The following is a 43,510-nucleotide window of genomic DNA, read 5'->3' as shown; positions in this document are numbered from 1 at the left end:
ACTTCGGCGGACACACCGTCCGCACCACCGGCATCGAGAAGAACACCCACGACAACCCGTTCGGCGCCGTCCTGTACTTCAAGGGCAAGGTCACCAAGTCCGTGGTGAAGTACCCGCTGGCCGAGACCGTCATCGAACTCACCGACGCCTTCCCGGTACCGGACTCGAGCGCGTTCCGAGTCGGCGAGTGGTGGACGGTCGAGATCGATCCCATCGCCGGCGGCGGCACCTACGAGCGCGAGTTGCAAAAGCTCGTCGAGATCACCCAGGTCGTCGACGGCACACACATCCGGGTGGACTACCTCAACGGCTGGGAACTGGCCGCCGGCCGCGGCATCACCTGGACCCGGGTCGAACCGGTCCGGCGTGCGCACGTGCGCAACATGGTCTTCCTCGGAGCCGGCCAAAACGACGACGAGTACACCGGCTCGCATCCGATCGCCTACGAGTACGCGGTGCGCTGCGACGTCAGCGGGATCGAGGCCACCGGGTCGTTCTGGCCGGTGATCATGCGCCGTTGGTGCACGCACTTCCACACCGCGCGCTCCTCGCTGAAGAACCCGCCGACGGTGATGTACGGCGGCGCGGGCTACCTGACCCAGCAGATCTACTGCCTGTACGGCCGGGTCGAGGACTGCGTGTCGAGCAACGCCCGGCACCTGAACGACCTGACCGCGTCCGCCTACTGTCACGTGGTCAACTGCCACGGCGACGGCGACGACCAGGGCGGCAATCCGTTCACCACCCACGGCCAGTACGAACACGATCTGCTCTTCGAGGGCAACTCGGGCCTGATGGACATCGCGAACTCCGGCGTGCTGTGGGGCACTTCCGCCAAGCGCATCACCGTGCGCGACCACGTCTGCTCGTGGTTCGTCGCGGGTACGAAGATCACCGATCTGACCCTGGAGAACGTCCGGGTGATCCCCCGACCGACGTTCGACCCGGGCGGCACGCTCCAGGTGAACGCGGACGGCGTACAACTGCGCGGGTGTGTGGCCCGCACGTTCGCGATCGGGCAGCGCTCGGCCCGCTCCACCCGGCCGAACACCATCGAGGGCTGCACGTTCGACCTGCCCGCCAAGCAGGTGCTGGTGCAGACACCCGTGAGCAACACCGTGCACTTTCGGGACTGCACGTTCACCGGCGTGGACGGTGCGATCCTGCGCGGTTCGGGCGAGGTCGACTTCGACGGCTGCACGATCGTGGGAGCCTCGCCCACGGCCGCACCGCTGGAGGTCGGCTCGGCCGTGTTGCGGCTGACCGCGAGCACACTGACCAACACCGGCGTGTTGTTGTCCGCGGTCCGCGACCAGAGCGTGCACATCGGCGCCGGCACCCGGATGACCGGTGCCAACGGCGCCGGCGCGCTGCTGTCCCGGGCCGCCGGAACGGGCGTCTCCCGCTGGCAGTTGCACGACGCGGCGTCGAGCACCGACGGTGCACACGTCCGGCTGGATTCCGGAGTCAACCACTGGCTGGCCACCGGAACCCGGTTCACCGGCGGCCGGTTGGAGCTGCGCCCGGAGGCGTTCGCCGGCGCGTCGTCGCTGCTGCACACCACGTGCGTCGAGGACGGTGTCACGCGCACCGCGCTGCCGGCCGCCGGCGCACGGGTCGTCACCGGCGGGAACCTGGCGATCTGAGATGGAACTGCGCACCACCACCCCGGCCGACGATCCGGCGCTGCACGCCCTGTGGGCGGTGGCCTTCCCGGACGCACCCGGCCTGCCGGCACTGCACGCGCACGACCCGGGCCGGCATCGACACACCCTGGTCGCGGCCGACGAGGACACGATCCTCGCCGTCCTGCACTGGCAGCCCCGGCCGATCCGCGACGCGGCGGGCGGGGTGGCGGTGGTCGGTTGTGTGGGCAGCGTGGCCAGTGCGCCCCGGGCGCGCGGCCGGGGTCTGATCCGCCGGTTGCTCGCGATGGCGATCGACGACATGACCCGGTACGGCTGCGCGTGGTCGCTGATGTTCAGCGGCACGCCGGGCGTGTACACCGGGTCCGGGTGGGAGACCTTCCCCTCGCCGTACCTGCGCGGCGTGGCCGGTCCCGAAGCCGCGTGGGGCGAGCTGCGGGTGCGTCCGGCGCGGCCCGCCGACCTGCCCCGAATGGTCCGGACCCACGCCGCTGCGAACGCGAACCGGCCGCTGACCACGGTGCGTTCGCCCGCCGACTGGGCGCACCGCTTCCCGCACTGGTACGCCGCGCCCGCCCGGGTGTCGGTCACCGAGGACGGCGACTACGTGGTGGTGCGCCCGGACACCGGCGAGGTGGTCGAGGTGGCCTGCGGCCCGGGCCGTCCGTACGCGCTGCCCGCGCTGTTGCGCCGGGCGCTGTGCGAACTCGGCGGCCCGGGCACGGTGGTGACGCTGCGGGTGCCGATCGATGCGGCGCTCACCCGGGCGATCGGCCCGTTGCTGACCGATGTGAGCACCGGCCACACCGCGTTCGGCCTGGCCCGGCCGATCCAGAGCGACCGGGCGCGCGTGCGCGCCACGGTCACCGCCCCCGGTGCGATCCACTGGCTGGGGGATGCGTTCTGATGCACCGTCAGGACGCCCGCAGATCGCCCGGCTCGGCGAGGAATCACCCCGTGCCGCCGAGCCGGGCACCGATCCTGATCGGCGGCGACACCACCGTGGTGTGCGAGGCCGATCCGGACACCGGCGCGCTGGTGGCGACCGGACCGCCGGTCCCGGTGCGCACCGCCTACGCCGCCGCCCATCCGCGCCTGGACCTGGTCTACGGCGTGGACGAGGCACTCGACGGCACGATCACCGTGATCGAGCCGGCCCGACACCCACGACTCCGGCACCGGGCCTCCTCGCGCGGCTCCATCCCGTGTCATCTCGCGGTCTCCCCCGACGGCGGGCATCTGGTCGCCGCCAACTACGGCAGCGGCGACCTGATCGTGCACCGCCTCGACGAGCACGGCTCGCTCGCGGGCGTGAGCGAGCAGGTCGCCCTGCCCGGGCCGGGCTCGAAGGCGCATCCGAAGCGGCAATCCGCGGCGCACCCGCACCAGGTCGTGTTCGAGGACCACGACTCGCTCACCGTCGTCGACCTCGGCGGCGACGTCCTGCTCACCTACCACCTGAGCGCGGGCCGACTGCGGCTGCGCTCGACCCACCGCGTCCCGACCGGCACCGGACCGCGGCACCTGAGCGGCCGTTGGCTGCTCGGCGAACTCGACCCGGCGATCCTGGCGTTGCCCGACCTGACCCGCCATCCGCTCGCCGCGCCGGGCCTGCCCTCGGCCATCGTCACCTCCCCCGACGGCGCGCACGTGTACGCGGCCAACCGCGGCCCCGGCACGATCAGCACGCTGGCCACGGCCGCCCCGCACGTGATGTCCCACCTCCCGGCGGGCGGCGCCGACCCGCAGGACCTGGCCTTCGTCGGCGACCTGCTGTACGCGGCCCTGCCCGGCGCGAACACGGTGGGCGCGTTCCGCTGGACGCCGGGCACCGGGATCCTGCGCCCCCTCGGCACGGCCCTGCACACCGCCGACCCACGCTGCCTGCTGCCGATCCGCAGGCTGCGCCCGGGGCCCGGTCCGGCGGACCCGACCTGAGCCGGCCCACCCGACCGCGGCCGCGTCAGGCCGAGCGCAGGAGTTCGCCCAGCCGGGTGAAGCTGTCCTTGCCGTGCCCGGTCCGCACCCCGCGCCGGAACACCTCCAGCACCGCGCTCGGCAGCGCCGCGTCCACACCCGACTCGCGCGTGGTGTGCACGACGTGTTCGACGCTCGCCACCGCCATGTCCAGGTTGTCCACGTCGCCGCCGTGCTCGTCCGCGTCCAGCCGCGGCGTGTAGAAGGCGAGGAAGCCCGGCACCGAAGCGGCCGTGGCGGCGGCGTGCGGCAGGAAGTCCGCGGCCGGGATGCCGTTCGCCCGGGCCACCGTGAGGGCGTGCAGGGCGCCGAGCATCGAGGTCCAGAAGATGTCCATCTGGAGTTGGTAGAGCAGCGCGGCGCGGCCCGGATCGCTGCCCTGGTAGTCGGTCCCGGTCAGCACCGCCAGGGTGTCCCGATGCGCCTCGAACACGTCGGCCGGGCCGCTGTAGAAGGTGGACATCTCCGGCGAGCCGATGCCCGACGGCGGTGACTGCACCCCGCCGGTCAGGTGTCGGGCGCCGTGCCCTTGCGCCCACGCGGCCGCGGCGCGGGCCCGCTCGGGGGTGTCCGAGCTGAGGTTGACCAGCACCCGACCGGCCAGCGCGGGCGCGGCCGGCTCCAGAATGGCGTACATCGCGTCGTAGTCGGTCAGGCTCAGCACCACCAGCTCGTTCGCGGCCAGCGCGGCCTCGATCGTGTCGGCCCGCACCGCCCCCTCGGCCACCAGCGCATCCGCCTTGCTCGCGGTCCGGTTCCACAGCGTCACCGGATGCCCGGCGGCCAGGAACGCCCGGGTCATCGCCTGCCCCATCGGACCGAGACCGATGACCGTGACCGCCCGCTTGTCGCCCATGAATACTCCCGAGATTGATCCGATCCGACCGGACTGGAACGAACGCTCTATCCGATGTCGAGAACGTAGCACAGCTCTGGAGCGAACGCTCTATCCAGCCTGAAGCGAACGCTCTATCCGATAAACTCGCCACGTGAAGACCAAGGCGCAGCAGCGCGAGTCGACGGCCCCGGCCGCCGGGACCACCCCGCTCGGCACCCGCGAACGCATCGTCCGCACGGCCTCCCGGCTGATGCAGCGGCAGGGCTACGACGGCACCGGGATCAAGCAGATCTCCACCGAGGCCGGCGCCACGCTCGGCTCGATGTACCACTTCTTCCCGGGCGGGAAGCAGGAGTTGGCGGTCGCCGCGATCCGGCACGGGGACGGCGAGTTCGCCGACATCCTGCGCGCCGTGCTGGCCGCCGAGCCGGACCCGGGCGCGGCCGTGCGCGAACTCACCCGCAGCCTCGCCGAGGGCCTGCGCGCGTCCGACTGGGCCGACGGCTGCCCGGTCACCGCCACCGCGCTCGGCACCGCGACCGGCGCGCCCGACATCCGGGCCGCCGCCGCCGAGGCGTTCGCGCACTGGCGGGAGCTGGTGCGCGCGAGGCTGGTCGAGGTCGGCCACGACGAGGCGGACGCCGAAGGGCTCGCACATACCGTGATCAGCACCCTGGAGGGCGCCGAACTGGCCGCGCAGGTCGGCCGGAGCGAGCAACCGCTACTGCTGGCCGGCATCCACCTGACCCGGCTGATCGACACGTACGAGCGCAACCCCACGCCGGCCGGCTGAGGCCCTGGGGCCGCGGACCCGGCCGAGCCCGGCTCAGCGCACCTCGCCCGCCCGCACCACACCGTTCTCGTACGCGAACACCGCCGCCTGGGTGCGGTCGCGCAGGTTCAGCTTGGCCAGCAGCCGGCTCACGTGCGTCTTGACGGTCTGTTCGCTGACCACCAACCGCACGGCGATCTCCGCGTTGGACAACCCCTGGGCGATCAGCGAGAGCACCTCGGTCTCCCGCTCGGTGAGTTGCTCGACCCGGCCGCGCGGCCCGCCGGTGGCCGGCCCGAGTCGGGCGAACTCGGCGATCAACCGGCGCGTCACGGTCGGCGCGAGCAGCGCCTCGCCGGCGGCCACCACCCGCACCGCGTGCGCGAGTTGCAGCGCCGAGGCGTCCTTGAGCAGGAATCCGCTCGCACCCGCGCGCAGCGCCTCGTAGACGTACTCGTCCAGGTCGAACGTGGTCAGCACCAGGACCCGGGTCGTGCCGTCCGGATCGGCGGTGATCTCGCGGGTCGCGGCCAGGCCGTCCAGGACCGGCATCCGCACGTCCATCAGCACCACGTCCGGGCGCAGTACCGCGACCTGCTCGACCGCGTCGCGCCCGTGCACGGCCTCGCCGACGACATCGATCCCGGGCTGCGCGCCGAGCAGGACGGAGAAACCCTCGCGGACCATCATCTGGTCGTCGGCGATCAGTACCCGGATGGCCATCGATGTCACTGCTCCTCGGTCGGCAGGAAGACGTCCACGTGGTAGCCCCCGTCGGGAGTATGCCCGGCCTCGAGTGTGCCGCCGATCATGGCCGCCCGTTCGCGCATGCCCAGCACCCCGTGTCCGGAGCCTTCCCGGGCGTCCGGCCCGGGGTTGGGAGCGGCCTCGTTGTGCACGCGCAGACCCACCCCGGTCGGTACGTACGCGACCTCGACCCGCACTCGGGCGCCGGGCGCGTGCCGCAGTGCGTTGCTCAGTGCCTCCTGGCCGATCCGGTAGGCGGACAGGTCGACGCCCTGCGGCAACGGGCGCGGCACGCCGACCGTGACACAGTCCACCGTCATGCCGGCCGCGCGCACGTTCTCGATCAGCTCGGGCAGCCGGTCCAGGGTGGGCAGCGGGGCCGGCCGGCCCGATCCGTCGAGCCCGCTGCCACCCTCCTGCTGGGTGCGCAACAGGCCCAGCACGCGCCGGAGTTCGGCGAGCGCGTCGACCGCGTTGGCGCGGATCGTGACGAAGCTTTGCACCAGTTCGGGCGGTGGGTCGGCGACCCGGTAGCGGGCCGCCTCGGCCTGGATCGCGATCACCGACATGTGGTGCGCGACCACGTCGTGCAACTCGCGGGCGATCCGGGCGCGTTCCTCCAGGAGCGCGCTGCGCTCACGTTCGGTGGCGGTCAGGTCGGCCTGGGCGGCAAGCTGCCGGCGCGCGTCGCTGCGGCCGCGGAAGGCGACCACGACCACCATCACCACCGCGGTCAGCATCGCGACGGAGGGCATCGTGCCCCAGTTCGACGGGTCGTGCTGCGCGTTGCGAACCAGGACCACGCCCAGCAGGGTGGTGATCGACCAGGTCTCCACGACGACTCGGGTCCGGGCGTGGAAGGCCACGTTGGCCGACACCACGATCTGCATGAAGACGCCCACGGCCGTCCACGGCCACTGGATGTGGTCATGTCCCTTCTCCCCCGCGATCGCGCACACCACGGTCGCGCCGAGCGACATCCACCACGCGACCAACGGCCGCTGCGACGCGATCAGGATCGGTGCGCCGGTGGCCAGGCCGAGTGCGAAGGCCAACCCGGCGGACACTCCCGGGTAGCCCGCCAGCACCGCGCCCTGAATACCCACGGTCAGCACGACCGCGACGTAGAGCAGAGCGCGTGCGACGGCCATGCTGCCGAAGGGGGCCGGCGGGCGCTCGGTGCGGATCCGGACGTCGAACAGGTCCTCGCGCAGCACGGCCAGCCCCCGGGTCAACCGCCCGGTCCGCGCCGCACCACCGCCGGCCTCGTCGCGCTCCCCGGCGCCGTCCGCCCGCTTCGTTCCGCTTGCCTCGACACTCACCCACGGAGGCTATGAGGCACGACCGGTGCACGGCATCCCCGCCTCGGGTGATCCCGGGTGTCACTCTCAGGAGCTACGTCGGGAGTCCCGGCGGCCGGGTCCGCCCGCCTCCCAGCGACGGAACACCGCCCACACCACGAGCAGCACACCCGCGAACACCGGCATCCACCCGATCCGCGCCACGATCCAGGGCAGTTCGTCCGGCACCGTGCCCAGGCCGGGCAGCCCGCCGAGCGCGATGCCGAGCGAGGTCACCGCGAGCATCGCGCTCTGGTGCCACAGGAACACCGTCATCGCGGACAGGTTGACCAGCGCGACCACCGCCCACGTCCGCGGATGCCGGCACAGCGCCCGCCGCAGCGGAGCACGGACCAGCAGCGCGAGCCCGCACTGGGCGAGGCCGAAGGCGACCGCGGCGAGCGTGGGCGGGTTCAGGTTGGAGATCGCCTCGCCCGGGACGCCCACCATGGAGACCGGATAGCCGCCGTAGCGAATCAGCCCGGCACAGGCGAGCGCGCCGGCCACCAGAAGCGGCCCGCCGAGCCGCTCGATCCGGGCCCGGTGCGGCCCCGCCCAGAGCACGCCGAGGCTGTACGGGACGAGCCACCCGGCGAGCACGTCGATCCAGCCGACCACCGCCGGCCCGTCGGCGGCGAAGCGGATCAGGTCCACCACCGAAACCGTCCCGATCGCGAGCACGGGTCCGGCCCGACCGAGCCGGACCACGAGCGGGGTGAGGGCGGTCAGGCCCGCGTAGACGAGCACGAACCACAGCGGTGACAACACGAGCCTGCCGAGCGTGTACAGGGTGTCGCCGGCCACGACGTCGGCGAGCACCGCCATGGCGACGGTCCACACCACGAGCAGTGCCGCGATCGGCCGGCCGAGCCGGATCATCCGCCGCCGGACCCACGGTCGGTAGCGCTGCGCGCGCGCGTGGGACTGCGCGGCCACGTACCCGCCGACCAGGAAGAACACCGCGAGCGGCTGGAGCAGCCAGGTGATCGGCGCGTAGTCGGGCAGGTGTCGCAGCGGGCTGTCGGTCTGCCAGTGGTCGGCGCCCGCGTACACGCCCGTGACGATCCAGTGGCCGAGCACGACGCCCAGGATGGCGATCGCCCGCAGGCCGTCCACCTCGCGTTCGCGGTCGACCGGAGTCGAGTTCTCGATCCGACGGACCAGGACGCCCGGTTCACGCATGGGTCACCTCCGTGGCGCGGCCGCGCGCGATCAGCGCGAGGTTGTGCAGGGCCGGCCCACCGGGCCGCAGGTAGTCGGAGTGGCCACCGCCGCCGGCCGCGAACTCGCGGGCGCCGAAGCCGCCTCCGGTGGGGTCGGCGCCGAAGCCGACGGTGGTGTCGAAGAACGGGATGCGCACGTTGGGCACCAGGTCGATCCAGTCCGAGCCGCCCCGCCCGGCCCAGACCCGGGCGCCGGTGCCCAGCTCCTCCCGGTCGTCCACGCCCAGCCCGGGGCTGCCGAACACGGCCAGGTCGGCGACGTCGATCCGGGAGACCGCCCGCCCGCACACCACCGAGCCGTACGAGTGGCACAGCAGCGACACCTGCGCGGCGGGCGACACCGCGTACAGCCCGGCGACGAACCGGCGCAGCTCGCGCGCGCCGTCGTCGGCCCGGCCGGTGGTCAGCACGTCGAGGCTGATCGTGTGCGGCGGCGAGTAGCCCAGCCAGGCGATCACCGCGACCCGGGCGCTCGGATCCTGGATGCGGATCTCGTCGTACAGCGCGCGGGCCCCGCCCGCGGGGGTGGAGTACGGCTTGTCCCCACGCGTGTCGAAGTGGTCCAGGTCGCTGTCGCTGCCCGGTACCAGGACCGCGATCCGATCCGCGCCGGCGAGGTCGCCGAGCACCTCGATCGCCCGGACCCGGCCGGCGCGGCCGTCGAAGGCCAGGAAGGTCCGGTCCGGGTCGGCCATCCGGGCGAGGTGGTCCGCGCGCCCGGCGTGTCCGGTGTTCCGGGCCAGGCCGGCCGCCTCGGCGATGGCCCGCTGGTTGGCCGCGTACCGCTCGCCCAGGCCGGCCGCGGACATCGCGGGCAGGGTCGGCGGCTTCGGGGCCGCGGCTTCCGCGACGCCGACGCCGGGTCCGGCCAATGTTCCGGCGACCAGCGCCGCGACCAAACCCATTCGCAACCGACCACGCATGTCCCGCTCCCGTCCTCGAAGTACCGGACACGAAGCTAGGAATCGGCGTCGGTAGCCTGCGTCGCCCCAGGGAGTGGACCCCGCGGGTAGCTCTCCGGGACTACCCGGGTCCGCCGCGCCCCACGGAATCGCACACACCGCCGAGGGTGCGTACACCCCCGATGTCCGGGGCCGCCGCTCGACCGGCGCGAACAGAGGGGCGAGCCTCAGGTATCACCTCGGCCCTCCTCCGCTGGACTGACGCGCGCCGGCCCGGGCCGGCTACCGTTGAATCCGTGACTTTTCGCCCCGCCGAGTCGACCCGCCGCCCGTTCCCGTCCTGGTCCCCGGCCGGACGCTCGCTCGTCTTCGACGTCACACTCGCGGTCTCGGTCGGGATGCTCACCGCCGGGCTCAACTTCGCCCAGCACCTGCGGGACTCGGGCGGCGACTTCACGGACACCGGCGCCTGGGTGTCCTTCGCGGCCGAACTGACCGCCGGGCTGGTGCTGGTCATCCGGCGTCGGCATGCCGTGCTGTGTGCGTGGATCGCGGCGGTCACGCTGTTGCGGGAGCAGGCGCTGGGCGGTTGCTTCGCGGCCTACGCCGTCGCGGTGTACGTGAACGATCGGCGCAGGATGTGGGCGGCCGTCGGGGTGTTGTGCGTGGCCACCTGGCACCCGTGGGACTGGCGGGATCTGGGCAACGGCACCGCGAACATGCTCGCGATCCTCACCCCGGCGTGCTACGGCCTGTACGTCGCCTCCCGCCGCCGGCTCATCGCCGCGCTCGGCGAGCGCGCCGAACGCGCGGAGCGGGAACAGGAGTTGCGCGCCGAGCAGGCACGCGAGGAGGAGCGTAACCGGCTCGCCGGGGACATGCACGACATCGTCACGCACCGGGTCAGCCTGATGGTTCTCCAGGCCGGCGCGATGCGCTCGCGGGCTCCGGACGAGGCGACCCGTTCGGCCGCCGAGGACCTGCGCTCGACCGGATGTCAGGCGTTGGCCGAACTGCGGGACCTGGTCGCAGTGTTGCGCACCGCCGAGGAGCGCAACACGGGCGCCCCGGTGGAACCGGCCGTGCTCGACCTGTCCGCCCTGGTCGACGAGTCGCTCGCGGCGGGCGTGGATGTGCGACTGGACGTGGAGGGCACCGTGCGGCCCGCCTCGCCGGTCGTGGTGCGCACCGCGTATCGGGTGGTCCAGGAGTCGCTGACCAATGTGCACAAGCACGCCCCCGGTGCCTTCGTCCGTGTCCTGCTGCGGTACGCCCCCACCGAATTGCGGATCACCGTCACCAACACCGCGGCCACCGGCCCCCGCGAGATCGAACTGGGCGCCGGCGGCACCGGGTTGGTCGGACTGGCCCGGCGGATCGAGCTGACCGGCGGCACCTTCTGCGCCGGCCCGCGGCCGGACGGCGGTTTCGCGCTGGACGCGCGGTTGTCCCTCGCGCCGACCGAGTCGGCCGGGGCGACGGATCCGCCGACGCCGACCCCGGCACCGCCGGTGCGACCCGCGGCGTCGAGCCCGGTCGAGTCGCCGAGCGCGGCCGATCGGCCGGCCCCGTCGCGGGCCCTGCGAGCCGCCGGTCGCGCACGACGACCCGCCGGGCAACGATCGCAAGCGGAACCGGAATCGGCACCGGGAGTACTCACCGGGTCACACCCCGAAACCGGTTGATACCCGGCGGATCCACCCGCGCCCGATTCCGCATCCTCGACACGTGTCACCGACGCTTGGGTGTTGACTTGGCCGGCCCTCGGATGGACCCTCGGGCCAGCCACATCGCGGGCCGCCGGCGGCGGGCGCCGGCTCGGCATCGCACCGTCCAGGCACGCCATCACGTCGTGGAGCCGGGCACACCCACCGGACCCGGCGCTGTACCGACATCGCGATCCACCAGGTGACTCGGCACCGCAGCACATCGATCGTCCGGAACCGGAATCTCCGCTTCCGCATGTCGAATTCCCCCGGGCTGCAGGCCCTCGGGACGCCCCGAAAGGCGACCTGATGCCACGACTGAGCGATACGAATCCGGACCACCCCACCGACCCCGCGGCCGGCACCTCGAACGTCGTGCCCGGCGCCCCCTCGCGCCGAACCGTCCTGGGCGGCCTCGCCGGCGCCGCCGCACTGGCCGCGACCCAGTGGACACCCGTCGGCCTGATCCCCGCCGCCGAGGCCGGCGCCGCACCCACCCCGCCGAACTTCCCGCCCGGCATCACCCTGGGCGTGCAGCAGTACCGCAACTGGTCCGGCGAAATGCGCGCCGACGACGTCTGGACCGCGGTGCCCGCACGCCCCTCGGACGTCGTGGCGCTGGCGAACTGGGCTCGGGTCAACGGCTATCGGCTCCGCCCGCGCGGCATGAGCCACAACTGGTCGCCGATCCTGATCCCCGGCGGCGCGGACACCTCGCACACCCTGATGGTCGACACCACCCGGAATCTGACCGCCCTGGTGGTCAACCCCGGATCGCCCACCACGGTGACCGTGCAGACCGGGTGCAGCGTCGAGCGCCTGCTGACCGAACTGGAGCGGGCCGGGCGCGGGATGATCGCCACCACCGCGCCGGGCAAACTGAGCGTGGGCGGTGTGCTGGCCATCGGCGCGCACGGCAGCGGGATACCGACGCCGGGCGAGACCCTGCCGCAGGGCGGCACCTACGGCACGCTGAGCAACCTGGTGTTGGCGCTGACCGCGGTGGTGTGGGACCAGGCGGCGGGCGCCTACGTACTCAAGACCTTCCAGCGCGACGACCCGGAGATCGGGCCGTTCCTGGTACACCTGGGCCGCGCCTTCGTCACCGAGGTCACTCTCCAGACCAATGCGAATCAAAGACTGCGCTGCCAGAACTTCTACCACGACCAGATCGGCACGCTGCTGGGCCCACCCGGCGGCGGCGGCAAGAAGCTGGCCGACTACATCCGCGATTCCGGCCGGGTCGAGGTGATCTGGTTCCCGTTCACCACCGTGCCCTGGCTCAAGGTGTGGAGCGTGGCACCGAGCAAGCCGTGGGTCTCCACCCGCATCGACAATCCGTATCCGTACACGTTCGCCAACTTCGTCACCGAGGACCAGGCGCACTTCCTGGCCGACATCGCCACCGGCAACGTGGGCGCGACCGAGGTGTTCACCAACGCCGAGATGGCGGTGGTGGGTTCGGGCCTGATCGTGACCTGGACCTGGGACATCTGGGGCTGGTCCAAGAACACCCAGCTCTTCGTCGAGCCGACCACGCTGCGCATCCACGAGGGCGGCTGGGCGGTGTTGACCGCGCGGGCCGACGTACAGCGGGTGCTCAACGAGTTCTTCGTGGCGTACACCGGCCTGTTGGGCGCGTACAAGGCCAATGGCCGGTATCCGTGCAACAGTCCGATCGAGCTGCGGGTGACCGGCATCGATCGGGCGAGCGAGGTGGTCACCGCGAACGCGGTCGAGCCGACGTTGTCCGCCGCCCGCCCGCGCCCCGACCACCCCGAGTGGGACACGGTGGTCTGGCTGGATGTGGCGACCCTGCCCGGAACGCCCGCCAACCACGACTTCTACCAGCGGATGGACGCCTGGATCTGGGGCAACTACACCGGAAACTACGCGTGCGTACGGCCGGAGTGGTCCAAGGGCTGGGCCTACGGGGTCGGCGGCGCGTGGACCGACACGGCCGCGGTGACCGGCCGGATCCCGAATTCCTTCCGCACCGGTCTGCCCACGACGAGCAACTTCGACGCCGCCCGGGCCACGTTGAACAAGTACGACCCGGGCCGAATCTTCTCCAACACCTTCCTCGACGTCCTCCTGCCCTGACCGACCCGCCACCGCACAGCCGCCCCCGAGCGATGCCCTCCCCGCCCGCTACCGACCGGGCGGGGAGGCGATCGACGAATCGCCCCTCCTCGACCGGGGCCCGCCCGCCCGGTCGTCAGCGATCGCCGCTGCCGTCGGCATCACCGTCACCGCGGCCGTAACCGTCCCCGTCCCCGTCCCCGTCGAGCCAGCCGTCGTCCAGTGTCCCGTTGTCGTCGTACACCACGAACTCGCGTTCCACCGAAGCGATTTCGTAGCCGGCCAGCGCGGTCACCAGGGCCGCCGTCGCAGCCGCGGCGGACTCGTCGCCGACCCGGTGGCAGCGCTGGGTGACGAACCGTTCGGACCGCCCGTCCGCCCTGATGCGGCGCGCGTTGTGCGACAGGTGCGCACCGTGCCCGACCACCTCGGCGGCCAGCGCGGTCAGGTCGGCGTCCCCGGTCAGCACGAGCTTGAGGTGGTGCTCGAAGTACAGCCCGGGGCCGAGCGCGCGCGCCGCCGCGTCCGTGCGTGGCACCCCGGGATGCCACGGTGCCGCCTCGATCTTGATCCGGGTCACCGGATAGCCGTCCCCGCGCAGCACCGCCGCCAACTCCGCGGCCCGTCCGCGGGCCCGAGCCAGGGTCGTGGTGGCCCGGTCGGTCAGCATCGGCTGGGACACGGTGCGTCCGCGTGCGAGCACGATGTGGGTCAGGCCCATGCCGTATCCGCCTGCTCGGCGGGCCAGTGCGTCCACATCGTCCGTATCCACCGTGACGTGTGTCTCGAATTCCCCCGCCAGGTCCGCGGGGAAGGCCCGGGGCACGTCTCCGGCTCGGTGGGCCCGGCTGATCTCGGTGGTCTCGGTCGTCGCGTGCACCGCCCCATCCTCGCAGCAGGCCGTGGACGGCACCGGGAAATAATCGGTGCGCGGGCCGGGCACCCGGCTCCGCATAATGGCCCGCATGCCGACCCGAGCGGAAGAACTCACCACCACCCTGGACGCGCTGCCGCACCGCGAACGTATGCGGGAGACCGCGCGCACCGCCCGGCGGCTCCGCGACTCGGGCGAACTGCCGGCCGTCCTCGCCGAGTTGGCCGGCCCCACCGGCTACGAGCGGGGCCTGGCATTGACCATGGCGATCGTCGCGGGTGACGTCGAGCACGTGGTGCGCGCCACCCGCGATCCCGATCTCGCCCTGGCCCGGCGCGCGGTGAGCGCGGCCCGTTCGCTCCCGGTGCCCGACGCGGCGTTGGCCGCGCTGCTGGACGACGCCCCCTCGGCGCTGCGCGACTCGATCCACCGCGCCATCCGCAGCGGCCGGCGCAGCGCGCTGGCGGATCGCCTCGTCGCGCAGGTGCTCGCGGTGCGCGGACCGACCGAGGCGGCCCGGGTGCTGCCGGCGTGCGGTCCGACCGTCGCGGCCGAGTACGTCGGCGTGCTCGGCCACGTCGACCGGGTCTGGGACAGCTTCGTGCGCCGGTATCCGGCGCTGGGCCTCGACGACGCGGAGCGCCGCCTGGCCGCCCTGCCCGCCTCCGATCGGGACGCATGGTGGGCCCGGCACGGCACCGGGGTGGTCGGGGCCGGTGCACGATTCCCGCACCGGGTGCTCGACCTGATCGAGCGTCATCCCACCCGCGGTCCGCTGCCCGGCGCCTTCGTCGGCGGCGTCCAGCCGTTCGTCACCGCCGATCGGGACCGGGTGCTCCGCCTGCTCGCCGCCTCCGAGCAGCGCGGTCCCACGTTGTCCGGGGTGAGCACGAGCGCACTGCGCCGACTTGCCGCCGCCGGGCCGGACGCCGCCGAACTGCTCGCGCTCGGCCGCGCGGTGCGCACCGACGAGGCGAGCACGGTCCGACTGCTCAAGGCACTGCCGCCGAGCCTGCGCGCCGGGTTCTTCGACGCCGTACACGCCGACCGCGATCGCAGCCGGGACCTGCTCGGCGGCGCCCTGCTCGACGTGCTCCCGCACGCACGTCGTCATACCGAGGCGCGCCGGATGCTCGCGCTGCCCTCGATCGCGGCCGACGAGCCGCGCCGGTTGCCCCTGCTCGCCTACCTGCCGCTCGCCGAGGCACAGGCCGAACTCGTCGCCTGCACCCGGCTGCCCGACGCCGGTGCCCGGGCCGACGGCTATCGGCGGCTGATCGCGTGCGCGGCCCGATCCGGTGACCCCGAGCAGTTCGGCACGACGCTGCGCGCGCTGACCCGGTTGCGCAACGAGCAGGACCCGGTGCGCGGCGCCGCGTTGTCGGCGATCGCCGAGGCGCATCCGCGCCTGTTCGACGCGGAGTCGGTGGAGGTGCTCACCGAGTTGGTGCGCGACACGCTGGAGGCGCGGGACACCTCCTATCGGACCCGGGCCGCGCTGACCGACCTGGCCGGGCGCCTGCTGGCCCACCATGTCGTGGGCGGCGCACCGGAGTTGACCGGCTGGGCGCTGACCACCTTCGAGCGGGTGGCGGGCCGGTCCGGCACCGTCCGGCTCGCCGCGCTCGCCGACAACCTGCGCCGCGGTCGCGAGCGGGAGATCCTGGACGCACTGCTGCCCTGGATCCGGGCCCAGGTCGCCCGGGGCGACCTGTGGCTCGCCTTCGCCCTCGCCGGGACACTGGACCGGCGGGCCTGGGCGCTGGAGCCGTTGCAGGAGATCCTGCGCGAGGCCACCGGGGCCGGGTCGGACGCCGTCGCGAGCACCGCGATCACGCTGTGGTTGGCCGATCCGCGGCGGCGCGCCGAGCGAGTCGCCGAGTTGATCGGTCGGGACGAGTCCACGCCGACCCTGCCGGTGGTCCTGCACGCGCTCGCCTATCGGCGCACCGACCTGCTCGACGGCTACCTCGACGGGCGCTCGTTGCGTGGCCGATTCGCCACGCGTGGCGTGCGCTGGATCCCGTACCTGCCGTTCGACGCCATGGCGCGGTTGTTGCCCAGGCAGCAGCGCGCCTACGCGGCACGCCTGGTCGAACTCGCCGACGACGTGCGCCAGCACGGCGACACCCGGGCGGACGCGATCCGTCGACTGGCCCGGGTGCCGCGGTTCGGCCGCCCGGCACTGCTGCGGTATCTGACCGCCACCGAGGTGTCGTTGGTCGAGGCGGCGCTGAGCGGGCTCACCCATACCGACGACCCCGGCGCGGCGCTGCCGATCCTGCTGGCGCACGTCGGCGACGACCGGGCCCGGGTGGCCGCGTACTCGATGTCGCGCGCCGCCCGGTACGTGCCGCCGAGTGTGCTCGAACCGGCGCTGCGCCGGGTGTTGTTCGAGCCGGCCAAGGTGACCTCGCGCAAGGAGGCGGCCCGGATCGCGTTGCGCGAGGCGCTGCCGGGCGCGGTGGAGTTGTTGGCGCAGGCGTGGTGGGCACCGGATCAGCATCGCGACGTACGCGGCGCGATCCTGTCCCAGCTGACCGCGCGGCTGGACGACGCACGGTCATGGGCCGTGCTGCGCGCGGGTGTCGAGGGGCCGCGGGAGGCCGCCTTGGCGATCGTGGCCCGGCGGCCGGTCGCACTGGCACCGGCCTGGCGGGCCGAGTACGCGCAGTTGGTGACCACGGCGTGTGCGAGCGCGGACGTCGAGGTGCGGCGGGCCGCCTATCGGGCGTTCCCGCGCTGGGCGCGGCACGCGCCCGCGGGCGTCGCGGCGATCGCGGATGCGGTCCTGGACCCGAGCGACGAGGTCGCGTGGCGCGAGGCGGCCGACGCGCTGCACACCTTCACCACCGACGGCGTCGCACCGACGACCTACCTGCACGTGATCACGTCGCTGATCACCCAGGACGGCGCACCGGACGCACCGAACGCCGAGCCGGACCGGGATCGTCCGGCCCGGCGGCGGCTGACCGTGCTGCTCGGGCAGGCCCGCACCTGGGCGGCCCGCAGTCCGGCCGAAGCGGCCGCGGTGCTGCGCCCGGTGCGGGCCGCGCTGGCCGGCGTACCGGAGTTGCGGACCGAGGCGGCCACGCTGACCGCGTCCGCCCTGCCGTTGACCGGCGACGCGGTCGGGGCCGAACTGAGCGACCTGGTCGAGCTGTGCGCCGGCCGGGCGTTGCCCGCGATCGGCGCGGCCGGCGTGCTGCGCGAGCGCCTGCGCCGGGCCGGTGCGCCGATCGAATCCGCCGCGTTGTCGGCCGCCGCGCACACGCTCGCCGCGCATCCGGCGCCGGCGGCCGGGCTGTTCGGCATCGAGCTGGTCCGGGCCCTCGGCACCCGGACCGGTTGGCCGGCCGAATGGCGCGCGCTGCTGCGCGAGTTGCGTGCCCACCCGGACCCGGACGTGCGCGAGAGCGCGTTGGCGGTGCGCACCGCCTCGGCCTGAGCCGCCGGCGCCGGGCGGGCGCACCGCATCGGGCGGTCAGCTCTGTTCGGTGCGCAACAACCGCAGGAACGCCTTGATCCCGGAGATCACTTCCTGGTTGTCGGTCAACTGGCTGATGGTGTCCTCGAATCGGCGCCCGAGGGCGTCGATCTTGTGGTCGGTCGCGTGGAATCGCTCGGTCGTGTGCTCGGCGTCCTGCTCGGTCGCCGTCCTGAGCCGCGCGACCGTCTCGACCAGCTCCCTGGTGCGCTCGTCGAGACTTTCTACTCTGCTCTCCAGCGTGGCCACCCGGTCGATCAGCGCGAGCACGTCCTCACGCGGGTGGGTCACCTCGCGCAACATGCTCCGCAGCCGTTGCCCGAGGTGCTCCAGGTATGCCTGGCTGGGTCGGAACAACGTGCTGAGCAGGTAGAACCCGGCGAACCAGTAGCCGACCACGCCACCGGAGGCCCAGGTGATCACCGCGATCACCGCCGCCGAGACGACATGCGCGCCGATCGCTCCCCACAACAACCGACGGGCGATCCGGCGCGCCTCCGGGTCGCGCCCATCCGGAACCGCGAGGCCCTTCTCCCGGCTGATCGCGATCTCCCGGATCAACTGCCGGGCCCGGAAATACAGATTCCACGGCACGGTCAGCACCGCGATCAGCCAGAACAGGCACAGCGCGCCCGCGCCCAGCGACAACAGATCGGCCAACGACGTGTCCTCGACGAAATACAGGACGATGCCCAACACCGTCGTCCCGACCAGCAGCAAAACTCCCAGGCCCTTGGCCGCACTCACCCGAACTCCACTCCCCCACCCCGGCAATGCCGTCGCCCCGGCGGACGACCTGCTCGGACTGTAGGGCAAGCCGATCACGCCCGCTGTGCCGCCGAGGCGTGCAGGCACCCGGACCCGCCGTGCGGGCGGGCGTCAGACCCGGTCGGGGAACCAGGAGCCGTGCATGCCGGCCGGGACCCGGCGCGGAAGTTCGACGGTCGCGACCGGCGCTGCGGTGACGTCCCGCGCGTCCAGCACCAGCAACTCCGAGGCGTCCCGGACCAGATCACTGACCACGGTGAGCAGGTAGCCGTCGTCCTCGGCGGTGCCGTCCGCGGCGGGTACGAACACCGCCTCGCCGGGCATCCGGCCCGGCCCCTGACCGGCGACCTGCCGCTCCCCGGTGCTCGCGTCGTACTTGACGATCGCGTACTCGTGCAGTCCCGCGCCGGGGAACGCCTGCGCGTAGCAGTAGCGATGCGGTCGGCCCAGCCTGCGGGCGTCGATGGTGGGGAAGTCGGTGACCAGCGAGTCGAGATCCTCCTCCCCGGCCACGCCGGAGACCGGATCCAGGATCCACCGATGTCGAATCGCGCCGATCAGCGGTGCGTCCGGGTACCCGGGCGCCCCCACCCACCACTTCCAACTGCTCTCCCACGAGGCCCGGTCGAAGCGCGATCCTTCGAGCACGATCCGCCCGCGCGCGTCCTCGTAGGCGTTGGCCACGTGCAACACCATGCCCGGCGCCACGTCGAACCAGGTCGCCTCGGCCGGCCCGGACCTCGGCATCACCCCGATCCGCGGCGCGTAGGAATGGCTCCAGCGGTACGGGACGCCGGAATGCTCGGCCGGGTTGAACACCACCGGCAGGTCCGGCCAGACCACATGATGCTCCGTCAGGCCGAGGTCGTGCATGAGCGAGGGCCCGGCGCCGGGGATCACCTCGACCCGGGTGATCCGCCCCGCGGCGGACGCGACGTAGTAGGTCAGGAACGGCGGGAACGGCGAGTGGCCGAAGAAGTGCAACTCGCCGGTGAGCGGGTCCCTCTTCGGGTGCGCGGTCATCGCGGTGGTCAGCCGACCGGCGAAGTCGTGCGGACCGACCGTCTCCAACTCGGCGGTCATCTCGAACGGGACGTCGGCGTCCTGGAGCGCGAGCAACCGGCCGCCGTGCTCGACGATGTGGGTGCCGGCGACGCTCACGGTCGGGTCCACGACGCCGTCCTCGCCACGCGGCGACGCACCGTCCGCGGCCGGAGTGCGCACCCAGCGGTTGCGGTACCACTCGGCGCGCCCCGCGCGCAGCCGTATCCCGTGCACCATGCCACTGCCGAGAAACCAGTGGGTGGGCACGTCGCCGGGCTTCGGGTTGTGCCCGTTGCGGACGTACCGACCGTTCAATTCGACCGGCAGCGTGCCCCGCACCGTGAGGTCGAACCCGGTGACCTCGTCGGCGACCGGCGCGAAATGGCCGCCGAGGTAGGGCTTGCCCAGGGGCGGCATCCGGAGGTTCATGCGCAAGGATCTCCATTCGGAGGGCCGGCCGGATCCGGGCAGTCGCCCGCTCATCGAGTTACGATCAGTCGCATCCGTTATGCACACTAATACTCGCTATCGTTGATCGCATGCTCGACCCGGGGACGCACCCGTGAGCCCTGCCATCCCGGCGGGAAGCGGCCGGGGCCGGGGCGGCATCCCGGCGGGAAGCGGCCCCGGCCCGCGCGACCCGGGCGCCGGCCTCGGACGAGTTCCCACCGGACGACGGAAAGCGGGCCGGGGCTTGTCAGCCCCGACCCGCCGATCGTCCGTGCGGATCGCCTACCGCGCGCCCAACTCCTCGGCGAGCGCGGTCGCGAAGGCGTCGATGTCCTCCTCGGTGGTGTCGAACGCCGTCATCCAGCGCACCTCACCGATCGACTCGTCCCACGTGTAGAACCGGAACCGCTTCTGCATGCGCTCGGTGACATCCGCGGGCAACACGGCGAAGACCGCGTTCGCCTGCGGCGTCCGGCTGAGCGTCACACCGTCGAGGTCGGCGACCCGCTCCGCGAGCAGAGTCGCCATCGCGTTCGTGTGCCGCGCGTTGCGCAACCACAGGTCGCCCGCGAGCAGCGCCTCGAACTGCACGGACACGAAGCGCATCTTCGAGGCCAGTTGCATCGCGGCCTTGCGCAGATATCCCACGCCCCGCGCCGCGTCGGGGTTGAGCACCACGACGGCCTCGCCGAACATCAGGCCGCTCTTGGTGCCGCCGAAGGACAACACGTCCACGCCGACGTCGGTGCTCAGCGCGCGCAGCGGCACGTCCAGCGCCGCGGCCGCATTGGCCAGGCGCGAGCCGTCCAGGTGCACGAGCATGCCGTGCTCGTGCGCGTGCGCGACGAGCGCGGCGATCTCGTCCGGCGTGTAGACCGTGCCCAGTTCGGTGCTCTCCGCGAAGGAGACCACGCGCGGCTGCGCCCGGTGCTGGTCGCCCCAGCCCCACGCGTGGGTGTCCACGAGTTCGGGGGTGAGCTTGCCGTCGGGAGTGGGCACGGTGAGCAGTTTCAGGCCGGCAACCTTCTCCGGCGCACCGCACTCGTCCACGTTGATGTGCGCGGACGCCGCGCAGATCACCGACTCCCATCGGTCGGTCATCGACTGGAGACCGACCACGTTGGCGCCGGTGCCGTTGAACACCGGGAAGACCTGGGCCCGTTCGCCGAAGTGCGCACGGAAGACGTCGGTGAGGTGCTCGGTGTACACGTCCTCGCCGTACGCGACCTGGTGCCCGCCGTTGGCCGCGCCGATCGCGGCCAGCACCTCGGGGTGGATGCCCGCGTAGTTGTCGCTGGCGAAGCCGCGCACGTCGGGGTCGTGACGTGGGGTCAGGGGACGTTCAGGCACAGTCTTTTCCCGTTCAGGTCGATTGCCGCGGTGGTCCACAGGCCGGCGATCTCGTCGGCCAGGTCCACCACGTCGGTGAAGCCGGCGAATTTGGCGTTTGGTCGAGCCTGCCGCATTGCGTCGTTGACGAGCGCCTTGACCACCAGGATGGTGGCCGCCGCCTCGGTCTCGGCGAACGCGTCGGCGAGTGCGAGCGTCCAGGTCTCCGCGGCCGCCTTGGCCGCCGCGTAACCGGCGTTGCCCTGGGTCGGCTGCCCGGCCGCCGCCGCGGAGATCAACACGAACCGCCCGCGCGGACTGCGGGCGAGCGCCTCGTGGAAGGCCAGGCTGGTGTGTTGCACGGTACGCACGAGCAGGTCGTGCAGGAAGGCCCAGTCGTCGAGCGAGTTGTCGCCGAACTTCTTGCCCCCGCGCCACCCGCCGACCAGGTGCACGAGCCCGTCCACGCGCCCGTGCTCGTGCTCGACGTCCGCCGCCCACCGGCGGGTGGCGGCCGCGTCGAGCAGGTCGACCACCGCGCCGTGTGTACCGGGCGCGGCGTCCACGCTCTCCTGCAACCGCCCGGCGTCCGCATCCGCGCCGTACACGTGCGCACCGGCCCGGGCCAGCCGCGCGAGCACCGCGCGCCCGGTCGGCCCACCCGCGCCCGCGACCGCGATCACCGCACCGTCGAGACCGTTCATCACACCGACTCCTCGTTCACCGTGCTGTTCGCCTCACCCTGCCGAAACTCGCCGCGCCCGCTCCGCGGGCCCCGCGACGTCGTCGCGCGCACCCGCGCCGGGGCCGGGCGCGCCGTACCGGTCACGACGCCGCGACCGCCCGCTCCGTCGGGACCTCCGCGAGGCCCTGCACCGGGCTGTCCGCGGTGATTCCCTTGGTCGAGGCGATCACGTCGCGCAGTCGCCGGTTGAGCGCCTCGTAGAACATGCTCAGCGGGAACTCGTCCGGCAGCACCGCATCCACGAGCGCCTTCGGCGGCCCGTCCATCGGCAGCGCGCCGGGCCCCTTCGCCCACACCGAACCGGGGTGCGGCGGCACGTACGCGGCGACCAGCGCGTAGCCGGCCAGCCAGTGGCCGACCTTCGAACGATCCACACCCGCGCGGTAGAGCCGGTCCACCTCGTCGTAGAGCCCGAGCACCGCGTCGGTGATCCGGTCCCAGTCCACGGTGAGCCGGTTGTCCGCCCACTCGACCACACCCGCGCGGTGCAGGTAGGCGAACAGCAGTTGCCCGCCCAGGCCGTCGTAGTTGCGCACCCGACCTCCGGTGACCGGGAAGCGGAACAGCCGGTCGAAGATGACCGCGAACTGCACCCGGCGCGCGGTCGACACACCCTCGGCGGCCAGCGTGACCGCCTCGCGGAACGCGGTCAGGTCGCACCGCAGTTCCTCCAGCGCGTACATCCAAAACGGCATCCGCTGCTTGATCATGAACGGGTCGAACGGCATGGGACCGCGCATGTGGCTGCGGTCGTGGATCAGGTCCCACAACACGAACGCGTCCTGGGCGAGCTGCTGGCTCTCCACCAAGTCCACGGCATCCTGCGGAAGTTCCAGGCCGAGTGTCTGCGATGCGGCGGTTGCCACCCGGCGGAAGCGGGCCGCCTCGCGGTCGCAGAAGATGCCGCCCCACGTGTACGTGGGCACCTCGCGCACGGCCACGGTCTCCGGGAAGAGCACCGCCGAGTCGGTGTCGTAGCCGTCGGTGAAGTCGACGAACGCGATCGGCACGAACATCGCGTTGTCGTAGCGCCCGGCCTCCAGGTCGGCCAGCCACTGGGGCCACACCACGCGCAGCAGCACGGCCTCGACATTGCGGGTCGGGTTGCCGTTCTGGGTGGTCATCGGGAACACCACGAGGTGCTCCAGGCCGTCGCGCCGATCCTGTTCCGGGCGGAACGCGACGAGCGAGTCGAGGAAGTCGGGACGGCCGAAGTCCTCCGCGGACCAACGCCGAAAATCGGCCACGACCGCGTCGAGGTACGCCTCGTCGTGCGGGAACAGCGGAGCGAGCCCGGTGATCGACGAGGTGATCTCGGCGACCAGCGCCCGGGCGGACGCATGCCCCGATGGCTCGATCGAACCGTCCTTGGCCTGCAACGGACGCAGGTCGGCGACGGATCGTTTGAGTTCGAGCCACAGCGGGTGATCGACGGCGGTACGGACGGCTACGCGGGTCATGTTCGACATGGAACCCTCTCAGGAGAAAGCAGGAACCACGGTCAGGTGAACCTATGTCAAAAGATTTTAACGCCGCAAGGCCCTTTCGAACGCAATCTTATCGTCGTGGGTACGTTTTGCCCGAATAAGTTGAGATTGAGACCTGGCTCTCGGTGCCCGCATCGGCGCACCCGTGAAATCGAGGACCCGCACCTGCCGGAAGACACGGGATTCGGCCGGCCCGGCCGGCCACGCCCGTGGCCATCGACCGTCGATCCGCCGGTTCCCTATGGCCTGCCCTGCTGAACGGAATGCTGATTCCGCATGGTGGAACGGTCGGCCCGGCGATGCCCCGGATCCGCCTCCACTCCCACTGCCCGATCCGGCGATCCCGTATGTCTCGGCCCGATGCCCGCGGCCCGATGCCCGCGGCCCGATGCCCGCGGCCCGATGCCCGCGGCCCGATGCCCGCGGCACCATGCCCGCGGCCCGCCGACCGACCCCGGCCCCGCCGCCCCGACCCCGGTCGCGACACGGGCGTAGGCCCCGCCGAAGTACTCGGCGGGGCCTACGTCGTGACGCTGGATCAGATGGCGAGCTGGGTGCCCACGCCGATCACGTTCGGGTTGCCCCCGATGACGCCCGCGTTGGCGGCGTACAGGGCCTTGTAGCCACCCTTGACGCCGAGCTTGGCGGCGACCTCGGACAGCGTGTCACCGGCCTTGACGGTGTAGGTGCCGGAGCCCGACGCCTGCTTGGTCGCGGCCGACTTCGGCGCGGCCGACTTCGGCGCGTCCTGCTTCGGCTGCACCCGGACCTTCGGCGCGTTGCCGTCGGAGGTCTTCGGCGCGTTCTCGGTCACGGACTCGGCCTTGGGTGCGGCCTTCGGCTCGACCTTGCTCTTGGTCTTGCCGGTGGTCGACGAGTCGGCTGTGGCGGAGGCGTTGCCGCCCTTGCCCAGACCGGCCTTCTGCGAGCAGACCGGCCAGGCGCCCGGACCCTGGCTCGCCAGGACCCGCTCGGCGACCGCGATCTGCTGGTCCTTGGTCGCCTGCGCGGCGCTGGAGGCGTACTGGCTGCCGCCGAACGCGTTCCAGGTGCTCGGGGTGAACTGCAGACCGCCGGAGAAGCCGTTGCCCGTGTTGATGCTCCAGTTGCCGGTGCTCTCACACTGGGCGACCGCGTCCCACGTGGACGAGGACGCGGCGTTCGCGCTGCCCGCCATGCCCACGAGGGGGAGGACGAGACCCGCACCGGCGGCGACGGCGATGCCGGCGCGACGGCCACGAGAGAGCGAGCGAACGGGAGCGGTGATGGCACGGAAGGTCATTGATTACCTCGTCGGGCGCCTGCGAAGTTAGCTGTCGGGTTCGGACGATTGGCCCGGCCTCGCCTGGAACAGGCATGGCTTCACCCCAGACATCGACATGGCCGATGCCGGCACTTACTCGGTTCCCCCGCTCCTGCCGCCAGTCGATATCGACTGCATCCCTCGGGCGGCGGCAGGATTCGGCGTACCGCCCGGGGAGTCCGCTTGTGCGAACAACCACGAAGCTACGCACCGCTCCGCCGGGTTGGCAAACATTTCGGGTGATTTGTGAGGTCCCCCATAGGGAGGAATAACACTGATTTGCCCGATTTGTCGCCATCCCTGCAGGTCACGGTGCCGGCGTCGACGGTGCGCGGCCGCGTGGTCACCCGTGCTTCAGCGACGAGCTATTCCGTCGCGGGCAGCTCCACAGGTACGACTACCCGTTCCTCGTCCCAAAGGAACGTCGCACCGCCGGTCGCGAAATTGGCGACATCGGCGACCGTGGCCCGCCCCTCCGGCGAATCCAGGGTCGCCTCGATACCCGCGCGAGACGGCGCGTACAGGCCGACCACCAGGTAATAGGGCGGCTGCGCGCCGGACGGGTCCGGTTCGCATTTGCCGATGGTCCAGCCGGTCAGCCCCGGCATGGTGCGGGCGAGCGGCACGTGCTTCTCCCAGTAATAGGCGTCGAACGCCGCCGGGTCCTCGGGGTGGCCATACAGCACGGTCAGCTTGTACACGCCGACTCCTCACGGTCGTGTGGTGGATGTGCTTCCTGCCGTTGGTGCCTGTGCGTCCGGCGTGTGGTGCCCGGATGGGTCCGGCGCGGTGCGCTACCGAAGGGCGATGTTCTTGAACGCCCGCGCCTGGTCGGTGATGGCCACCTCGGTGGGCAGCCGTTCCATGCTGGAGGCGCCGAAGAAGCCCACCACGCCGGTGGTGTGGGCCAGCACGTACGCGGCGTCCTCGGGTTCGGCGATCGGCCCGCCGTGGCACAGCACCAGCACGTCGGGGTTCACCTCCGCCGCCGCGTCGCGCATCTGCTGCACCCGCTCCACCGCCTGGTCGAGCGTGACCGCGGTGGTCGCGCCGATGCTGCCCTTGGTGGTCAGGCCCAGGTGCGGGACCAGGATGTCGGCGCCCGCCGCGGCCATCGCGCGGGCCTGCTCGGGGTCGAAGACGTAAGGGGCGGTGAGCAGACCGCGCTCGGCGGCCAGCCGGATCATCTCCACCTCCAGGTCGTAGCCCATCCCGGTCTCCTCCAGGTTCTGCCGGAAGACGCCGTCGAACAGGCCGACCGTGGGGAAGTTCTGCACACCCGCGAAGCCCATCGCGGCGAGCTGGTCCAGGAAGTGCGGCATGATCCGGAACGGATCGGTGCCGCACACGCCCGCCAGGACCGGAGTGCCCTGGACCACCGGCAGCACCTCGCCCGCCATCTCGACCACGATCGCGTTGGCGTCGCCGTAGGGCAGCAGTCCGGCGAGCGAACCCCGACCGGCCATCCGGTAGCGGCCCGAGTTGTAGATGATGATCAGGTCCACGCCGCCGGCCTCGGCGCACTTGGCCGACAGTCCCGTGCCCGCGCCCGCGCCGATCACGACGCCGCCCTGCTCGACCGTCCTGTGCAGTCGGCCCCGCGCCTCGCGTCCGTTCATCTCAGTCCACGCGTCCCTTCGTGATCATCTCGTGCAGTCGATCCGCCGCCGCCGTGGCGAACTTCGGATCGTTGATGTCCGTCGCCGCCTCGTGCACCTCGACGGAGCTGCCCGCGAGCCCGGCCCGCAGCTCGTCGAACAGCGCCTTGTCGGCGACGGAATCGTAGAAGGGCGCGCCCTCGACGTCGATCGCCGAGACCCCGTGCAGGGGCAGGTAGAGCGCGGTGGGACCGGTCGCGGCAACCAGCTTGGCGGCGATCCGCCGGCCCAGTTCGGCGTTCTCCGCGGGGGTGGTGCGCATCAGCGTCACCGTCGGGTTGTGCACGTACAACAGGCGCTCCTCGAACCGCGCGGGCACGGTGTCGCGCGGGCCGAAGTTGACCATGTCCAGCGCACCGACACTGACCACCTGTGGCAGCCCCATCCGCCCGGCCGCGGTCAGCCGCTCGGGGCCCGCGCTGAGCACCCCGCCGACCAGGTCGTCCGCCAGCTCGGTGGTGGTCAGGTCGAGGATCCCGGCCAGGAAGCCCGCCTCGGCCAGATTCTCCATCGACGTGCCGCCTGCCCCGGTGGCGTGGAAGACCAGCACCTCGTAGCCGAGTTCGGTCAGCCGCTCGCGCGCGGCGTCCACCGCCGGAGTGGTCACTCCGAACATCGACGCGGCGACCAGCGGACGCCCCTCGCCGGTCACTCCCGCGACCGCCGCGCGATCCTCGGCATAACCGCCCGCCATGCCGGCGATCGCATCCGCCGCGTTGCCCAGGATGCGCTCGGAGAGCCGATTGATCCCGGCGATGTCCACGACGCTGTACATCATCGTCACGTCCACCGCGCCGACGTACGGCGACACGTCGCCCGCCGCCATCGTGGAGACCAGCAGCTTGGGCACGCCCACCGGCAGCGCGCGCATCGCGTAGGAGGCGATCGCCGACCCGCCCGAGCCGCCCATCGCGAGCACACCGTCCACCCGGCCCTGCTCGTACAACTCGCGCAGGATGGACGCGGCCCCCTCGGCCATCGCGGTGGTCGCCGCGCCCCGGTCGGCCCGGGTGCGCAGGTCGGCCAGATCGGTGCCGGCCGCCGCCGCGACGTCGGCCGCCTGCACGTCGGCCTGGGCCAGCGACTCGCCCAGCACGCCCACGTTCATCAACACCACCTCGGCTCCCCTGGCGCGCAGCCGGTAGGCCAACCACGCGTATTCGGATCCCTTGGTGTCGAGCGTTCCGATCAGTACGACGGTGGGCATCGGTGCCTCCGGTGGGGTCGGTAGGGCTTGCCGGGTTGACGCTTCGGCGGCGAACGGCCGCGCACAGTAACCCAACCGGATGATCATGGCGATTGAAAGCACCGTGCGGTAGGACGGGGGACGAGTTCCGAAGTTTTGGCACGTCACGGAGGTATCGATGGCGGAGGAACCGGACGGACGGGTCGCAATCGTCGCCGGAGCGGGCGACGGCATCGGGCGCGCCTGCGCGCTGGCCCTGGCCCGCACCGGCGCGGATCTGGCGCTGGCCGCGCGACGGCCCGAGCCGTTGCGCCGACTCGCGGACGAGATCCGCGAGCTGACGGGCCGTCGGGTGATCGCGGTACCGACCGACCTGGCCGACCAGGCCGCGTGCCGGGCGCTGGTGGACACCGCGGCGGAGGAACTCGGTCGGGTGGACGTGGTGGTCAACGTCGCGACCTACAACCCGTCCGGGCGGCTGGAGGACTTGGATCCGGCGGAGTTTCGGCGGGCCTTCGAGATCAACGTGCTCGGCGTACTGGCCGTCTCGCGCGCCGCGTTGCCGTACATGCGCGCGGTCGGCGGCGGGTCGATCGTGCAGATCAGCTCGGAGGCGCCGCGCGCGAAGCTGGTGAACCTGGGCGCGTACGCCGCGACCAAGGCCGCGATGGAGGTCGCCTCCGGCGTGCTGGCCAAGGAGGTCGGCCCGGACGGCGTGCGGGTCAACGTGGTCGTCGCGGGCTACACCGAAAATGCCAAACTGGCCGCGTACATCGCCGACATCGCGGCGCGCCGGGACGTGCCCGAGGCGGAGGTGCGCGCCGAGATGACCAGGTCGTCGGCGCTGCGTCGGATCACCCGACCCGAGGACATCGCGGACGCGGTCGCGTTCCTGGCCTCCTCCGGAGCCCGGGCCATCACCGGCACGATCACCCCGGTCACCTCGGGCGTGTCCTTCGGCTGACCCGCAGCGGCCCGCGGCGGCTCACGGCCGTCACGGCGGTCGCGGCCGTCACGGCGGTGGCCGTCGTGGCGGTCGCGGCGGTCCGCCCCCGCCCGCCGTGAGCGCGCGCTCAGCGCAGCTTGAGCGCCAGGAAGAAGTCCACCTTGTCCTCCAGCCGGGCCAGCCGACGCCCGGTCAACTCCTCGATCCGGCCGATCCGATAGCGCAGCGTGTTCACGTGTACGTGCAACCGCGCCGCACACCGGGTCCAGGACCCGTCGCAGTCCAGGAACGCCCCCAGCGTGCCCACCAGATCGGCCTGGTGGCTCGCGTCGTACGCACGCAGCGGCTCCAGCAGCCGGCCGCGGAACGCCCGCCGCACGTCCTCCGGAACCGCCGCCAACAGCGCCACGTGCGAGGCGAGTTCGGCGTGTCCGACCACCTCGACCCGACCGGGCCGGGTGCCCGCGATCCGGCCCGCGTGCCAGGCCTCCTCCAACGCGCCGCGCAACCCGTCCGCGCGGGCCACCCGTGCGCTCACCCCGATCCGCAACCGCACGCCGCCCGCTGTGGTCCCCGCCGGCGCGGCCAGCAGCTCGCGCAGCAGCCGGGTGGTGGGGTCCGACTCGGCGCCGTCCCCCTCCGGCGGACCCTCGCCCGGAATCAGCGCCACCGCGCCCGACCCGGTCTCCGAGACCAGGGCGGCGCTCGGTTGATCCGCCAACGCCTCCTCCAGGAGCTCCCGGGCCAGCCGGCGGGCCTCGCGCGCGGGCAGGTCCGGGATGGTCGCGGTGGCGAACTGCCAGTGTGTGCGGCCCGCGTCGTCCGGTTCCGCGACTCGCAGCCGCGCGGCCACCTCGGCCGGGTCGGCGCCGGCCGCGAGCAGGTTCAGCACGTCCTCGGACAACCGCCGGGTGCGTCGGCGCCGGTCCTCGACCCGGTCCCGGCCCACCGACACCAGGCGGACCAGTTCGCCCAGCAGGGCCTGGTGCCGGTCCGGCCGGTCGGTGACGTCGTCCTCGACCACGAGGAACCAGTCGCCCCAGGTGTCCGGGGCGTCCGAGCCGCCCGCCTCGGGCACCGGGAGCAGCGAGAACGCGCGCCCGTCGATCCGATGGCGAGAGGGCACCCGGGCCTTGCGCGCACGCGCGGCGAAGTGCGCGCGGGCCATCCCGACCCGCAGCCCCGGTGCCAGGTCGGGCCCACCGGCCGCGACCTGGCGCCCGGTCAGCGAGAGCACCCAGCAGTGGATGTCGATGTCGGCCGCGATCAGCCCGAGCACCCCGTCCAGGCCCGCCCCGCCGGCGGCGGCCTGCACCAGCCGGCGATGCCGGTCGACCACCGCGGTCAGGTCGGTCGCCCGTTCGGCGGAGATCCGGCGGATCACGAATTCGGTCAGATGCGCGAAGGACAGCTCCTCGGCCACGGCGAACAGCGGCAGCTGGTACCGCTCGCACGCGCGCACCAGATCGGCCGGGATGTCGCCGATCTCGGCCTGCCCGGCGGCCAGCGCGGTGGCCCCGCCTGCGACGAGCACCCGGACGAAACGATCCGAGTCCGCCGGCTCCGCCCGCCAGCCCATGCCGGTCAGCACCAGGGCGCCGGCGGTCAGGTAGCGACTGGGGTCGTGCAGGTCGGTGGTCATCACGGCGCGCACCGACCGATCCAGTTCCGCCTCGCCGACCAACAACCGGATCCCGGGTATGCCGGCACCGGCCGTGCCATCGCCGAGAAGCGCGCGCAATCGCATCGGCGGCCCCCTCTCGATCGGGCCGGGTGCGGCCTGGGCTCACCCGGCGGATCCGTCATACCGGCTCGACCACCGGACGAACACTTGGAGAAAAGTACGGGAACCACCCCCGCTCGACACGCCTGGGTCGTGCCTTTGGTGGGTACTCGCAGTGACCCTCGTCTCGGTGTACTGGTGCGCACCCTGCGAACCGGGCGGACCCGAAGCGAAGCGCCCCCGCGACGGGTACAAGGACGGTAGGGCCATACGCAAGGCAGAAGGAGACACCCGTCATGGAATTCCTGCGGCCCGCGACGTGGGAGGAGGCGCTCGCCGTCAAGGCGCAGCACCCGTCCGCGGTCCCGATCGCCGGTGGCACCGACGTGATGGTCGAACTGAACTTCGACCGGCATCGTCCGGATGCCCTGCTCGATCTCAACCGCATCCACGAGCTGCACACGTGGCGGATCGAGGACGACGACACCGTGCGCCTCGGTGCCTCCGTGCCCTACTCGAAGATCATCGACGCCCTGCACGACCGGCTCCCGGGCCTGTCGCTGGGCGCGCGCACGGTCGGGTCGCCGCAGATCCGCAATCGGGGCTCGGTCGGCGGCAACCTGGGCGGCGCGTCGCCGGCCGGCGACGCGCACCCGCCGCTGCTCGCGTCCGGCGCCACGGTCGAGGCCGCCTCGGTGCGCGGCACCCGGCTGATCCCGATCGACGACTTCTACCTCGGGGTCAAGCGCAACGCACTGGAGCCGGACGAGCTGATCCGGGCGATCCACATCCCCTCGGCGACCGGGCCGCAGCAGTTCGCCAAGATCGGCACCCGCAACGCGATGGTGATCGCGGTCTGCTCGTTCGCGGTCGCGCTGCACCCGCGGACCCGGAACGTGCGCACCGGGATCGGCTCCGCCGCGCCCACCCCGCGCCGGGCGAGCGCGGCCGAGGCGTTCATCCGGGCCGAGTTGCACGACACGGGCCTGTGGACCTCCGGCGGGGAGTTGCCCGCGGCCACCGCCGAACGCTTCGGCGAACTGGTGGCGCAGGCCGCCGCGCCGATCGACGACGTGCGCGGCTCGGCCGCGTATCGGCGGCATGCGCTGGCCGTGATGGCGCGCCGCACGCTGCTCTGGACCTGGAACGACCACCGCGCCACCGGGAGGGCCGCCGCATGAGGGTCACATTCACCGTGAACGGCCGCCCGACCGTGGCGGACGACGTGTGGGAGGGCGAGAGTCTGCTCTACGTGCTGCGCGAGCGGGTCGGGTTGCCCGGTTCCAAGAACGCGTGCGAGCAGGGCGAGTGCGGCTCCTGCACGGTCTACCTGGACGGCGAGCCGGTCTGCGCGTGTCTGGTCGCCGCCGGCCAGGTGCAGGACCGCGAGGTCGGCACGATCGAGGGCCTGGCCGACGGCGACACGTTGGACCCGGTCCAGCAGGCGTTCGTGGACACGGGCGCCGTGCAGTGCGGATTCTGCACGCCGGGCCTGGTGGTCCAGACGCACGACCTGTTGAGCCGGGTGCACCACCCTTCGGACCCGGAGATCCGCGAGGCGCTCTCCGGCAACCTGTGCCGCTGCACCGGCTACGAGAAGATCATGGACGCGGTCCGTCTGGCCGCCGCCCGCAAGGCGGACGCGCGCGATGCGGCCCCGACCGGCCTGGAGGGCTGAGCCGTGGCCACTTTGACCAAGCCGCAGAACCTACGGGACGTGGCCGCGCCCGGCCGGGACGGCGTGGGCGCCTCGCCGATGCGCCCGGACGGCATCCTCAAGGTCAAGGGGGACTTCGCCTACGCCTCGGACCTGTGGCACGAGGACATGTTGTGGGGCATGGCGCTGCGCAGCCCGCACGCCCGGGCCCGGATCCGGTCCGTCGACGTGGCCGCGGCACTGGCCCAGCCGGGTGTGTACGCGGTGCTCACCCACGAGGACATCCCGGGCAGCAAGTTCTACGGCCTGGAGATCCGGGACCAGCCGGTGCTGGCCATCGACGAGGTGCGCTTCCACGGCGAGCCGATCGTGATCGTCGCGGCCGACCATCCGGAGACCGCCCGGCGCGCGATCGCCAAGATCGTGGTCGACTACGACGTGCTGCCCCCGATCGGGCCGGCCCAGGCGCTGGACCCGGAGCGGTACGGCTACGTGCACGCGCCCGCCGACTACAAGGCACACGCGTCCGGCAACATCGTGCACAGCCAGCACATCCACCACGGTGACGGGGATTCGGCCGAGGTGCGGGCGCTCGCGGACGTGATCGTGCGCGGCGAGTACGAGGTCGGCATGCAGGACCAGGCGTTCCTGGGCCCGGAGTCCGGTCTCGCGGTGCCCGCCGAGGACGGCGGCATCGACCTGTACATCGCCACCCAGTGGCTGCACGTGGACCAGCAGCAGATGTGCCCGGTGCTGGGCCTGCCGCCGGAGAAGGTGCGGCTCACCCTGGCCGGCGTCGGCGGTGCGTTCGGCGGGCGTGAGGACATCTCGATGCAGGTGCACGCGTGCCTGCTCGCGCAGCACACCGGCAAGCCGGTCAAGATCGTCTACAACCGCGAGGAGTCGTTCTTCGGCCATGTGCACCGCCACCCCGCGACGATGGTGTTCGAGCACGGGGCCACCCGGGACGGCAGGCTGGTCTTCGTCAAGGCCGAGATCGTGCTGGACGGCGGTGCCTACGCGTCCGCGTCGCCCGCGGTGGTCGGCAACGCGGCCTCCCTGGGCATCGGTCCGTACGTGATTCCGCACGCGGTGGTCGACTCGACGGCGGTGTACACCAACAACCCACCATGCGGCGCGATGCGTGGCTTCGGCGCGGTGCAGATGTGCTTCGGCTACGAGAGCCAGATGGACCGGCTGGCCGCCGAACTGGGCCTGGATCCGGTCGAGTTCCGCCGACTCAACGCGATGGAGCAGGGCTCGGCACTGCCCACCGGGCAGATCGTGGACGCCCCGGCACCGGTGGCCGAACTGCTCCGGCGGGTCAAGGAGATGCCGCTGCCGGAGGTGGCGAACCGGCGTACGGCGAACGGGCCGGACCTGCGCGAGTTGCCGGGCGGGCTGTCCAACTCCACGCACGGCGAGGGCGTCGTGCGCGGGATCGGCTACGCGGTGGGCATCAAGAACGTCGGCTTCTCCGAGGGCTTCGACGACTATTCGACGGCCCGGGTCCGGCTGGAGGTGATCGGCGGCGCACCGGTCGCGCTGGTGCACACCGCGATGGCCGAGGTCGGCCAGGGCGGGGTCACCGTGCAGGCGCAGATCGTGCGCACCGAGTTGGGTGTGGACCAGGTGACCATGGCGCCGGCGGACACCCGGGTGGGCTCGGCCGGTTCGACGTCCGCGTCCCGGCAGACGTACATGACCGGCGGGGCGGTGAAGCAGACGGCCGAGGCGGTGCGTACGGTGCTGCTCGCCCGGGGCCGGGACCGGTACGGCTGGGCCCCCGCGTTCGCGGCGAGCCTGCGCCTGTCCGGCGGCAAGGTGCTCACCGCCGCAGGCGAGGTGGTCGCCGACCTGGTGGACCTGCTCGGCGACGAACCGGTGGACGAGACCACCGAGTTCCGCCACCGCCCGACCGAGGCGTTCGACCGGGTCACCGGGCAGGGCTTCGGGCACGTCCAGTACACCTTCTGCGCGCACCGCGCGGTCGTGGACGTGGACGTGGAACTGGGCCTGGTCAAGGTGGTCGAACTGGCCGCCGCGCAGGATGTGGGCAAGGCGATCAACCCGCTGGCCGTGGTCGGCCAGATCCACGGCGGCAGCACCCAGGGGTTGGGCCTGGCGGTGATGGAGGAGATCGTCGTCAAGGACGGCAAGGTTCGGAACCCGTCCTTCACGGACTACCTGATCCCCACCATCCTCGACACCCCGCCGATGCCGGTGGACATGCTCGAACTGGCCGACCCCCACGCACCGTACGGACTCCGCGGAGCCGGCGAGGCCCCCACCCTCTCCTCCACCCCGGCCATCGTCGCCGCAATCCGCGCGGCAACCGGTCTACCCCTGAACCGGGTACCGATCCGACCGGAACACCTCACCGGAACCTGAGCCCCACAACGCCGACGCCCCAAGCCGGCAAGCCACCCAGCCCGGCCGGCGCATGAGGCCAAAGCAGCCCGGCCGGCGCTTGAGGCCACTCAGCCCCGCCGGCGCTTGAGGCGAACCAGCCCGGCCGGCGCTTGAGGCCAAAGCAGCCCGGCCGGCGCATGAGGCCAAAGCAGCCCGGCCGGCGCTTGAGGCCACTCAGCCCCGCCGGCGCTTGAGGCGAACCAGCCCGGCCGGGCACATGAGGCCAAACAGCCCACCCGGGCGCACAAGCCAAACCGCACCACGAGTACAGCGAGGCCCCCCAGCGGGAGCCTCGCTGCCGGTCACAGGTGGGTTCAGTCGCGCTTCATGGAGCCCTTGATCTTGTTGATCGCCTCGTTGGCCTTGTCCTTGGCACCCGCGATGGTGTCCTTGGCCTTGGCCGAGCCCTGATCCTGCTGACCCTCGTCGCGCAGATCCTCGTTGCCGGTCGCCTCGCCGAGCTTCTCCTTGGCCCGGCCGCTGACGTCCTGGGCCTTGTTGCGGATGTTGTCGTCGGTGCCCATGTCTCGGGTCTCCTGTCGCGGTTGACCGTGCGCGTCCGTTGATCGCGCAACGTCCAGCCCGACCTATTACCGCAAACGACCCATTCGACACACTTTTGTGACGTTCGTGACTCTTGTCACCTGGCTCGGGAGATCTCCACGTTCTCCAGCACACCCAGCGCGTCCGGCACCAGGACCGCCGCCGAGTAGTACGCCGTGACCAGGTAGGAGATCAGCGCCTGCTCGTTGATACCCATGAAACGCACCGACAGCCCGGGCTGGTACTCGTCCGGCAGACCGGTCTGGTGCAGGCCCACCACACCCTGGTCGTCCTCACCCGTACGCAGCACCAGGATCGAACTGGTGCGCGCCTCGGAGATCGGGATCTTGTTGCACGGGAAGATCGGCACGCCGCGCCAGGCCGGGATCTGATTGCCGCCCACGTCGACCGTGGTCGGGTACAGGCCGAGCCGACTGCACTCCCGACCGAACGCGGCGATCGTGCGCGGGTGGGCCAGGAACAGCCGGGAGCCGCGCCGGCGACTGAGCAGTTCGTCCATGTCGTCCGGCGTCGGCGGGCCGGACTGGGCCTGGATGCGCTGCTCGTAGTCCGCGTTGTGCAGCAGACCGAAATCGGGGTTGTTGATCAGCTCGTGTTCCTGCCGCTCGCGCAACGCCTCGATGGTCAGTCGCAGCTGCTGCTCGATCTGATCCATCGGCTGGTTGTACAGGTCGGCCACCCGGCTGTGCACCCGCAACACGGTCTGCGCCGCGCTCAACTCGTACTCGCGCGGATTCAGTTCGTAGTCCACGAAACTGCCCGGCAGCACCGCCTCGCCGTGGTGGCCGGCGGACATCGGGATCGCCGCCTCACCCTTCGCGTTCTGCGGGCGGCTACTGGCCTCGGCGTACTCCGCGAGGTGCTCGCGCAGGCTGTCGGCATGCAGCCCGTCGAAGGCGTCCCTGGGCAGCTCCAGCACGATCACCGAAGTGGCCGCCGTGGCCGTGTAGTCCCACGACGACTCCCGGTCGACGAGCATCTTCTCGCCGAAGTGGTCGCCGTCGCCGTGCAATCCGAGCGAGGTGCGATCGCCGTAGGGACCAACCCCGGACTTGGCGATCTTGCCGTGCACGACCAAAATCACCCGGTCGTTCGGCTCACCCATCGTCGCGAGCGACTCCCCCGCCGCGTACTCCCTCCGCACGAAGCGGTCCGCCAACGCGCGCAGTACCTCGTCGTTCTCGAACCCGCGCAGTGGCGCCAACTCACACAACTCCGCCGGGATCACCCGGACTTCGGAGCCGGTCTGGACGAACTGCACGCGCCCGTCGCCCACCCGGTAACTCAACCGCCGGTTGACCCGATATGTACCACCCGACACCTGGACCCACGGCAACATCTTCAGCAGCCACCGCGACGTGATGTCCTGCATCTGCGGGACGGTCTTGGTGGTGGTCGCGAGATTTCGCGCCGCCTCCGTCGCAAGACTCGAACGAGTCAGCGTGTCCTGGGCTTCACTTCCCGTGCCGGCCCCAGCATCGATCGACAACGATTCCGCCTCCCCTGGATGCACCGGCCGCTCCCCTGGCTGAACCGGTCTGCGCGGTCAATCGTTGCCGCTGCGGAGGCAGCCGGCCATTACCCGAACGGGTGAGACTGGAGAGGCGTGGAAGTGGCTATGTAACTACGGTTGCCCGTGGAGTTCGCACCCACGCACCCACTCGGGCGCCCGCCGAACGGCCGACAACGGAGTTGACCCCCATCAGCTATCCCGAGCGGTTCCTTCGCCGGGTGGTTCCGGGGTGTCGAAACGGTGGCGAAGGGCCGTCAGGCCGGCCTCGGTCAGCCGGCCCGGCAGCCGTAGTCGGGCCACCCCGCCGTCCGGGAAGACCTCGATGCGCACGTGCGTGACGGGCCGCCCACCGGCGAGGCGGAAGCGGTGCCGGGTGTCAGGCTGGATCCGGGTACGGGGCAACAGCTCGAACCACGCGTCCGGGTCCACACCCGTGTCGCAACCGACGAGCGCCACCCAACCCGGCGCGTTGCCCAGGTAGTTGTCGATGTCGATCTCGGCGGCCAGTACCTCGGCCTGTCCGGCCAGGCGCACCCGCACCCAGTCGTGCCCGTCGTCGCGCCGGCGCCGGGTCTCCCAGCCCTCGCCCATCACCCGCGAGCGGCCCGGCGCGTTGAGGTTGTGCGGCGAGGAGAAGTATCGGTCGCTGGCCGCCTCGGCCACCGCGCCGTACTCCTGCGCGGCCAGGTCCACGGTGAGCCCGTCCAGCCAGGCCGGGTCCGGTACCGCCTCGCCGTACACACGCAGCCTGGCCACCCCGCCGTCGGGGAAGATGTTCAGCCGCACGTGAGTGAACCGCTGCTCGGCGGTGACCGCGAACGGGTGTGCCGTATCGCCCTCCAGGTCGGTGCGCGCGACGATCGTGGTCCACCGCACGGCGGGGTCGAGCAGTTCCGCCACCGAGGGAGTGCCGGGCACGGCCGCGGCCTCCACCGACGCGCTCGGCGGGTAGTTGCCGGTGAAGAACGCGGTGTCCACCACGATCCCGCGCAGCACACCCGGCACGCCGAGCCGGACGATCGCCCAGTCGTGCGCATCGGCCTCGGGATGCGGATGCTCGGCCGAGGGGCCCCGCCGGCGACGGGTCTCCCAGCCGTCCATGATCTGGCCCCTGGGCCCGAACGTACGCGGGCTGAAGACCGGCGGTTCGGCTCTGAGCAGGTTCTCCTTCTCGGCGAACCACTCGTCGTTGGCGACCGGCACGCCCGCCCCGAGGGCGCGTGCGGCCAGGTTGACGTACTCGGTGAAATCGCTACTCAAGGTCGATCTCCTTGTCCTGAGCGGGAGTTGACGAGACTCGGCGACGACCCGAGACAGTGCGGGAACAGGCCGTCCCCACGCCGCCGGCGCATCCCCGCGGTGATCACGAGGCGGTCTCCGTCCGGTCCAGCAGCCGCCCGCGGGGGCTGCCGTGCACGTCCACGGGCGCGCCCGCGAGCCACGTGGTGCGCACCGCGCCGGTGAGCGCGCGACCCGCGTACGGGGTGATCGGGTTGCGGTGGTGCAGTCCGGCCGGGTCCACGGTGAACACCGCGTCCGGGTCGAACGCGACCAGGTCGGCGTCGTATCCGGGTGCGATCGCGCCCTTGCGGGCCAGGCCCACCAGCCGGGCCGGGCCGGCGGACATCAGCGCGACCACGTCGGCCAGTGCGAGGCCGCGGGCGCGAGCCTCGGTCCACACCGTGGGCAGGCCCAGTTGCAGCGATGCGATGCCGCCCCAGGCCGCGGCGAAGTCGCCGACGTCCAGCCGTTTGAGGTCCGCGGTGCACGGCGAATGATCGGAGACCACGGCGGCGAACGAACCGGCCGCGATCGCGCGCCAGAGCCGGTCGCGGTTGTCCCGGGAACGAATCGGCGGGCAACACTTGAACGCGGTGTCGCCCGCCGGGACGCCCTCGGCGACCAGGGTCAGGTAGTGCGGGCAGGTCTCGGCGGTGACCGCGACCCCCGCCGCGCGGGCGGCGTCCAGGAGCGGCAGCACGTCCGCCGAGGACACGTGCAGGACGTGTACGCGGGCACCGGTGCGCTCGGCGGTGGCGAGCAACTGCTCCACCGCGACGGTCTCGGCCGCGTCCGGTCGCGAGGCCAGGAAGTCGGCGTACGCCCGGCCGGGCACCTGCGGCGCGGCGTCCAGCACCTGCGGCGCCTCCGCGTGGATGATCGCCAGCGCGCCGAGCCGGGCCTGTTCGGTCAGCGCCAGGTCCAGTTCGGCCGCGTCCACGTGCGGGAACTCGTCGACGCCGGACGGCGCGAGGAAGCTCTTGAAGCCGTACACGCCGGCCCGATGCAGTGGCTCCAGTTGGTCGGTGTTGCCCGGGATCGCACCACCCCAGAAACCCACATCCACGTAGACCCGGCCGCGTGCCACCTCCTGCTTGACCCGCAGCGCATCGAGCGTGACGGTGGCCGGGATCGAGTTCAGCGGCATGTCGATCAGCGTGGTGACGCCGCCGGCCGCCGCGGCCCGGGTCGCGCTGGTGAAGCCCTCCCACGCGGTGCGGCCCGGTTCGTTGATGTGTACGTGGGTGTCCACCAGGCCCGGCAGCAGCGCGAGTTCGCCCTGATCCTCGACCGGTGCGCCGGCCGCGGTGCGGTACGGCAGCACGTCCACGATCCGGTCGCCGGCCACGACCACGTCGGCCGGCCGCTCGCCGTCCGGGGTGAACACCCGGCGCGAGCGCAATACGAGAGTGGGGGTATGGGTCACGACGCGTCCTCCGAGTCCACCCGGTGCACCTGCGCGGTCCGCTTGCTCGGCAGGTCCAGGACCGGTAATCCACCTGCGTTGGCGACGAGTTCGTCGACGCGGGTCACACTGTCCACGCCGAGGTCGACCCGCGCGGCCCGGTGCGCGAACGCGCCGTCCGGTACGCGCACGTCCTCGCGCACGTCCTGCGGCGGGGCGCCCTTCGGCCCGTGCACCGCCGCGGCCCCCGTCGGGCCGAGCAGTGGATGGTCCGCGTCCGAGGCGATCACCACCTCGACGCCGGCCGGTCGGGCCGCCGGGTCGCCCCGCCCGATCCGGTCCAGCCGCACCAGCGCGGCCCCGTCGGGAGGCGACTCCGCACCCGCCGCGTCCACGGTGCCCTCGCCGTCGTCGGCGATCGGCGACATCCGTACGTCCGCGTCCGGACGGATCAGCCGGATCCCGGCAGCGGTCCCGACGGCGGCCTGCACCGCGGTCGAGGTCCCCTTGCCGGTCGAGGTCCCCTCGAACCCGTCGGGGGCCACGACGACGACCGGTCCCATACGCTGCTCCTTCGGGTGGGCTGTGCGGGCCGTTCGGGTGGGCCGTCCAAGGACACTGTCCACGCCCTCGGAAGGGCCGTCCAGGGCTCAGTCAACTACGTGGCTGCCGCCCTCTCGGGGATCGACAGGGCCGGCGACCGCCCGGCGAAGCGGCCGCGCCACCGGAAACCGGGGTCGACGTCGGCAGGCGGAATCGATGGGGAGCGACTTCGGCCACGAAACCCGCCGGCCGGCCATGCTGCCCAGGCCGACGAATACGATCCTCGCCTGCGCGGGGCCGACCGCCGCGGGGATCCTGGCGGGGAACGCTCGGACGCCGGCGCCGCGCCCGGCACTAGGGTTCGGGCGTGCGATTGCGGATTGAGTTCTCCACCGAACCGTTCGACCTGGACGGGGTGTCGCCCCACGCCCTGGAGGCCCGACGGGTCATCGAGGAAGCGGGCCTCGACGTGGAGGTCGGCCCGTTCGGCGCGACCGCCGAGGGCAAGGCGGACGTCGTGCTCACGGCCCTCGACAAGGTGTCCCGAGGCGCGCTCGGCGTCGGCGCGACCCGGATCTCGGTACAGGTCGACACCGTGCCGGAAACCCCGGGAGGCCACGCATGAGCCCTGCCGAACACCCGCTGTCCGCCGCCATCAAACCCCTGGTGGCCGCGCTCGGCGCCGAACTCGCCACCCCGGACGAGGCCGGCCCCGAGGACGTCGTCCTGGACTGGGCAGGCGAGCCGGTCGTCGCCGTCCGCCTCCCGGGCCTGACCTCCGCCCTCGACCGCCTCCTCGCCGACGCCGAACGCCGGCACGGCCCCCTGGCCGCCCTCGACCGCGAGGCCAAACAACGCGTGGTCCGCACCCTCGAACAACGCGGCGCCTTCACCATCCGCCACGGCGTCCAAACCGTGGCCGCAGCCCTCGGCGTAAGCCGCTTCACGGTCTACAACTACCTCAACCGAGAAACCCGAAGCTGACACCCCATCACCGCGGAGCCCCCGCACCCCTCGACCATCCATGCATCACCAACACATCCCGCCACCGCGGCACCCCACCCACGCCGACCCCGTCCCGCCGCCGAAACGCCATCATCTCGGAGGCGGTTCCCGCGTATACGTATCCGCGCTCGGCGCCTACGCGGATGATCTCCTCCGGATGGACCGGATAGGTCCTCATGGCAATGTGCACGCATTCGGCTCCACGAAAGCGCCGCCCGAGATCACGCAGGAGCTTGTCCCGCGCCCAACCACGACGATGCAGGACCCAATATCCGACCCACAACGTGATCACCACGGCGGTTCCGAGAAACACCGTCAAGTTCTTCATCCCCGGTGGCCCCGAAGCCTCTGCTGACGCACCCGCACTCGCTGCAGGGCACAGGGAACGGGAAACGCCACCGTCCGAACGAAGTGGTACGTGATGGCACCGGAGCCGTCGGGTGCCCACGCCTCGACCGCGAACCCGTGTGCCGCGGCACTCTCCGCCACTTCCTGGGGCGACATCGAACGCGGGTCGATGCGACTGCTCGTCCGGTCCGCCGCACTCAGGTCGTTCGCCAACCTCCAACGCGCGTGCAGCCCATCCGAGATCCGAGCCGCCGGCCTCCGCCAGTACAGCCACATCCAAAGGCCGCCCCCAAGCCCGACACCGACCTCGACGAGCAACAGCACCAACACCGCGGTCAGCCCCCTCCGGCAGTCTCGTGCACGACCCGCGCGCCGAACAGCAGACGCATCAGTGCGGCACAGTAGTGCGCCCAATCGTCGGGATTCAGCACTCCCAGGAACAGTTCGACGGAAGTGCCGGAACAGGATCCGGCCTCGAAGATCGCACAAGCCGTGCGCGCTCGGAGCTTGGGCAACTCGATCGTGGCCCCTGGAAACGGATTCGGGTCCCCCTCCCACGCACCGAGGCGGACAGTGCAGAGCCCGGCTGGGATCTCGAACGTATGAAAGGTCGCGTAGGCATCCCGAAGGTCCGGCGTGGGAACCATTTCGCGCCTGATCCGACCCGTCAAGTGGGCAGCGGTGATGCTTGCCCGGCCCTCCACACGAGCCAGCGCTCGGGCAACCAGGAAGTAGCCGCTGTCAGGCCGTAGTGCCGTGAATATGGCGGGGAGCTCGAATTCGAGCCGAGAGGCCGACGGAACTTGGGATCCGATATGCGTAGTCATGGTGCGCCGCCCTCACTTCCCGAACTTCGGAGTTTGTGAGACTCGCTGTTGCTCGCGTTGGAGAGCCTCGACGAAGGTGCGGTCCTGCTGGGTCAAAACCGGTACGGGCTCGGCCTTCTCCCTGCCGCCGCCTCCGGCCGAGAAGGCCCAGTTCCATGCCTTCTCGATCGGGTCGGTGCTGGTGACCCATCCGGTTGCCGTGGACGCGTCGACAAGCCCGGTGGCGATTCCGAATGGCACTGCAACGACGACTCCGGCAAGCAGAATGGGTGCGTTGTTGCTCAGCGCTATCAGTGGCAGGGCCCCGAGGGAGTCGGTGAAGTACGTGTATCCGGGTACCGACGAGCCCATCAAGTCTGCGGAACCGTGCAATACCAACGACAAGCCCGAGAATCCGGCTGCCACGAAGGCGACCGGCATCGCGGTCCCCGAGGCCGGCGGAATCATTTCCAGTACGAGGCTGAGCATGCCTGCGCTCGTGCCGATCTTCCCGCTGATGTCCCCCATCTCGTTGAGCACATCCCCGACCTGCCTGAGGGCACCCTTGTGCTCCGGCGCCTTCGGTCCCTTCTCGGCGGCAGCCTTGATCACCACCGCGGCGGCCTTGGCCTCGATCTCGTGCTCGCGATGCAGTTGTGCGGCCCGGCGGAGAATCGCGTCGAGCGCCGCCTTCGCCGCGTCGTTCTCCACCTTGGCCGCCACCACACGTTGCCGGTCCGCGTCGGACAAGCGCCCATACACGAACATCGGGACGTCCGCCGCCTCCTTGGTCTGCGCGATCCGCGCCCGGGCTGCGCGCGCCTCCATCTCCAGCCCCGTCGCCCGCTGTTGCAGGTGGCTCAACTGGTCCGCCCATGCCTGCAATACCGCTCGCGTGGACGTGAAAGCGGCGTCCATGCCCACGAACTTGGGCCGCAGCACCATCAGTCGCGCCCGCATTCCGTCGGCTGCCGGGCCGGTCCAGGAGGCCGTGGCCCCCACTGCCTGATCGATGGCGTTCAGGATGGTCGCGGACTGGTCCACCGCGCGCTGCACATTGCCCGCCAACGCGCTGACGGCTGCCGGGATACCCGGGGCCGGATTCACCAGCAGTCCGGGGAAGTTCGGGTCCGCGGCCACGAATCCACCGAGACCGCCCAACCCGCCACCGGCACGCCAGACGGCCTGAAGGTAGTCCTCGTCCGCGCTCATGACTCGGGATTCAGCACGGATCGGATCGTGCTGCGCGCAGGAGCGGTCGCCACCACGGGCACGGCCTGCGGCACCGGCCCCTCACCCGACCCATCGGGCCCGGCCTGCGACGCGTCGGGCGCATCATGCGCGCCGGACGCAGAGAGCGCACCCGACGGCGTGAACGCCGATCGCACCGCCCCCTCCGTCTGCGAGTAGTTCGCCCGGGCCAGCCGGATTGCGTCCGCGGCGTGTTCGAGGTCCGCACGCATGAACTTCAGGCCGTGGTTCCAGTTGTCGTGAAACTTGGCGCACGCGTGGTCCAAGTCCTTGTGCCCGGTGCGGATCGGGCCGGTTTCCTTGAGTGCATCGAGTGACTGTTCGAGCACATTCGTGCCCTGTCGCAAGTCGCCCGCGAGTCGATCGAGCCAGCCGAAATCGACCCCGAATTCCCCATCAGGCATGAGCCCCCGCCCACTTCGAACGCCTGTTGCACGAATCGCGACGAAGCTAGCACAGTGCGTGGCCTATCACCGCGGATTGGCTCGTGCG

37 protein-coding genes and 1 riboswitch are annotated in these 43,510 nt (G+C 71.9%); of the genes, 13 read left to right on the top strand and 24 right to left on the bottom strand.

The features are described from left to right. The 3 genes from ACFZBU_RS44180 to ACFZBU_RS44170 form a co-directional block, all read left to right on the top strand. Positions 1-1,646, top strand: a 1,646-nt coding sequence (locus ACFZBU_RS44180; RefSeq protein ID WP_391589466.1) for a peptidase C14, incomplete at its 5' end; no start/stop codon positions are given. A 1-nt stretch (position 1,647) separates the two neighbouring features. After that, on the top strand, positions 1,648-2,553 hold the full coding sequence (locus ACFZBU_RS44175) for a GNAT family N-acetyltransferase (protein WP_391589465.1): 906 nt from the start codon (positions 1,648-1,650) through the stop codon (positions 2,551-2,553). Between the two features lie 50 nt (positions 2,554-2,603). Next, positions 2,604-3,584 carry a lactonase family protein gene (locus tag ACFZBU_RS44170; protein ID WP_391589464.1) on the top strand — a complete coding sequence of 327 codons (981 nt, stop codon included), beginning with the start codon at positions 2,604-2,606 and terminating at the stop codon, positions 3,582-3,584. Positions 3,585-3,609: 25 nt separating this feature from the next. Here ACFZBU_RS44170 and ACFZBU_RS44165 read toward each other — a convergent pair whose 3' ends face one another. Beyond that, positions 3,610-4,551, bottom strand: a complete 942-nt coding sequence (locus ACFZBU_RS44165) for an NAD(P)-dependent oxidoreductase (RefSeq protein ID WP_391589463.1) — start codon at positions 4,549-4,551, stop codon at positions 3,610-3,612. Between the two features lie 61 nt (positions 4,552-4,612). Here ACFZBU_RS44165 and ACFZBU_RS44160 point away from each other — a divergent pair, with 61 nt between their 5' ends. After that, the gene (locus ACFZBU_RS44160) at positions 4,613-5,254 is read left to right on the top strand and encodes a TetR/AcrR family transcriptional regulator (protein ID WP_391589462.1); all 642 of its coding nucleotides are present in this window, start codon (positions 4,613-4,615) and stop codon (positions 5,252-5,254) included. A gap of 33 nt (positions 5,255-5,287) precedes the next feature. Here ACFZBU_RS44160 and ACFZBU_RS44155 read toward each other — a convergent pair whose 3' ends face one another. From ACFZBU_RS44155 to ACFZBU_RS44140, 4 genes are all read right to left on the bottom strand, one after another. After that, entirely contained in the window at positions 5,288-5,956 is a 669-nt protein-coding gene (locus ACFZBU_RS44155) for a response regulator (RefSeq protein ID WP_391589461.1), read from the bottom strand. Positions 5,957-5,961: 5 nt separating this feature from the next. After that, positions 5,962-7,302 (bottom strand): sensor histidine kinase, encoded by a 1,341-nt coding sequence (locus tag ACFZBU_RS44150; protein WP_391589460.1) that lies wholly within the window; start codon positions 7,300-7,302, stop codon positions 5,962-5,964. A gap of 66 nt (positions 7,303-7,368) precedes the next feature. Further along, on the bottom strand, positions 7,369-8,502 hold the full coding sequence (locus ACFZBU_RS44145) for an acyltransferase (protein WP_391589459.1): 1,134 nt from the start codon (positions 8,500-8,502) through the stop codon (positions 7,369-7,371). After that, positions 8,495-9,466, bottom strand: a complete 972-nt coding sequence (locus ACFZBU_RS44140) for an alpha/beta hydrolase (RefSeq protein ID WP_391589458.1) — start codon at positions 9,464-9,466, stop codon at positions 8,495-8,497. The genes ACFZBU_RS44145 and ACFZBU_RS44140 overlap by 8 nt, the downstream gene beginning before the upstream one ends. Positions 9,467-9,741: 275 nt before the next feature. On the opposite strand from ACFZBU_RS44140, the gene ACFZBU_RS44135 reads away from it, so the two are divergent. Together ACFZBU_RS44135 and ACFZBU_RS44130 are read left to right on the top strand one after the other, a co-directional pair. Further along, entirely contained in the window at positions 9,742-11,130 is a 1,389-nt protein-coding gene (locus ACFZBU_RS44135; RefSeq protein ID WP_391589457.1) for a sensor histidine kinase, read from the top strand. A gap of 330 nt (positions 11,131-11,460) precedes the next feature. Next, the gene (locus ACFZBU_RS44130; protein WP_391589456.1) at positions 11,461-13,254 is read left to right on the top strand and encodes a cholesterol oxidase substrate-binding domain-containing protein; all 1,794 of its coding nucleotides are present in this window, start codon (positions 11,461-11,463) and stop codon (positions 13,252-13,254) included. 115 nt (positions 13,255-13,369) lie between these two features. Here the strand turns inward: ACFZBU_RS44130 and ACFZBU_RS44125 are convergent, their stop codons facing one another. Beyond that, positions 13,370-14,113 carry a hypothetical protein gene (locus tag ACFZBU_RS44125; RefSeq protein WP_391589455.1) on the bottom strand — a complete coding sequence of 248 codons (744 nt, stop codon included), beginning with the start codon at positions 14,111-14,113 and terminating at the stop codon, positions 13,370-13,372. Positions 14,114-14,198: 85 nt separating this feature from the next. Between ACFZBU_RS44125 and ACFZBU_RS44120 the strand changes: the two genes are divergently transcribed. Next, positions 14,199-17,555 (top strand): hypothetical protein, encoded by a 3,357-nt coding sequence (locus ACFZBU_RS44120; RefSeq protein ID WP_391589454.1) that lies wholly within the window; start codon positions 14,199-14,201, stop codon positions 17,553-17,555. 36 nt (positions 17,556-17,591) lie between these two features. Here the strand turns inward: ACFZBU_RS44120 and ACFZBU_RS44115 are convergent, their stop codons facing one another. The 9 genes from ACFZBU_RS44115 to ACFZBU_RS44075 all read right to left on the bottom strand — a co-directional run bounded on the left by ACFZBU_RS44115 (position 17,592) and on the right by ACFZBU_RS44075 (position 27,585). Continuing rightward, positions 17,592-18,341: a hypothetical protein gene (locus ACFZBU_RS44115; protein ID WP_391589453.1), complete on the bottom strand. Its 750-nt coding sequence runs from the start codon at positions 18,339-18,341 to the stop codon at positions 17,592-17,594. A 132-nt stretch (positions 18,342-18,473) separates the two neighbouring features. Continuing rightward, positions 18,474-19,835, bottom strand: a complete 1,362-nt coding sequence (locus ACFZBU_RS44110; protein WP_391589452.1) for a carotenoid oxygenase family protein — start codon at positions 19,833-19,835, stop codon at positions 18,474-18,476. A 303-nt stretch (positions 19,836-20,138) separates the two neighbouring features. Beyond that, entirely contained in the window at positions 20,139-21,206 is a 1,068-nt protein-coding gene (locus tag ACFZBU_RS44105; protein WP_391589451.1) for a threonine aldolase family protein, read from the bottom strand. Continuing rightward, positions 21,188-21,889 (bottom strand): SDR family NAD(P)-dependent oxidoreductase, encoded by a 702-nt coding sequence (locus ACFZBU_RS44100; protein WP_391589450.1) that lies wholly within the window; start codon positions 21,887-21,889, stop codon positions 21,188-21,190. The genes ACFZBU_RS44105 and ACFZBU_RS44100 overlap by 19 nt, the downstream gene beginning before the upstream one ends. Before the next feature lie 121 nt (positions 21,890-22,010). Further along, a complete protein-coding gene (locus tag ACFZBU_RS44095) occupies positions 22,011-23,399 on the bottom strand; it encodes a DUF6421 family protein (protein ID WP_391589449.1) in 1,389 nt (462 codons plus the stop codon). A 556-nt stretch (positions 23,400-23,955) separates the two neighbouring features. Further along, on the bottom strand, positions 23,956-24,699 hold the full coding sequence (locus ACFZBU_RS44090; RefSeq protein WP_391589448.1) for a transglycosylase family protein: 744 nt from the start codon (positions 24,697-24,699) through the stop codon (positions 23,956-23,958). After that, positions 24,700-24,891, bottom strand: a riboswitch (cyclic di-AMP (ydaO/yuaA leader). 194 nt (positions 24,892-25,085) lie between these two features. Then, on the bottom strand, positions 25,086-25,421 hold the full coding sequence (locus ACFZBU_RS44085; RefSeq protein WP_391589447.1) for an EthD family reductase: 336 nt from the start codon (positions 25,419-25,421) through the stop codon (positions 25,086-25,088). A gap of 93 nt (positions 25,422-25,514) precedes the next feature. Then, positions 25,515-26,339, bottom strand: coding sequence for a phosphoenolpyruvate hydrolase family protein (locus ACFZBU_RS44080; RefSeq protein ID WP_391589446.1), 825 nt, complete (start codon positions 26,337-26,339; stop codon positions 25,515-25,517). Between the two features lies 1 nt (position 26,340). Next, positions 26,341-27,585 carry a Tm-1-like ATP-binding domain-containing protein gene (locus ACFZBU_RS44075; protein ID WP_391589445.1) on the bottom strand — a complete coding sequence of 415 codons (1,245 nt, stop codon included), beginning with the start codon at positions 27,583-27,585 and terminating at the stop codon, positions 26,341-26,343. A gap of 157 nt (positions 27,586-27,742) precedes the next feature. Between ACFZBU_RS44075 and ACFZBU_RS44070 the strand changes: the two genes are divergently transcribed. Then, entirely contained in the window at positions 27,743-28,528 is a 786-nt protein-coding gene (locus ACFZBU_RS44070; RefSeq protein ID WP_391589444.1) for an SDR family NAD(P)-dependent oxidoreductase, read from the top strand. A 109-nt stretch (positions 28,529-28,637) separates the two neighbouring features. On the opposite strand, the gene ACFZBU_RS44065 is transcribed toward ACFZBU_RS44070, so the two are convergent. Beyond that, positions 28,638-30,257, bottom strand: coding sequence for a PucR family transcriptional regulator (locus tag ACFZBU_RS44065; RefSeq protein ID WP_391589443.1), 1,620 nt, complete (start codon positions 30,255-30,257; stop codon positions 28,638-28,640). Between the two features lie 272 nt (positions 30,258-30,529). Here ACFZBU_RS44065 and ACFZBU_RS44060 point away from each other — a divergent pair, with 272 nt between their 5' ends. The 3 genes from ACFZBU_RS44060 to pucD are packed head-to-tail and all read left to right on the top strand — an operon-like array spanning position 30,530 to position 34,281. Further along, on the top strand, positions 30,530-31,414 hold the full coding sequence (locus tag ACFZBU_RS44060) for an FAD binding domain-containing protein (RefSeq protein ID WP_391589442.1): 885 nt from the start codon (positions 30,530-30,532) through the stop codon (positions 31,412-31,414). Further along, positions 31,411-31,911, top strand: coding sequence for a (2Fe-2S)-binding protein (locus tag ACFZBU_RS44055; protein WP_391589441.1), 501 nt, complete (start codon positions 31,411-31,413; stop codon positions 31,909-31,911). The genes ACFZBU_RS44060 and ACFZBU_RS44055 overlap by 4 nt, the downstream gene beginning before the upstream one ends. Before the next feature lie 3 nt (positions 31,912-31,914). Beyond that, on the top strand, positions 31,915-34,281 hold the full coding sequence (pucD, locus tag ACFZBU_RS44050; RefSeq protein WP_391589440.1) for a xanthine dehydrogenase subunit D: 2,367 nt from the start codon (positions 31,915-31,917) through the stop codon (positions 34,279-34,281). 335 nt (positions 34,282-34,616) lie between these two features. On the opposite strand, the gene ACFZBU_RS44045 is transcribed toward pucD, so the two are convergent. The 5 genes from ACFZBU_RS44045 to ACFZBU_RS44025 all read right to left on the bottom strand — a co-directional run bounded on the left by ACFZBU_RS44045 (position 34,617) and on the right by ACFZBU_RS44025 (position 39,628). After that, entirely contained in the window at positions 34,617-34,826 is a 210-nt protein-coding gene (locus ACFZBU_RS44045; RefSeq protein ID WP_391589439.1) for a CsbD family protein, read from the bottom strand. A 116-nt stretch (positions 34,827-34,942) separates the two neighbouring features. Further along, positions 34,943-36,355: a family 2B encapsulin nanocompartment shell protein gene (locus tag ACFZBU_RS44040; protein ID WP_391589438.1), complete on the bottom strand. Its 1,413-nt coding sequence runs from the start codon at positions 36,353-36,355 to the stop codon at positions 34,943-34,945. 213 nt (positions 36,356-36,568) lie between these two features. Further along, positions 36,569-37,639 (bottom strand): allantoicase, encoded by a 1,071-nt coding sequence (alc, locus tag ACFZBU_RS44035; protein ID WP_391589437.1) that lies wholly within the window; start codon positions 37,637-37,639, stop codon positions 36,569-36,571. A 103-nt stretch (positions 37,640-37,742) separates the two neighbouring features. Beyond that, positions 37,743-39,086 carry an allantoinase AllB gene (gene allB / locus ACFZBU_RS44030; RefSeq protein ID WP_391589436.1) on the bottom strand — a complete coding sequence of 448 codons (1,344 nt, stop codon included), beginning with the start codon at positions 39,084-39,086 and terminating at the stop codon, positions 37,743-37,745. Next, the gene (locus ACFZBU_RS44025) at positions 39,083-39,628 is read right to left on the bottom strand and encodes a glycerate kinase (RefSeq protein WP_391589435.1); all 546 of its coding nucleotides are present in this window, start codon (positions 39,626-39,628) and stop codon (positions 39,083-39,085) included. The genes allB and ACFZBU_RS44025 overlap by 4 nt, the downstream gene beginning before the upstream one ends. 347 nt (positions 39,629-39,975) lie before the next feature. Between ACFZBU_RS44025 and ACFZBU_RS44020 the strand changes: the two genes are divergently transcribed. Continuing rightward, positions 39,976-40,233, top strand: a complete 258-nt coding sequence (locus ACFZBU_RS44020) for a thiamine-binding protein (RefSeq protein ID WP_391589434.1) — start codon at positions 39,976-39,978, stop codon at positions 40,231-40,233. Then, entirely contained in the window at positions 40,230-40,592 is a 363-nt protein-coding gene (locus tag ACFZBU_RS44015) for a helix-turn-helix domain-containing protein (RefSeq protein WP_391589433.1), read from the top strand. The genes ACFZBU_RS44020 and ACFZBU_RS44015 overlap by 4 nt, the downstream gene beginning before the upstream one ends. Before the next feature lie 704 nt (positions 40,593-41,296). Here ACFZBU_RS44015 and ACFZBU_RS44010 read toward each other — a convergent pair. The 3 genes from ACFZBU_RS44010 to ACFZBU_RS44000 form a co-directional block, all read right to left on the bottom strand. Then, complete coding sequence (locus ACFZBU_RS44010) at positions 41,297-41,476, bottom strand: hypothetical protein (RefSeq protein ID WP_391589432.1); 180 nt, start codon at positions 41,474-41,476, stop codon at positions 41,297-41,299. Between the two features lie 324 nt (positions 41,477-41,800). Beyond that, complete coding sequence (locus ACFZBU_RS44005) at positions 41,801-42,907, bottom strand: WXG100 family type VII secretion target (protein WP_391589431.1); 1,107 nt, start codon at positions 42,905-42,907, stop codon at positions 41,801-41,803. Positions 42,908-42,975: 68 nt separating this feature from the next. Then, positions 42,976-43,347 carry a hypothetical protein gene (locus ACFZBU_RS44000; RefSeq protein WP_391589430.1) on the bottom strand — a complete coding sequence of 124 codons (372 nt, stop codon included), beginning with the start codon at positions 43,345-43,347 and terminating at the stop codon, positions 42,976-42,978. Positions 43,348-43,510: the final 163 nt, after the last annotated feature.

Origin of the sequence: Embleya sp. NPDC008237, assembly GCF_042956465.1 — a bacterium.
Taxonomy (GTDB): domain Bacteria; phylum Actinomycetota; class Actinomycetes; order Streptomycetales; family Streptomycetaceae; genus Embleya.
This window is presented reverse-complemented; position numbering and strand designations above follow the sequence as displayed.

Coding starts and splice junctions, on each gene's coding strand:
- ACFZBU_RS44175 (WP_391589465.1), top strand. CDS start 1,648: ATGGAACTGCGCACCACCACCCCGGCCGACGATCCGGCGCTGCACGCC.
- ACFZBU_RS44155 (WP_391589461.1), bottom strand. CDS start 5,956: ATGGCCATCCGGGTACTGATCGCCGACGACCAGATGATGGTCCGCGAG.
- ACFZBU_RS44145 (WP_391589459.1), bottom strand. CDS start 8,502: ATGCGTGAACCGGGCGTCCTGGTCCGTCGGATCGAGAACTCGACTCCG.
- ACFZBU_RS44140 (WP_391589458.1), bottom strand. CDS start 9,466: ATGCGTGGTCGGTTGCGAATGGGTTTGGTCGCGGCGCTGGTCGCCGGA.
- ACFZBU_RS44130 (WP_391589456.1), top strand. CDS start 11,461: ATGCCACGACTGAGCGATACGAATCCGGACCACCCCACCGACCCCGCG.
- ACFZBU_RS44120 (WP_391589454.1), top strand. CDS start 14,199: ATGCCGACCCGAGCGGAAGAACTCACCACCACCCTGGACGCGCTGCCG.
- ACFZBU_RS44110 (WP_391589452.1), bottom strand. CDS start 19,835: ATGAACCTCCGGATGCCGCCCCTGGGCAAGCCCTACCTCGGCGGCCAT.
- ACFZBU_RS44100 (WP_391589450.1), bottom strand. CDS start 21,889: ATGAACGGTCTCGACGGTGCGGTGATCGCGGTCGCGGGCGCGGGTGGG.
- ACFZBU_RS44095 (WP_391589449.1), bottom strand. CDS start 23,399: ATGTCGAACATGACCCGCGTAGCCGTCCGTACCGCCGTCGATCACCCG.
- ACFZBU_RS44090 (WP_391589448.1), bottom strand. CDS start 24,699: ATGACCTTCCGTGCCATCACCGCTCCCGTTCGCTCGCTCTCTCGTGGC.
- ACFZBU_RS44080 (WP_391589446.1), bottom strand. CDS start 26,339: ATGAACGGACGCGAGGCGCGGGGCCGACTGCACAGGACGGTCGAGCAG.
- ACFZBU_RS44075 (WP_391589445.1), bottom strand. CDS start 27,585: ATGCCCACCGTCGTACTGATCGGAACGCTCGACACCAAGGGATCCGAA.
- ACFZBU_RS44070 (WP_391589444.1), top strand. CDS start 27,743: ATGGCGGAGGAACCGGACGGACGGGTCGCAATCGTCGCCGGAGCGGGC.
- ACFZBU_RS44065 (WP_391589443.1), bottom strand. CDS start 30,257: ATGCGATTGCGCGCGCTTCTCGGCGATGGCACGGCCGGTGCCGGCATA.
- ACFZBU_RS44060 (WP_391589442.1), top strand. CDS start 30,530: ATGGAATTCCTGCGGCCCGCGACGTGGGAGGAGGCGCTCGCCGTCAAG.
- ACFZBU_RS44055 (WP_391589441.1), top strand. CDS start 31,411: ATGAGGGTCACATTCACCGTGAACGGCCGCCCGACCGTGGCGGACGAC.
- ACFZBU_RS44045 (WP_391589439.1), bottom strand. CDS start 34,826: ATGGGCACCGACGACAACATCCGCAACAAGGCCCAGGACGTCAGCGGC.
- ACFZBU_RS44025 (WP_391589435.1), bottom strand. CDS start 39,628: ATGGGACCGGTCGTCGTCGTGGCCCCCGACGGGTTCGAGGGGACCTCG.
- ACFZBU_RS44015 (WP_391589433.1), top strand. CDS start 40,230: ATGAGCCCTGCCGAACACCCGCTGTCCGCCGCCATCAAACCCCTGGTG.